Here is a 57671-nt window from a genome sequence, read left to right as displayed (position 1 = left end):
GCACCATGCGCAAACGCCTGAAAACCACCGCGATGCGCGGCGAAGCCCACGTCAAGACAGGCACCCTGAACACTGTTCGAGCGATTGCGGGCTTCAGCCGCGACGTCAACGGCAACACTTGGGCGGTGGTGGCGATCCTCAACGACAAGGCCCCGTTCGGCGCGTCATCGGTGCTGGATCAGGTGCTGCTGGATCTTTATAAACAGCCACGGACGCCGCAGACCGCTTCGGTTCTGTAATCCCCGTAAATGATTGTTCCCACGCTCTGCGTGGGAACAATCATCACAGCCGAAACTGCGCCCCCCCCCAAACCTGATTGTTCCCACGCTCCGCGTGGGAATACAGCCCGTGACGCTCTGCGTCACTGGACGCGGAGCGTCCCCGGAGGCATTCCCACGCAGAGCGTGGGAACGATCACGGGCTCGATATCTAGTTCATCTGCCGCTCAACCCGATCCCGTCCGCCCTGTTTCGCCGCATAAACCCCGGAATCCGCCCGCAGCAACAACGCGTCCGCACCCTCCCCGGGTCGCCAACTGGCAATCCCGAAACTGGCCGTCACCACCCCCACCACGTCGATTGGCGCACTGCGCAGGCTGTGCCATAACTCCTCGGCCAGCATGTGAGCGTGATCGCCGTCGATGTCCGGGCACAGCACCATGAACTCTTCGCCGCCCAACCGGCAGAACACGTCGGTACGCCGCAGCCGATGGCCGATGCGCTCGCAGACCGCCTGCAAAACCCGGTCGCCCGCTGCGTGACCGTACTGATCGTTGATCCGCTTGAAGTGGTCGATGTCGAGCATGATCACCGACAACTCGCCACCGCCACGCTCGACCCGGGCCATTTCAGTGGTCAGGCGCTCTTGAAAGTAGCGTCGGTTGTGAATGCCAGTCAGGGCATCGGTCACCGAGAGGGCACGCAACTCCTCTTCGACGCGCTTCAGGTCGGAGATGTCGGAGATATAACCGTGCCACAGCACGCCGCCGCCCGGCAGTTCCTCCGGAGTCGCCTCACCGCGAACCCAGCGCAGGCCGCGCTCCGGTAACTGCACGCGGTACTCCTCGCGCCATGGACTGAGGTTGTCCGCCGAGGCGCGGATCGACTTGCGCACACGGCTGACGTCCTGTGGGTGGATGCGCGTGAAAATGGCTTCGGCGTTGAGCAGCAGCACGTCCGGCTCCAGCTCGTAGATCTCGCGGATGCCGTCGCTGGCGTAGATCACGCTGAAGCGACCGTCGAACTCCATCTTGAATTGATAGATCCCGCCGGGAACGTGGGCGCTGAGTTTCTTCAACAGCACGTCCCGCGCGGCCAGCGCTTCGTGCACGCGCTTGCGCTCGGTGATGTCGATGCAGATCGCCAGATGCCCGACCCACAGCCCCTGCTCGTCCAGCACCGGGGTGGCCAGCATGTTCACTGGAATGTGGCTGCCGTCCTTGCGCACCAGCGTCCATTCCCGCGCCTCGTGCCCGCCGACTTCGCCCCCCTCCACCAACATCGCCTGACAGGTCGGAATGGTTTTGCCATAACGAGCGCTGAGCTCCGCCGCGCGGGCCACCAGCTCCCGGGGAAAGTGCAGGTTTTCCAGGGTCATGTGGCCGACCACTTCGCTGCTGAGATAACCGAGCATCTGCTCGGCACCGGGGTTGAAGGTGTTGATCACCCCGCGCAGGTCGGTGGCGATGATTGCCACCTGGGTCGCCGCGTTGAGCACCCCGCGCAACTGGCCGTGGGTGCCGCGCAGTTCCTGTTCACGTTCATGCAGCTCCTGGGTGCGCAACTCGACCATGCGCAACGCACGCTGGCGCTGACTGACCAGCACATAAAGCAACGCGCTCAGCAGCAGACTGAGCAATCCGCCCAGCACCACCACGCTGCCAACCGACGAATGGTTGGCCTGCATGAACGCTTCGCTGGGCAGGATATCCACCTGATAGTCGTGATCGGCCATGCGCACCAATCGAGTGGCCGACAGATCGCTCGGCGCCGGCTCATTGGTCGATTCGAACAGTACTTCATGCTGATCGTTGGTGGACAGATCGAGGATGCGCACCGACAGATAGTCATGAAACGCATCCGGCAATCCGTCCGCCAGCAGCTGACGCATGCTGATGACGGCCATCACGTAGCCGAACGACTTTGTCTCGCCGGGACGCACCACCGGCCCGACCAACAGCACGCCGCGCGCGTAGGCCGGCTCGATCGCCACCAGATGCATCGGCTGCGAGACCGCCAGGCCGCCAATCTGGTCGGCGCGCTCCAGGGTCGTGCGGCGCAGCGGCTGGGCCAGCAAGTCGTAACCCAGTGGCGAGCCGAGCCGGCTCTGGGTCTGGCTGTACAACACCACCACGTATTCATCGCGGGCCGCGGCCAGTTGCAGCTCGCCGCGGGCATTGAGTTCGCGCACGCTGAAGGTGCTCAGGCCTTCATCCCGCGCCCGCTGTTCAAAGGCTGCACGCTCGGCGCCGCTCACCCGCAGGGCGAACGAATAGGCCTGGGTGCGCAGTAATAAAGGTTGGGTGTAGCCGTCGAATTCGGCGCGGGACACCGATTCGGAGTTGGCGAAGAACCGGCGCAGCCCGTCGAGGCGTTGCTCCTGATCCTGAAAACGTTCTTCGATGCGGCTGTAGCGCTCATTGGCCAATAGCTGAAAGCGTTGGCGCAACTGGCTATGAAACTGATTGAGGGTGCCCCAGGCGAGCAGCCCCGTGAGAATCCCGCCGGCGAGCAATACCAGCAGCGCGACCAGCCAGGCCGAGACTTCTTCGCTGATAAAACCCAATATCTTCGGGCGCACGGGGTGCAACGACATAAAAGCCACTCACTACGTCAGCATCTGCGGGAAAAACCCCATCGGCCGTGTGTGAGTTATAGCTATTAGCCACTAATTTGGCTAGCTCTGAACGGATCCAAGAGCCTTTAAAAATCAAGACTCTGTGGATCCAATTTTGCAGAGTGTCAACGAGCCGTGATTTTCCAGGCGCGGTGGATCTTGCCGTTGCGGGCGAAATCCGGGTCGATGGTGCTGGCGGTGATTTCCTCGACCGCGTAACGCTCGGCCAGGTTGTCTTCAAGATGGAACTTGCGGAAGTTGTTGGAGAAATACAACACCCCGCCCGCTGCCAGCCGCGCCATGGCCAGGTCGATCAACTGCACTTGGTCACGCTGCACGTCGAAGATGCCTTCCATGCGCTTGGAGTTGGAGAAGGTCGGCGGATCGATGAAGATCAGGTCGTATTCGTCGCGGGAATTCTCCAGCCACGCCATCACATCGCCCTGCTCCAGACGGTTCTTGTCGGAGAAACCGTTGAGCGACAGGTTGCGGCGCGCCCAGTCGAGGTAGGTTTTCGACAGGTCGACGCTGGTGGTGCTGCGCGCGCCGCCCTTGGCTGCGTGGACGGAAGCGGTCGCGGTGTAGCAGAACAGGTTGAGGAAGCGCTTGCCGGCGGCCTCTTTCTGAATCCGCATGCGCATCGGCCGGTGATCGAGGAACAGCCCGGTGTCGAGGTAGTCGGTGAGGTTGACCAGCAACTTCACGCCGCCCTCGGTCACTTCATTGAACTTGCCCTGAGCCGCCTGACGCTCGTACTGCTTGGTGCCGCTCTGACGCTCGCGGCGCTTGACCACCACGCGGCTCTTGTCGATGTTCAGCGCCTGCGGGATGGCCGCCAACGCATCGAACATGCGAATCGAGGCCTTTTCCGGGTCGATCGACTTCGGCGCGGCGTATTCCTGAACGTGCACCCAGTCGTGGTACAGGTCGATGGCCATGGCGTATTCCGGCATGTCCGCATCGTAGACGCGGTAGCAGTCGATGCCTTCGCGCTTGACCCACTTGCCCATCGCCTTGAGGTTCTTCTGCAGGCGGTTGGCAAACATCTGCCCGCCTTCGCTCAGGCGCGGCTGCTCGATCACGGGCGCCGGGGCCGGCGTCGGTTTGATCGGGTTGCCGTTCTTGTTGAACTTGCGCTCTTGCGGCTCGTTCGGCGTCTGATCGTAAGCGGCTTGCTCGCGCTCGGCCTGACGCTGTTCCGGGGTGCGGCGCTCGCCGGTGACGAACTGATCCGGCAGGACCTTGATCAACAGCAGCTTGCACGGCAGCGCGCCGTTCCAGAACGAATACTGTTTGTGGCTGCGGATCCCCATGCGCTTGCCCAGGTCCGGCGCGCCGGTGAACACCGCCGCTTCCCAGTTCAGGCAGGCCTGACGCAGACGCTCGCCGAGGTTCTGGTAGAGGTACAACAGGCTGGCTTCATCACCCAGACGCTCGCCGTACGGCGGGTTGCAGATGACCAGGCCTTTCTGGTTCTGGTCCGGACGCGGTTCGAAGGTCGCGACTTCGCCCTGATAGATCTTGATCCACTCGCTCAGGCCGGCGCGTTCGACGTTGTTGCGGCCCGGCTGGATCAGCCGTGGGTCGGCTTCATAACCACGAATCCACAGCGGCGGCTTGGCCAGACCGGCAGCGGCGCGCTCGACCGCTTCTTCATGCAGTTTTTTCCACAGCGCCGGTACGTGGCCCAGCCAGGCGGTGAAGCCCCACTGCTCGCGACGCAGGTTCGGCGCCATGTCGGCGGCGATCATGCCGGCTTCGACCAGGAACGTGCCGACACCGCACATCGGGTCAGCCAGCGCGCCACCTTCGGCGGCAATGCGCGGCCAGCCGGAACGGATCAGGATCGCGGCCGCCAGGTTTTCCTTCAGCGGCGCAGCGCCCTGCTGCAAGCGGTAGCCGCGCTGGTGCAGGCTGTGGCCGGAGAGGTCGAGGGACAGAATCGCTTCGCCACGATCCAGACGCAGGTGAATGCGCAGGTCCGGGTTGAGCTTGTCGATGCTTGGGCGGTCGCCCTGCGGGGTGCGCAGTTTGTCGACGATGGCGTCCTTGACCTTCAGGGCGCCGAAGTGAGTGTTGTCGATGCCCGAACCATGGCCGCTGAATTCCACGGCCAGGGTGCCGTCGGCCAGCATGTGGTCCTGCCAGTCGACGTCGAGCACGCCGTGGTACAGGTCTTCGGCGTTTTTCATCGGGAAGCGCTTGAGCACCAGCAGCACCCGGTTGGCCAGACGCGACCACAGGCACAGGCGATAAGCGGTTTCCATGGTCGCCATGCCACGCACGGCGGAAGTGTGTTCGCGGGCCTCTTCAAGGCCAAGCCCGACGGCTTCCTCGATGAGCAGGCCTTCAAGGCCTTTGGGGCAAGTGAGGAAGAGTTCGAAACGGTCGGACATGGTTTTTCCAGAGCCTTTGGCTAATGAATCGGCAACGCATTGCCGATCCGGTTTTCAATCAGGCGCTTTTCTACAAGAGCGCCCGCGTGGCACGAAGGTGTGCCGTTCCATCCCCGCTGCTCGGGTTAAAAGAGCTTAGATGCCGGGACAGATAAAAAAGTTGAAGCAACAAAATGACTCAAAGCAACCCTTCGTCGAATAGTACCCCAGCGTAAACGTGGGTCATTCTCACTAAAGGATTAACCTCATCATCCAGCGCGGGGCCGATCATACCGGGGTTTGGCCAACAAACACTGGATAAATACGCGGTTACTTATGGCCATAGCATCTTTTTCGTTACGTCCTTATGACAAAACGGTCATTCCATCGATGTGACTCATTGGTTAGAACTGGACACAGGTTGACGTCGCAACGGCGTCAACACCTTGGCTCGCCACGCCGGCAGCGAGCCGCCAACGGCAGAGTTTTTCTGCCAGACCTCAATTGAGGTCGACGCGACAAAAACAGTCAACAAGTGAGGGAAACACCCTATGAGAAGACTTAAGCGTGATCCGTTGGAAAGAGCATTTTTGCGCGGATATCAATATGGCGTTGGTGGCAAATCCCGTGAGCTTTGCCCATTTACTCTACCGTCGGTACGTCAAGCCTGGATCAACGGCTGGCGAGAAGGACGCGGCGACAACTGGGACGGTATGACCGGCACTGCGGGAATCCACAGACTCAACGAACTTCACGCCGTCGGCTGACACAGGGCACTTATTCCGACACGACAATCTGATTTCGTAACAACCTGATCACCATGCACGTCCTTCCCGGACGGCGGGCTACGGCCCAAGGGCTCCTTCGAGGAGCCCTTTTTTATGCCTGCCTTTTATGTCCGCCGATCAGCGCTTGGCGGCGATCGCGTCCACGGACTCGCGAATCAGCGCCGGGCCCTTATAGATGAAGCCGGAGTAGATCTGCACCAGGCTCGCGCCGGCAGCGATCTTCTCGGCCGCATGCTTGCCTTCGGTGATGCCGCCCGCTGCGATGATCGGCAGCTTGCCGCCCAGCTCGGACGCCAGCACTTTCACGGTGTGGGTGCTCTTCTCACGCACCGGCGCGCCGGACAGACCGCCCGCCTCGTCACCGTGTTCCATGCCTTCGACGCCCACGCGGCTGAGGGTGGTGTTGGTGGCGATCACCGCGTCCATCCCGGTTTCGATCAGCGCTTGCGCAACCTGAGCGGTTTCTTCGTCGGTCATGTCCGGCGCGATCTTGATCGCCAGCGGTACATGTTTGCCATGGCGCAGGGCCAGTTCAGCGCGGCGCGTGGCCAGATCCGCCAGCAATTGCTTGAGCGAGTCGCCAAATTGCAGGCTGCGCAGGCCCGGGGTGTTCGGCGAGCTGACGTTGACCGTGACGTAACTGGCGTGGGCGTAGACCTTGTCCAGGCAGATCAGGTAGTCATCCACCGCGCGCTCGACCGGGGTGTCGAAGTTCTTGCCGATGTTGATCCCCAGCACGCCCTTGTATTTGGCCGCCGCCACCCGCGCCAGCAGGTTATCCACGCCGAGGTTGTTGAAACCCATGCGGTTGATGATCGCCTCGGCTTCCGGCAGGCGGAAAATCCGTGGTTTCGGGTTGCCCGGCTGCGGACGCGGGGTCACAGTGCCGATTTCGACAAAACCGAAACCCAGTTGCGCAAAGCCGTCGATGGCCGCGCCGTTCTTGTCCAGACCGGCCGCCAGACCCACAGGGTTCGGGAACTCCAGGCCCATGACATTCACCGGCAGCGACGCCGGGGCCTTGCACAGCAAGCCGTTGAGGCCCAAACGCCCGCCCGCGCCGATCAGATCCAGCGACAGATCGTGGGAGGTTTCCGGGGAAAGTTTGAACAACAGCTGACGGGCCAGGGTGTACATGGGCGGCTATGACTCGGGCGGCGAAAAGAGGCGGCGATTATAGCCGGGCATCGCCCCGCCGCGCGAGGCGCACGGGTAAATCCGTGCGCATGGCATATGCCTTGCACCTTCCTCGGCATCAGCCCGCAGGCCAATGGTGGCGTGCAGGCAAGGACAATGGCGTCGTCTCTCGGTTTTGCGCGGGCAAAGCCCGGGACGACGTTTTTTTTGAGGGTAGCTTTCATGACTCAAACCTCCGCCGGGCCGCTGGCCTGGGTCAACGGCAGCGATGCCCCGGAAAAAAGCGCGATCAACCTCGGTTTCATGGCCCTGAGCGACTGCGCCTCGCTGGTGGTCGCCGCCACTCAAGGCTTTGCTCAGCCTTACGGGTTGACCCTGAATCTCAAGCGCCAGAGTTCCTGGGCCAACCTGCGGGACAATCTGGTCAGCGGCGAACTCGATGCTGCCCACAGCCTTTACGGTCTGATCTACGCGGTGCACCTGGGCATCGGTGGTGTCGCGCCGACCGACATGGCGGTGCTGATGGGCCTGAATCAGAACGGTCAGAGCCTGAACCTGTCCCACGGTTTGCAAGGCCTGGGCGTGACCGGTCCTGAAGCGCTGCACCACCATGTGCACCAAACCCGCGCAAAACTGACTTTCGCCCAGACCTTCCCGACCGGCACCCATGCCATGTGGCTGTATTACTGGCTGGCGAGCCAGGGCATCCATCCATTGCAGGATGTCGACAGCGTGGTCGTACCGCCACCGCAAATGGTCGCGCACTTGCAGGCCGGACGCATCGATGGCCTCTGCGTTGGCGAGCCGTGGGCGGCCAGCGCCGTGCAGCAGGATCTCGGTTTCACGCTGGCGACCAGCCAGACCATCTGGCCCGATCACCCGGAAAAAGTCCTCGGCTGCACCCGCGCCTTCGTCGAGCAATACCCCAACACCGCCCGCGCGCTGGTGATGGCGATCCTCGAAGCCAGCCGTTTCATCGAAGAAAGCCCGGAAAACCGCCGCAGCACCGCGCAGTTGCTGAGCGCTGCGGAATACCTCGACGCCCCGGTGTCCTGCATCGAGCCGCGCTTTCTCGGCGACTACGACGATGGGCTGGGCAATCGCTGGCAGGACCCGCACGCCTTGCGCTTTCACGGCGATGGCGCGGTGAATCTGCCGTATCTCTCGGATGGCATGTGGTTCATGACTCAGTTTCGCCGTTGGGGTTTGCTGCGCGATGACCCGGATTACCTCGCCGTCGCCCGTCAGGTGCAGCAACTGGAGATCTATCGCGACGCGGCGACTGCTGTGGGCGTCGCGGCCTGGGGCAAGGACATGCGCAGCAGCCAGTTGATCGACGGCAAGATCTGGGACGGCAGCGACCCGGCCGCCTACGCCCGAAGCTTCAAGCTCCACGCGCTGAACGACAGCGCACCCCTTCTCGCCCACCGCTGACAGGAGACCGCGAACATGCTGCGCATTCTGCTGATCAACGACACCGCGAAAAAAGTCGGACGCCTGAAAGCCGCGCTGACCGAGGCCGGTTTCGAGGTGATCGACGAGTCGGGCCTGACCATCGACCTGCCGGCGCGCGTCGAAACGGTGCGCCCGGACGTGATCCTGATCGATACCGAGTCACCGAGTCGCGATGTGATGGAGCAAGTGGTGCTGGTCAGCCGCGACCAGCCCCGGCCGATCGTGATGTTCACCGACGAGCATGATCCCGGCGTGATGCGTCAGGCGATCAAGTCCGGGGTCAGTGCCTACATCGTCGAAGGCATTCACGCACAACGCCTGCAGCCGATTCTCGACGTGGCCATGGCCCGCTTCGAAAGCGACCAGGCCTTGCGCGCCCAGCTACAGGCTCGCGACCAGCAACTGGCCGAGCGCAAGCGCATCGAACTGGCCAAGGGCCTGCTGATGAAAATGAAGGACTGCAACGAAGAAGAGGCCTACACCCTGATGCGCCGCCAGGCCATGAGCCGCCAGCAGAAACTGATTCAGGTGGCGGAACAGATCATTGCCATGAGCGAGTTGCTCGGCTGAAGCCTTGCCCTGCCTTGATCGTTCCCACGCTCCGCGTGGGAATGCAGCCATGGACGCTCCGCGTCCGCTTCAGAGCATGACGCAGAGCGTCACCGAATGCGTTCCCACGCAGAGCATGGGAACGAGCCACATCGATGTGGCACAAATCTCGCTAAGCAATCCCTACAGGTAACCAACGGCGGTTGCCCCACCTACGACAAAGACGTCGCTCACCTTCTTCGCCCCTTTCGGCGATCCGGGTAGCGGCGTTTTTGCGTTTTGGCCCCACAGCCCGGGGCCGGTGGTGCGGCCGTGGTGGCGCCCCACTGTGCTGGTTCTGACTCCTTCTCGAGATTCTCTACAGCTGAGGTGCGCGATGAATAAAAGCTTCTGGAAATCCGGCCACACCCCGACCCTGTTCGCGGCCTTCCTGTATTTCGACCTGAGCTTCATGGTCTGGTACCTGCTCGGCCCGCTGGCGGTGCAGATTGCCGCCGACCTGCACCTGACCACCCAACAGCGTGGCCTCGTGGTCGCCACGCCGATTCTGGCCGGCGCGGTGCTGCGCTTTGCGATGGGCATGCTCGCCGATCGCCTGTCGCCGAAAACCGCCGGGCTGATCGGCCAGGTGATCGTGATCTGCGCACTGTTCGGTGCCTGGAAACTCGGCATCCACAGTTATGAACAGGCCCTGCTGCTCGGTTTGTTCCTCGGCATGGCCGGCGCTTCGTTCGCGGTGGCCCTGCCGCTGGCTTCGCAATGGTATCCGCCGGAGCATCAGGGCAAGGCGATGGGCATCGCTGGAGCCGGCAACTCCGGGACCGTGTTCGCGGCACTAATCGCCCCGGTACTCGCGGCGTCGTTTGGCTGGAGCAATGTATTCGGTTTCGCCCTGATTCCGCTGATCCTGACCCTGGTGCTGTTCGCCTGGCTGGCGAAAAACGCGCCGGAGCGGCCGAAAGCCAAGTCAATGGCCGACTACTTCAAGGCCCTGGGCGATCGTGACAGCTGGTGGTTCATGTTTTTCTACAGCGTCACCTTCGGTGGCTTCATCGGCCTGGCCAGCGCCCTGCCCGGCTACTTCAACGATCAATACGGTTTGAGCCCGGTGACCGCCGGTTATTACACCGCGGCCTGCGTGTTCGGTGGCAGCCTGATGCGTCCACTGGGCGGCGCGCTGGCTGATCGTTTCGGTGGGATTCGCACGCTGCTGGCGATGTATACGGTGGCCGCAGTTTGTATTGCAGCGGTCGGCTTCAACCTGCCAAGTTCCTACGCGGCGCTGGCACTTTTCGTCTGCACCATGCTCGGTCTCGGCGCAGGTAATGGCGCGGTGTTCCAACTGGTGCCGCAACGTTTCCGTCGCGAAATCGGCGTGATGACCGGACTGATCGGCATGGCCGGCGGCATCGGCGGTTTCGCTCTGGCAGCAGGCATGGGCGCGATCAAACAGAGCACCGGCAGCTATCAACTGGCGCTGTGGTTGTTTGCCAGCCTTGGCGTGCTGGCGTGGTTTGGCCTGCACGGGGTCAAACGTCGCTGGAGAACCACCTGGGGTTCGGCGGCCGTGACCGCTGCCCGGGTCTGAGGCCCGAATGGCTCTGCAACTGAGCTTCGCCGAAGCCAGCGCCACCGGCCCCCGCGCGGAAAACCAGGACGCCTTGCGCCTGGTCACTCCGGCCCCGGCGCTGGCGGCCAGCAAAGGGTTTCTGTTCGCCATCGCCGACGGCGTCAGCCAGTGCGCCGATGGCGGGCTGGCCGCGCGTTCGACCTTGCAGGCGCTGGCGCTGGACTACTACGCCACCCCGGAAACCTGGAGCGTGGCCCAGGCCCTCGATCGCCTGCTGCTCGCACAAAATCGCTGGTTGCAGGCCAACGGTGGCGGCCAGCCGCTGCTCACCACGGTCAGTGCGCTGGTCATGCGTGGCAGACGCTTCACGCTGGCGCATGTCGGAGATTGCCGGGTCTATCGCTGGCACGCCGAGACCTTGCAACGGATCAGTGAGGATCACGCCTGGGATCAACCGGGCATGCAGCATGTGCTCAAGCGGGCATTGGGGCTGGATCAGCATCTGGTGCTGGATTTTCTCGATGGCGAACTGCGTGACGGCGAATGTTTCGTGCTGCTCAGCGATGGCGTGTGGGCGGCGCTTGGTGATACCGCCATCGCCCGAATCCTGCGAGATCAACCGGACCTGCAAGGTGCCGCACAAACTCTGGTCAACGCTGCGCACCTGGCCGGCAGTCAGGACAATGCCAGTGCGATGTTGGTGCGGGTGGATGCTGTTGGCGAGGCCAGCCTCGGCGATGCGCTGATTCATTTGCAGCAGTGGCCGCTGCCCCCGCCGTTGAAACCGGGTCAGGCATTCGAAGGCTGGCAGGTGCAAGGGATCGTCGGTCAGAGCCAGCAATCATTGCTGTATCGCGTGCTCGATGGTCAGGGCCAGGCCTGGCTTTTGAAGACGTTGCCTGCACAACTGGCAGACGATGCCCAGGCTGGTCAGGCCTTGCTGGCGGAGGAATGGTTTCTCAAACGCGTCGCCGGGCGGCACTTCCCTGAAGTCCATAGCGCCGGCCAGCGTCAGCATTTGTACTACGTGATGCGTGAATATTCGGGGACGACCCTGGCTCAGTTGTTCGAGCAAAGCGGCCCGTTGCCACTGGCTCAGTGGCAGGATCTGGCCGAACGCCTGTTGCGGGCGGTCGGCCTTTTGCATCGACGGCAGATCCTGCACCGCGACATCAAACCGGAAAACCTGCACCTGGGGGACGACGGCGAGTTGCGCCTGCTGGATTTCGGTCTGGCGTATTGCCCCGGCCTGTCGCAAGACGCACCGTCAACCCTGCCCGGAACCCCGAGCTACATCGCGCCGGAAGCCTTTCAAAGCGCAGCACCCAGCGCACAACAGGATCTGTATGCGGTGGGCGTGACCTTGTATTTTTTGCTCACCGGGCATTTTCCCTACGGCGAGATCGAAGCCTTCCAGCGCCCGCGTTTCGGGGTGCCGGTGAGTGCCGGCCGCTATCGCCCGGATCTGCCGGAGTGGCTGGCGCAGTGCCTGGAGCGCGGTGTGGCAGCTGATCCTTTGCAACGTTATGAAACCGCCGAGGAATGGTTGCTGACACTGGAACAGGGTGAACGCCGCAGCCTGAATGTACGCCCTCGCCCCTTGCTGGAACGTGAGCCGCTGAAGGTCTGGCGGACGCTGACGTTACTGGCACTACTGGGCAATCTGGTGCTGCTGTTTCTGTTGTTTCATGGCTGATGCGGCGCTCCATTAACGAGCGTGCTGCTTCCATTCAGTGCAAAAACCACAACGAACATCTGGCCAATTCCAGCATTACCCCAGTGAATTCGCGGCCCGCCGCGACTTGGCACAACCACTGCATTAACGTTTTCAACTGACATAAAGCCCGGCCTTCAACGACGAAGGCCAGGCTTCCCGAGAGAACGGGACAAGGACAAAGGCGTCCTCGCTAGGTAACTGGCGGGACGCCTTTTTTGTTTGCGCCATTTTTGTCGAGCAAGGCCTGACTGCCCACAAGAGGCAAGCCCGATGCTCCCGGAGAACCTGATGAAAAAACTCAAACTGGTGATGATCGGCAACGGCATGGCCGGGGTCCGCACCCTGGAAGAACTGCTCAAGCTGAGCAACGAGCTGTACGACATCACGGTCTTCGGCGCCGAACCGCACACCAACTACAACCGCATCCTGTTGTCGCCGGTGCTGGCCGGCGAACAGACCTTCGAAGAAATCGTGCTCAACGACCTCGACTGGTACCTGGAAAACAACATCAAACTGCTGCTCAACCGCAAAGTGGTGGAGATCGACCGGGTCAAACGCCGGGTGATCGCCGAGGACGGCACCGAGGCCGAATACGATCGCCTGCTGATCGCCACCGGCTCGACCCCGTTCATCCTGCCGATCCCCGGCAACAACTTGCAGGGCGTGATCGGTTACCGCGACATCGCCGACACCCAGGCCATGATCGACACCGCAAAAACTCACAAGCACGCCGTGGTGATCGGCGGCGGCCTGCTCGGCCTCGAAGCCGCCAACGGCCTGATGCTGCGTGGCATGCACGTCACCGTGGTGCACCTCGGTGAATGGCTGCTGGAGCGGCAACTGGACAAGACCAGCGGCCAGCTCCTGCAAACCGCCCTCGAATCCCGTGGCCTGCACTTTCGCCTGTGCGAACAGACCCAGGCCCTGCACGACGCCGGCAATGGTCGCGTCGGCTCGGTGCAGTTCAAGAACGGCGACATCATTCCTGCCGATCTGGTGGTCATGGCCGCCGGCATTCGCCCCAATACCGAACTCGCGGAAAAGGCCGGCATCCCGTGCAACCGCGGGATTCTGGTCAACGACACCCTGCAAACCTACGACCCGCGCATCTATGCCATCGGCGAATGCGCCAGCCATCGCGGCATTGCCTACGGTCTGGTGGCACCGTTGTTCGAACAGGCCAAGGTCTGCGCCAACCATCTGGCTCAATTGGGTTTCGCCCGCTATCAGGGTTCGGTGACGTCGACCAAATTGAAGGTCACCGGCATCGACCTGTTTTCCGCCGGCGACTTCATGGGCGGTGAAGGCACCGAGACCATCACCCTCTCCGACCCGATCGGCGGGGTGTACAAAAAACTGGTGATCAAGGATGACGTGCTGGTCGGCGCCTGTCTGTACGGCGATACGGCAGATGGCGGTTGGTATTTCCGGCAGATTCGTGAGAATCACGCCATCGGCGAGATCCGCGATCATCTGATGTTTGGTGAAAACGCCCTCGGCGACGTAGGACATCAGGGCCAGGACAAAGCGATGAGCATGGCCGACAACTCCGAAGTCTGCGGCTGCAACGGCGTGTGCAAGGGCACCATCGTCAAGGCCATTCAGGAACACGGGCTGTTCAGCGTCGACGAAGTGAAGAAACACACCAAGGCCGCCAGTTCCTGCGGCTCCTGCGCCGGGCTGGTCGAGCAGATCCTGATCAACACCGTCGGCGGTGCGGCGGACGTCAAACCGAAAAGCGAAAAAGCCATCTGCGGTTGCAGCGACCTCAACCATGGCCAGATCCGCCAGGCGATTCGCGAACAGCATCTGCTGACCATCGCCGGCACCATGAGCTACCTCAACTGGCGCACCCCGAACGGCTGCGCTACCTGCCGCCCGGCCCTCAACTACTACCTGATTTCAACCTGGCCCGGCGAGGCCAAGGACGATCCGCAGTCGCGCCTGATCAACGAACGGGCCCACGCCAACATCCAGAAGGACGGCACTTATTCGGTGGTGCCACGGATGTGGGGCGGCGTGACCAACCCGTCGGAACTGCGGCGGATCGCCGACGTGGCGGACAAATACCAGGTGCCAATGGTCAAGGTCACCGGCGGTCAGCGCATCGACTTGCTGGGGATCAAGAAACAGGACCTGCCCGGCGTATGGAAAGACCTCGACATGCCGTCTGGTCACGCCTACGGCAAATCGATCCGCACCGTGAAAACCTGCGTCGGCAGCGAGTTCTGCCGCTTCGGCACGCAGAACTCGACTCAGTTGGGCATCGACCTCGAACACGACCTGTTCAACATGTGGTCGCCGCACAAAGTGAAGCTGGCGGTCTCCGGATGCCCACGCAACTGCTCGGAAGCGGGGATCAAGGACGTAGGAATCATCGGCGTCGATTCCGGCTGGGAGATGTACATCGGTGGCAACGGCGGGATCAAGACCGAAGTCGCCGAGTTCTTCGTCAAGCTCAAGACCGCCGAGGAAGTGCGCGAATACAACGGCGCGTTCCTGCAGTTGTACCGCGAGGAAGCCTTCTACCTCGAACGCACCGTGCACTACCTGCAACGGGTCGGCATGGAGCACATCAAGAAAGCCGTGCTGGAAGACCCCGAGCGCCGCAAGGCTCTGAACGAGCGCCTGCAATTCTCCCTGTCGTTCGAACAGGACCCGTGGAAAGAGCGCCTCGCCCAGCCGCAACTGAAGAAAGAATTCGACGTGATCCCCGTGAAAAACCTGGAGGTGCCGGCATGAACTGGCTCGATATCTGTGCCCTGGAAGAGATCAACGCCCTCGGTTCGCGGATCATCGCCGGGCCCAAAGGCGACATTGCGATCTTTCGCACAAGCGACGACGAAGTTTTCGCACTCGATGACCGCTGCCCGCACAAGGGCGGCCCATTGTCCCAAGGCCTGATCTACGGCAAGCGTGTCGCCTGCCCGCTGCACAACTGGCAGATCGACCTGCAATCCGGCGAAGCCCAGGCACCGGACGTCGGTTGCGCGCACCATCACCCGGCCCGGGTCGAAAACGGCCGCGTGCAATTGGCCCTGCGGGACGTCGTCTGATGAACCGCCAGACGACCGCCTCGACCTGCTGCTATTGCGGGGTCGGCTGCGGCGTGCTGATCGAGCATGACGGCGAGCGCATTCTCGGCGTAAGTGGCGATCCGGCGCATCCGGCCAACTTCGGCAAACTGTGCAGCAAAGGCTCGACCCTGCACCTGACCGGCGACCTGGCGGCCCGAGCGCTGTACCCGGAATTGCGCCTGGGCAAAGGCCTGGCGCGCAGTCGTTGCGACTGGGACACCGCGCTGGATCACGCCACCAACGTGTTCGCCGAAACCATCGCCGAACACGGCCCAGACAGCGTGGCGTTCTACATCTCCGGGCAATTGCTGACCGAGGATTACTACGCCTTCAACAAACTGGCGCGGGCGCTGGTCGGCACCAATAACATCGACAGCAATTCGCGGCTGTGCATGTCTTCGGCGGTGGTCGGCTACAAGCGCAGCCTCGGCGCCGACGCACCGCCGTGCAGCTACGAAGACCTGGAGTTGAGCGATTGCGTGGTGATCGTCGGCAGTAACATGGCCTACGCCCACCCGGTACTTTTTCGCCGCCTCGAAGAAGCCAAATCCCGCCGCCCGCAGATGAAAGTCGTCGTTATTGATCCACGGCGCACCGACACCTGCGATCTGGCGGACCTGCATCTGGCGATTCTGCCGGGCACCGATGTCGCGTTGTTCCATGGAATTTTGCATCTGCTGTTATGGGAAGACTGGGTCGACCGCGACTTCGTCCAGGCCCACACCGAAGGCCTCGCCGAGCTGAAAAGCCTGGTGCGCGATTACACCCCGGCGATGGTGTCGCAGCTGTGCGGGATCAGCGTCGAGCAGTTGCAGCAATGCGCCGAATGGATCGGCACCGCGCCGAGTTTTCTGTCGCTGTGGTGCATGGGCCTGAACCAGTCCACCGCAGGCAGCGCGAAGAACAGCGCGCTGATCAATCTGCACCTGGCCACCGGGCAAATCGGCCGGCCGGGTGCAGGACCTTTCTCCCTGACCGGTCAGCCGAATGCCATGGGGGGGCGCGAAACCGGCAGCCTTTCCAATCTGTTGCCCGGTCACCGTGAAGTCGCCAATCCAGAGCATCGCGCCGAAGTGGCGGCGTATTGGGGTGTGGATAAGCTGCCGGAAAACACCGGTCTCAGTGCCATCGAACTGTTTGAACAGGTGCGCAACGGCAAGATCAAGGCGCTGTGGATTGCCTGCACCAACCCCGCGCAATCGATGCCGGATCAGAACGCCGTGCGCGCCGCGCTGGAGACTTGTCCGTTCGTGGTGTTGCAGGAGGCGTTTCGCACCACCGAAACCGCAGCGTTTGCCGATCTGCTGTTGCCGGCGGCCAGTTGGGGCGAGAAGGAAGGTTCGGTGACCAACTCCGAACGGCGGATTTCCCACGTCCGCCAGGCCATTGCCGCACCGGGTGAAGCACGACCGGACTGGGCGATCACCGTAGATTTCGCACAACGCCTGGAGAAACGTCTGCGCCCGCAACAGCCGGGTCTGTTTGCGTTCGAGCAACCGGCGCAGCTTTTTGACGAGTACAAACAACTGACCCGGGGGCGCGATCTGGATTTGTCCGGGATCAGCCATTTGTTGATTGATGAGCTGGGGCCACAGCAATGGCCCTTCCCCGCTGGCGCCCGCCAAGGTACAGCCCGGCTGTATGGCGACGGGATCTTTCCTACAGCGAACGGGCGCGCGCGATTCGTTGCCGATCCCTATCGCGCCGCCAAAGAACAGCGCGACGCGCGCTTTCCACTGACCCTGATCACCGGCCGCCTGCGTGATCAATGGCACGGTATGAGCCGCACCGGTACCGCAGCGCAGTTGTTCGGCCATGTCAGCGAAGCCGTGTTGAGTCTGCATCCTGACGAGTTGCGCCGTCACCGCTTGCAGCCGGGGGATTTAGTGAATCTGAAAAGTCGTCGGGGCGCGGTGATTGTGGCGGTCGCCAGCGATGACAGCGTGCGTCCGGGCCAGGCGTTCCTGCCGATGCACTGGGGCGATCGTTTCCTCAAGGGCGGCGTGAACAGCCTGACCCTGCCCGCCTTCGATCCACTGTCGAAACAGCCGGAACTCAAGCATAGCGGTGTGCGGCTGGAACCGGTGGATTTGCCATGGCAACTGTTCGCACTGATCGAGGGCGATGTTCAACGGCATTTCGAGGCGCTTCGACCACTCTGTGAGGCGTTTTCCTACGCAAGTCTCAGCCTTGTCGGACGTGAACGGCCTGCGCTGCTGATACGCGCAGCCAGCGCCGCCGCACCCGATCCGCAATTGCTGGGTGAAATCGACCAGTGCCTGGCCCTGATCGAGGGGCCGGTGCTGGCCTATGACGATCCTCGCCGCGCCATTGGCAAACGGGTGCGCATCGAAAACGGGCGAATCACCGCGATCCGCCTGGCCGGCGAAACCCTCGCTCAGCACTGGTTGCAAGGCCTGTGGCTGGAGGGTCGTGCCGACGAACAACTGCGGCGCTGGCTGCTGGCACCGATGAGTGCGCCGCCGGGCAATGCCGGCGCGCAGGTTGTGGCGGACAAAACCTTGTGCAACTGCAAGAACGTCAGCCACAGCGCGGTCTGCGCCGGTATCCGTGAAGGTCTGGATCTGCAGGGTTTGAAAAATACATTGGGGTGCGGAACGCAATGCGGTTCCTGCGTCCCGGAAATCAAGCGTTTGCTGGCCGCCGAAGTGCGTCCGGTCGCCGTCATCTGAAGAGGAAAACACCATGAACGCGAAAGTCTGGCTGGTGGGCGCGGGCCCCGGTGATCCTGAATTGCTGACGCTCAAAGCGGTGCGTGCCTTGCGCGAGGCCGAGGTGGTGCTGATCGACGATCTGGTCAATGAAGCGGTACTTGAGCACTGCCCTGCTGCGCGGATTATCGCGGTCGGCAAACGCGGCGACTGCCGCTCGACGCCCCAGGCGTTCATCCATCGGCTGATGCTGCGTTATGCCCGTCAGGGTAAATGCGTAGTACGGCTCAAGGGCGGCGATCCGTGCATTTTCGGGCGTGGGGGTGAGGAAGCGCAGTGGTTGCGCGAGCGCGGTGTCGAGGTGGAGCTGGTCAATGGCATCACCGCCGGACTGGCCGGCGCGACCCAGTGTGGTATTCCGCTGACGTTGCGCGGCGTGGCCAGGGGCGTGACGCTGGTCACGGCCCACACCCAGGACGACAGCCAGTTGAACTGGCGGGCGCTGGCGCAAGGCGGGACGACGCTGGTGATTTACATGGGGGTGGCGAAGCTCGGCGAGATTCGCGAACAGCTGCTGGCAGGCGGCATGGCGGCAGATACGCCGGTGGCGATGATCGAGAATGCTTCATTGCCAGAGCAACGCGAATGCCGCAGTAATCTGACAGCGATGGAAGACGCTGCCCTTGGTTTCCAGCTCAAGAGCCCTGCAATTCTGGTCATAGGTGCCGTCGCAGCGGCTGCGACCCAGGTCGATTCGATTGGCTGGGCAGCCGACCGACTGGCCTGACAATCTCTGGTTTCATCAAATCGCAGGCAAAGAAAAGCCCGGCCTAAGCCGGGCTTTTCTCGGAGCGGCAGCTAATTACTTAGCTTGAGCTTCAACCTGCGCTTCTACGCGACGGTTAACAGCACGGCCAGCTTCAGTTTTGTTGTCAGCAACTGGACGGGTTTCGCCGTAGCCAACAGAGTCAACGCGGGACGATTCAACACCGTACTGGTTGGTCAGAACTTGCTTAACGGCGTTTGCACGACGCTCGGACAGTTTCTGGTTGTAAGCGTCAGGACCGACGGAGTCAGTGTGACCTTCAACAGTGGTGCGAGTCGATGGGTACTGCTTCATGAAGTCAGCCAGGTTTTTGATGTCGCCGTAGCTGTTTGGCTTCACAACCGACTTGTCGAAGTCGAACTTGACGTCCAGCTCAACACGAACAACTTCAGCAACTGCAGGGCAGCCATCAGCGTCAACAGTTACGTTGGCTGGGGTGTCCGGGCACTTGTCAACGTTGTCGCAAACGCCGTCGTTGTCGCTGTCGGAGCAGACTTCAGCTGGTGCTGGAACTGGAGCAGCAGCAGGCTTGGAGCCGCCACCGAAGTTCACACCGATACCGACGCTAGGAGCCCACTCGGTGTCGCCCTGGTCGATGTTGTACTGAGCTTCAACGCCAGCACGGGCGTAGAAGTTGTCGGTGAAGTACAGCTTGGCACCAGCGCCCAGGTTGGCGAAGGTGGAACGGTTACGACCGTTCGAGCCGTTCTGGTCGATGCTCTGGTCGGAGAAACCGGCCGAGACGTATGGACGCAGCATGTCGCCTGGGTTGTTGAAGTGGTACAGAGCGTCCAGAGCGGTGTTAGCGCCTTTGACGTTCTTGCCATCGTCGGCACGCACGTTGTGCACTTCGTCGTAGCCCAGACGCAGTTCAACGTCGTCGGTCAGGAAGTAACCGATCGAACCGCCGAACAGGTTGCCGTTGTTCTTGAAGTTACGAGCGCTGTCGAATTGTTCTTTCTTTGCGAAGCCTTCGATTTCAACTGCGCCTTGGCCTTGTGCCAGAGCGCCGAAAGAAGTGGCGGCAATCAAAGAACCAATGGCCAAGCCCAAGGTGTTTTTCAGTTTCATCCGTTAAATCCCCATCTGGTGATTGTGAAGCAGTCCCGCAAACCGGGGGACAACTCGGCGGCAAGTCTATCAGAACTTGCCTACACGTAAGAGATATTTGCGCCGAACTAAGTTTCAGCAATGCCTGCAAATTTCTCACGCAATTTATCAAGAGCGCGTTTGTAACGCATTTTTGTCGCACTCAAACCCATGTGCATGATGTCTGCGATCTCCTGAAATTCCAGCTCTGCGACAAATCGTAGCACCAGAATTTCCCGGTCGATCGGGTTCACATACACCAGCCAGCGATCCAGTCCGCCCTTCTCCTCGGGTTTCGGCGCCTTTTCTTCGGACGCTTCCTCGAGGGGGTCAAGACTCAGTGCGTCCATCAAGCGACGCTTTCGCCGTTCCTTCCGATACTGCGTGATGCATTCGTTGTAAGTGATGCTATATAGCCACGTCTTGAACTTCGATTTCCCCTCGAAGTTCTTCAGGCCGTACAGCACCTTCAACATCACTTCCTGACAGACATCGTCTGCGTCGCGATCGTTCCCAAGATATCGCGCACAAACGTTAAATAATGTGCGCTGGTAACGCCGCATCAATTCTTCATACGCGCGCGTCACGTGAAAAAGCTCGGTATGCGAGCGCGCGACCAACTCCTCATCAGAGAGCTCGCGGGGGTCGTAGCGCGTGGATAGCGTTTGGGCTTTATTCAAAACAAGTCGTGCCGACAGTCAGGTCAATGTCCACCGCAGCCAGCGACAGCTGGCATTTTGCGGCGGCATACATTAGCAGGGTTTGCCGGGTTAGCGGCTACTCACATGCTGCTCCAGCAGGATCCGATTGGAGAGAGAGACTAGCTCACCCTCATCGGTCAGCAATGTGGTCTTAACCGTGCCGATCTCTTCGATCTGGCCTTCGACCTCGCCAATACGCACTTGTTGCCCAACCTGATACAACTCACGCACATAGATTCCCGCAAGAATCTGACCGGCAATTTCCCGGCTTCCCAAACCCATGGCCAGCGCAACCGCCAGACCAACGGTAATCAATACGATGACGATCACATGGTTCAGCAGGTCGGTCTTGACCTCCAGCTGACTGATCGCGACCGAAATGCTGATGATGATCACCAGGCCCTGAGCAATTCGCCCAAGTCCTGAAGCGTAGTCCAGGCCTACGCCTTCTGCCGCCCCGCGAACCAGGCCATTGGCCAATTGTGCGAGCAGGACACCCACCAGCAACACCAGCGCGGCACCGAACACTTTCGGCAAATACAGCGCGAGCATGTCAAGCGTAGCTGAAACTCGCTCAAGTCCAAGGGATTCTGCTGCCGAAACCAGGAAAATCAGCAGAACGAACCAATAGACGATCTTGCCGATCAAGGTCGAGATCGGTACTTGCAGCCCCGCACGGGACATCAATTTGGTCAGGCCGGTGCCGCCCATCAGGCGATCGAGGCCCAGTTTGGCCAGCAGTTTGGACAGCAAGGTGTCCAGCAGCTTGGCCACGACAAAACCCAACAGCAGCACAACCAGTGCGCCGAACAGGTTCGGAATGAAGTTAGCGACTTTGGTCCACAACGCAGTCATTGCAGTGACGAGGCTCTGAGTCCAGAGATCAAGTTCCATATTCAATCAGCCTTATCAGCAGTGCGAGCGGTAGGTTTACGAAGACGGGAGACCGGCGCGACATGGGCCGAGCCGTTATTAAGGGCGATCATCAGCGCGGGCAGCCAGCGGCCCAGCAGGCTGAACAGATCGCCGGCGCCAACCTGGCGGTTGGCGGTTTTGAGTACGCGGCCCAGGCAGGCATCGTCGTCGCGACTGGACGGCGAGGCGTTGAGCATGTCGCGCAAAGACTGTTCAAACGGATCGTGCATACGCACCTCTCGTGATGTCTGTGAAAGACGCGGGCAAATTTGGTCGGGTCACATGGCGCATCTTCATACCCAGCGCAAACGGCGGAACAACCACCATTGTCCGAACGCCAGGGCGAGCACCGTCAGGCAGGCGATCAGGAAACCATAAGGGCTGCTCGCGAACGGAATGCCGCCGACATTGATGCCCAGCAGACCGGTCAGAAAACTCATCGGCAAAAAGATGCAGGTGATGATCCCGAAGCGATACATCGTGCGGTTCATGCGCACGCTCAAACGCCGGTCTTCGGCCTCCAGCACAAGCCCCACGCGCTCTCGGGTCAATTCGAGCTCTTCGAGATAACGGGTCAGGCTGTTGTTCAATTCGTTCCAGTAGTCGGCATCGTCATCGACGAACCACGGCAGTTTTATCCGCGTCAGCTGTCCGAAAATATCCCTCTGCGGTGCCAGAAAACGCTTCAGTCCGGCAGCCCGGCGACGGATGTGCAAAATGGCGCCATGCTCGGGGGTATACCGTTCGTCGGCATCCAGTTTTTCTTCCTCTTCATCGACCACTTCGGAGAGGCAAGTCACCAGATCCTGCACCTTGTTGGTGAGGAATTGCGCCAGATAAAGCATCAGTTCGGACGAGGTTTTCGGCCCTTTGCCCTCGCCCAGCATCACCAGCAACTCGTCGGTGGCGCGCAATGGACGCAAGCGCAGGGAAATCACCCGCTGGGCCGAAGCGAAAATCCGCACCGACACCATGTCTTCCGGCTCGGCACCGGGGTTGAGATTGACCCCGCGCAAAAACAGCAGCAGCTCGGAATCCGGCAGCGGCAACAGGCGTGGGCGGGTGTTTTCTTCCAGCAGCAGATCGCAGGTGAACTCGTTGAGCCCACTGGATTTGCGCAGCCAGGTCTGGGTCTGCGGGTGACTGCGATCCCAGTGCAACCACAGGCTTTCATGAGCCTGCAGTTGCAGATCGTCGAGATCAGTCCGGGCTATCGAACGCGCACCGCCTTTACCGTCCAGCACCAGGGCATGCACCAGCCCCCATTGCGCGTTTTCTTCCTCGAACATCCTCACCCCTGTGGTTACCGCGATTTATTCAGGCATTTTCAGCGGGCTTGGCGAGATGATCACGCCATTGTTGTCCGCATAGATGTACTGGCCGGGATGGAAAGTGACACCCGCGAAGGTCACCGGCACATTGAGGTCGCCGATACCGCGCTTGTCGGTCTTCATCGGGTGGCTGGCCAAGGCCTGCACGCCAAGATCGGTCTGGGCGATGACGTCCACATCACGGATGCAGCCGTAGATGACCAGCCCTTCCCAACCGTTTTTCGAGGCTTTCTCGGCGAGCATGTCGCCCAGCAGCGCACGGCGCAGGGAACCGCCGCCATCAACCACCAGCACCTTGCCATTACCCTTGAGCTCGACCTGTTCCTTGACCAGCGAGTTGTCTTCGAAGCACTTGATGGTCACGATCTCGCCGCCGAACGAATCACGGCCGCCGAAATTGCTGAACATCGGGTCCAGCACCTGAACCAGCTCCGGATAGGCGTCGCACAGGTCAGGCGTAAGGTAATGGTTCATCGAATAACTCCTGTAACAAGGAAGACGATCAAGGATGTCGCACTCTTTTGAAACGAGTTCCGCGGTCGCTGTTTACCTTAGCCCATGTCATGGTCGCTGAACGAACCTGAACACAAGCTGAAACGTAATAGCGAAACAGTCACCAAATATGACCAGAACCGTCCAATGCGTCATATCTTAGCCGCAAGCCGACTCGAACGAAATGCCCTTTTCAGGGCGCGTTCAGACCGCTGCCGCCAGATCCGGCTTCTCGCCGAGCAACGGCGTCTGTTGGTCCGCCAGCCAACGTGCCACCAGCGGCCAGACCTCAGCCTGCGCCGCCTTGCTGACCAGCATTTCGACATGGCCGAACTGATCGTTGAAACCCTGCTCACGGCCCAGGTTGATGAACTGCTTGTGCTCGGAACCGATCTGCTCGAACAGCTTCTGGCACGCCCAGGCCGGATCCTGATGATCCCCCGCCGCGCTCACTGCCAGCACCGGCACCTGCACATCGGCAAGGCCTGCCCACCAATCCTTGTCCTTGTCGCCGAAACGACCGAACAGTCCGTACCAGCGCATGCTTTCCAGCGCCAGGCCGATCGGCTCGTCCTCGGGGCCGCGCTTGAGTCGCGAACCGGACAACTGGGCAAAACGCTTGAGAATGAAGCGCCCGCTCCACTCCACCGGCGGAATCTTCAGCGGCCAGTACGTGCGACTGACCTGGGTGCCGAAAAACGCGGCCGAGGCCACCGCCGGCTCACCGAGGTATTCGCCGCCCAGCGCAGCCGCCAACGTGATGCCACCCAGCGAGTGGCCGATCCAGTGCGGAATCTGCCCGCTCTGCTCACGGACGAACGCGGCAATGGCCGGCAGATCGTAACGGGCATAGTCGGCGACGCGGTTGCGGCGGTAGTCCTCGTTGCGCTGGGACAGACCGTGACCGCGCATTTCCGGGATCCACACATCGAAGCCCAGACGCGTCAGATACGCGCCCAGGCCCAGGCCCTTCGGCGAAAACCAGAAGCGCCGGTTGGAAAAACTGCCGTGCAGCAAGATCACCGGCACGCCGCGCGACGCCGGCTCATCGGCCATGCCGAGACGGGTCACCGCGATTTCTACGGACCAGTCAGGGCTGTTGCCCGGTTTCAAACGATAAACGTCTTCGCTCAGATCACCGCGTCGTTCGGCGCTGATCAGGGCGACAGGAAATAGGTTGCTGCTGCTTTGCATAATGCTCTTGCACAAAAAAGGGCGGCATCCGGAGAGCTCGCCCTACTTCAATCTTAAAGCCCCGACCCGGTTCAACGGGCCGGGGCTTCATTCACGGCTTATTCCGCCGCCTGGCCTTCGGCAAGGAAGAACCAGGTTTCCAGCACGGTGTCCGGGTTCAGCGACACGCTTTCGATGCCCTGCTCCATCAGCCACTTGGCCAGGTCCGGGTGGTCCGAAGGGCCCTGACCGCAGATGCCGATGTATTTGCCGGCCTTGTTGCACGCGGCAATCGCGTTGGCCAACAGCTTCTTGACCGCCGGATTACGCTCGTCGAACAGGTGCGCGATGATCCCGGAGTCACGGTCCAGACCCAGTGTCAGCTGAGTCAGGTCGTTGGAACCGATCGAGAAACCGTCGAAGAATTCGAGGAATTCTTCAGCCAGGATCGCGTTGGATGGCAGTTCGCACATCATGATCACGCGCAGACCGTTGTCGCCACGTGCCAAGCCGTTTTCGGCGAGCAGATCCACAACCTGGCTGGCTTCGCCGAGGGTACGGACGAACGGCACCATGATTTCGACGTTGGTCAGGCCCATCTCGTTGCGCACGCGTTTCAGCGCACGGCATTCGAGTTCGAAGCAGTCACGGAACGATTCGCTGATGTAACGCGAAGCGCCACGGAAGCCCAACATCGGGTTTTCTTCTTCCGGCTCGTACAGTTTGCCGCCGATCAGGTTGGCGTATTCGTTGGACTTGAAGTCCGACAGACGCACGATGACCTTCTTCGGTGCGAACGCAGCGGCCAAGGTGCTGATGCCTTCAACCAGTTTCTCGACATAGAAGCCGACCGGATCGTCGTAACCGGCGATGCGCTTGTCGACACTTTCCTTGATGTCCTGCGGCAGGCCGTCGTAGTTCAACAGCGCTTTTGGGTGTACGCCGATCATGCGGTTGATGATGAATTCCAGACGGGCCAGGCCCACACCGGCGTTCGGCAGCTGCGCGAAGTCGAAGGCGCGGTCCGGGTTGCCGACGTTCATCATGATCTTGAACGGCAGCTCCGGCATGGCGTCAACGGAGTTCTTCTTGATGTCGAAACCCAGTTCGCCTTCGAAGATGTAACCGGTGTCGCCTTCGGCGCAGGACACGGTCACACCCTGGCCATCCTTCAGCAGTTGGGTGGCGTTGCCGCAACCGACGACTGCAGGAATACCCAGCTCACGGGCGATGATCGCCGCGTGGCAAGTACGGCCACCACGGTTGGTGACGATGGCGCTGGCGCGCTTCATGACCGGTTCCCAGTCCGGGTCGGTCATGTCGGAAACCAGTACGTCGCCCGGCTGGACTTTGTCCATCTCGGACACGTCCTTGATGATCCGCACCTTGCCGGCGCCGATGCGCTGGCCGATGGCACGACCTTCCACCAGCACAGTGCCGGTTTCTTTCAGCAGGTAACGCTCCATGACGTTGGCCTGGGTGCGGCTCTTCACGGTTTCCGGACGGGCCTGCACGATGTACAGCTTGCCGTCGTCACCGTCCTTGGCCCACTCGATGTCCATCGGGCAGCCGTAGTGCCTCTCGATGATCATCGCCTGCTTGGCCAGCTCGCTGACTTCAGCGTCGGTCAGGCAGAAACGCGCGCGCTCGGCCTTGTCGACATCAACGGTTTTCACGGAACGACCGGCCTTGGCCTCGTCGCCGTAGATCATCTTGATGGCCTTGCTGCCCAGGTTGCGACGCAGGATCGCCGGACGACCGGCTGCCAGCGTGCCCTTGTGGACATAGAATTCGTCCGGGTTCACCGCGCCTTGTACGACGGTTTCGCCCAGGCCGTAGGCGCCGGTGATGAACACCACGTCACGGAAGCCGGATTCGGTATCAAGGGTGAACATCACGCCGGCGGTGCCGGTTTCCGAACGCACCATGCGCTGCACGCCGGCCGACAGGGCGACCAGTTTGTGGTCGAAGCCCTGGTGGACGCGGTAGGAAATGGCACGGTCGTTGAACAGGGAAGCGAACACTTCCTTGGCCGCGCGGATGACGTTTTCAACGCCACGGATGTTCAGGAAAGTTTCCTGCTGACCGGCGAACGAAGCGTCCGGCAAGTCTTCGGCGGTGGCGGAGGAACGCACGGCCACGGCCACGTCAGGGTTACCGGCCGACAGCGCGGCGAACGCGGTGCGGATCTCGGTGTTCAGTTTTTCAGGGAATTCGGCTTCCATGATCCATTGGCGGATCTGGGCGCCGGTCTTGGCCAGGGCATTGACGTCATCGACGTCCAGCGCATCTAGGGCCTTGTGGATCTGATCGTTCAGACCGCTCAGTTCCAGGAAGTCGCGATAGGCTTGCGCCGTGGTGGCGAAGCCGCCGGGGACCGAAACACCGGCACCGGCCAGGTTACTGATCATCTCGCCCAGGGATGCGTTCTTGCCCCCCACATGCTCAACATCGTGTTTGCCGAGCTTATCGAGGGAAACTACGTACTCTACCAAGGTGATCTCTCCACTAACTGTGTTGGAAAAGCTCAGAAACCGGCGGCTCGGGGGAGCGTTGGCCGGCTGTATGGCCTGGACCTGGAAAATAAGTGAGAATGCGGGCCAATGGCGGCCGGCAAATCGCGCCTATCATATCCAAGATTCGTCACTAGCTTAAGGCCCAAGGTGCAAATGAAACGATCTGCTTTCTTTATCTCCGATGGCACCGGCATCACCGCCGAAACCCTGGGTCAAAGCCTTCTGGCGCAGTTCGAAAACATTACCTTCAGCAAATTCACGCGACCGTACATCGACAGCGTTGAAAAAGCGCGGGCCATGGTACAACAAATCAACAAAGCCGCTGAAACCGACGGTTTCCGGCCGATCATCTTCGACACCATCGTCAATCAGGACATTCGTGAGATTCTCGCAACCTCCAATGGTTTCATGATCGACATTTTCTCGACGTTCCTTGCCCCGCTCGAGCAGGAACTGACCGAGCATTCTTCCTACACCGTCGGCAAGTCCCACTCCATCGGTCACAACTCCAATTACATGGAGCGGATCGAGGCGGTGAACTTCGCCCTCGACAACGACGACGGCGCCCGCACGCACTATTACGACAAGGCCGACCTGATACTAGTGGGCGTGTCGCGTTGTGGTAAGACGCCGACGTGCCTGTACATGGCGATGCAGTTCGGCATCCGCGCGGCCAACTACCCGCTGACCGAAGACGACATGGAACGCCTGCAACTGCCGGCCGCCCTGCGCGCCCACCAGCACAAGCTGTTCGGCCTGACCATCGACCCGGACCGCCTTACCGCGATCCGCAACGAACGCAAGCCCAACAGCCGCTATTCGAGCTACGCCCAGTGCGAGTTCGAGGTGCGCGAGGTGGAAAACCTGTTCCGCCGAGAGAACATCCCGAACATCAACTCCACGCATTTCTCCGTTGAAGAAATCTCCGCGAAGATCCTCGTGGAAAAAGGCGTGGAGCGGCGTTTCAAATAACCAGCAAATCGACAAACCGGTTCACCGGCGTGGCCTCAAGCCGCGCCTGATCCTTGCACAACGCAAGAATTTCCCCGCTGCGCTGCCCGGTAAAACGGGTGGCCAGGTTCGCCCTGAACTTGTCCTCCAGCAATGGAATGCCCTCGGCCCGACGCCGACGGTGTCCGATCGGGTACTCCACCACCACGTTTTCCGTACTCGAACCGTCCTTGAAAAACACCTGCACCGCGTTGGCAATCGAGCGTTTGTCGGCTTCCAGGTATTCGCGGGTGAAGCGCGGATCCTCGACGATGACCATTTTCTCGCGCAGCACATCGATGACCGGATGGGCCTTGTGGAAATCATCCTCGTACTGCTCGGCTACCAGATTGCCGAACGCCAGCGGCACGGCGGTCATGTACTGGAGGCAGTGATCGCGGTCGGCGGCATTGGCCAGCGGCCCGACCTTGGAAATGATGCGGATCGCCGACTCATGGGTGGTGATGACGATCCGGTCGATCTCATGCAGACGATTGCGCACTTGCGGATGCAGGGTCACGGCGGCTTCGCAGGCGGTTTGCGCGTGGAATTCTGCCGGGAAGCTGATCTTGAACAGCACGTTTTCCATCACATAACTGCCGAACGGCCGCGAGAAACTGAAGGTGCGTTTGTCTTCGGGCTTGAGCGCCAGATCGTTGTTGGTGTGACTGAACAAAACGTCGTAAAAGCCCCATTGTTTGGCACTCAATACGCCGGGAATCCCCATTTCGCCGCGCATCGCGATATCCGCCAGCCGCACACCCCGGCTCGATGCATCCCCTGCCGCCCAGGATTTTCGCGAGCCGGCGTTTGGCGCATGCCGGTACGTGCGCAATGCCTGGCCGTCGGCGAACGCATGGGACAACGCCGATAACAGCTGCTCACGCTTGGCGCCCATCAGTTTGGCGGTCACGGCAGTCGAGGCCACTTTCACCAGAATGACGTGGTCGAGACCTACGCGATTGAACGAGTTTTCCAGCGCGATCACGCCCTGGATTTCGTGGGCCATGATCATGGCTTCGAGTACGTCGCGCACGGTCAGCGGCGCTTCACCATTGGCCAAACGCTTTTGCGACAGGTGATCGGCCACCGCGAGAATCCCGCCGAGGTTGTCCGACGGATGCCCCCATTCGGCAGCGAGCCAGGTGTCGTTGTAATCGAGCCAGCGCACGATGCAGCCGATGTCCCACGCGGCTTTGACCGGGTCGAGGCGATAGGAGGTGCCGGGGACTCGGGCGCCGAATGGGACGACGGTGCCTTCGACGATTGGGCCGAGGTGTTTGGTGCACTCGGGGAAACGCAAGGCCAACAGGCCGCAGCCCAAGGTGTCCATCAGGCAGTTGCGGGCGGTGTCGAGGGCTTCGGTTGATTCGATCTTGCAGGTGAGGACGTAATCGGCGATGTCCTGCAGGACACGGTCGTAGTCGGGGCGGTTGTTCAGGTCGACGTTGGCGCTCATGTTCGATTCACTCTTCAAAGTGGTTCGTTGATGGGACCTCGGTTCAGGGCTAATTTTCTTCTTATTGAAATATGCATGGCGGTGAGAGCGAACGGGCTCGCTCTCACCGGTTGTTCATTAGAACGAATCACCCGGGACGCGGACGTAACCTTCCATCAGGACGCGCGCACTACGGCTCATGATCGCTTTCTTCACGACCCACTCACCGTTTTCCAGACTCGCCTCAGCCCCGACACGCAACGTCCCGGACGGATGCCCGAAGCGCACGGCGTTGCGTTCAACGCCACCGGCCGCGAGGTTGACCAAAGTGCCGGAGATAGCTGCTGCGGTGCCAATCGCCACCGCCGCCGTCCCCATCATCGCGTGGTGCAGCTTGCCCATCGACAACGCCCGCACCAGTAAATCCACATCCCCGGCGCCAATCGCCTTGCCACTCGAGGCCACGTAATCCGCAGGCTTGGCGACAAACGCAACCTTCGGCGTGTGTTGTCGCTTGGCCGCCTCATCCAGATTCGAAATCAGCCCCATGCGCAGCGCGCCATAAGCACGAATCGTCTCAAACATCTGCAACGCTTTCGGATCGCTGTTGATCGCGCTCTGCAGCTCGGTGCCGGTGTAACCAATGTCCTCAGCGTTGACGAAGATCGTCGGGATACCCGCGTTGATCATGGTCGCCTTGAACGTGCCGACGCCCGGGACTTCCAGCTCGTCGATCAGGTTGCCGGTGGGAAACATCGAGCCACCGCCGCCCTCTTCTTCCGCCGCCGGGTCCATGAACTCGACCTGGACTTCGGCAGCCGGAAAGGTCACGCCGTCGAGTTCGAAATCACCGGTTTCCTGGACTTCGCCGTTGGTGATCGGCACGTGGGCAATGATGGTCTTGCCGATGTTGGCCTGCCACACGCGAACCACCGCCACGCCGTTGTGCGGAATGCGGCTGGCGTCCACCAGACCGTTGCTGATGGCGAACGAACCGACCGCCGCCGAGAGGTTGCCGCAGTTGCCGCTCCAGTCCACGAACGGCTTGTCGATGGACACCTGACCGAACAGGTAATCGACGTCGTGATCGGCCTTGATGCTTTTCGACAGGATCACGGTTTTGCTGGTGCTGGAGGTGGCGCCGCCCATGCCGTCGATCTGCTTGTCGTACGGGTCGGGGCTGCCGATTACCCGCAGCAATAGCGCGTCACGGGTCGGGCCGGGAATCTGCGCGGCTTCGGGCAGATCCTTGAGGCTGAAAAACACGCCTTTGCTGGTGCCGCCGCGCATGTAGGTGGCGGGGATCTTTATTTGCGGTGCGTGAGCCATGGTGCTCCTTAACGAAGGCATGGGACTTGAAGTCCCATGCCCACATCGATTGATTTAAACGGCAACCGCCGACTCTTCGAGGAAGTCCTGGGCGAAGCGTTGCAGCACGCCGCCGGCCTCGTAGATCGACACTTCTTCGGCGGTGTCGAGGCGGCAGGTCACCGGCACGTCGACGCGCTCGCCGTTCTTGCGATGAATTACCAGCGTCAGGTCGGCGCGCGGCGTGCGCTCGCCGATCACGTCGTAGGTTTCGCTGCCGTCGATGCCCAGCGTCTTGCGGTCGGTGCCCGGTTTGAATTCCAGCGGCAACACGCCCATGCCCACCAGGTTGGTGCGGTGAATGCGCTCGAAACCTTCGGCGGCAATCGCTTCCACACCCGCCAGACGCACGCCTTTGGCCGCCCAGTCGCGGGAAGAACCCTGACCGTAGTCGGCGCCGGCAATGATGATTAGCGGCTGCTTGCGCTCCATGTAGGTTTCGATGGCTTCCCACATGCGCATCACTTGGCCTTCCGGCTCGACGCGGGCCAGCGAACCCTGCTTGACCTTGCCGTTTTCCACGACCATTTCGTTGAACAGTTTCGGGTTGGCGAAGGTCGCGCGCTGCGCGGTCAGGTGGTCACCACGGTGGGTCGCGTAAGAGTTGAAGTCCTCTTCCGGCAGGCCCATTTTCGCCAGGTATTCGCCGGCGGCGCTGTCGAGCATGATCGCGTTCGACGGCGACAGGTGATCGGTGGTGATGTTGTCCGGCAGCACCGCCAGCGGGCGCATGCCCTTGAGCGGCCGCGCCCCGGCGAGCGCGCCTTCCCAGTACGGCGGACGGCGGATGTAGGTGCTCATTTCGCGCCAGTCGTACAGCGGCGTGACTTTCGGGCCGGTGTCCTCATGGATGGCGAACATCGGAATGTAGACCTGACGGAACTGCTCGGGCTTGACCGAGGATTTCACCACCGCGTCGATTTCTTCGTCGCTCGGCCAGATGTCTTTCAGGTGGATTTCCTTGCCGTCGACCACGCCCAGCACATCTTTCTCGATATCGAAGCGGATGGTGCCAGCAATCGCGTAAGCCACCACCAGCGGCGGCGAAGCGAGGAATGCCTGCTTGGCGTACGGGTGAATCCGGCCGTCGAAGTTGCGGTTGCCGGACAGCACAGCGGTGGCGTACAGATCGCGGTCGATGATCTCTTGCTGGATCACCGGATCCAGCGCGCCGGACATGCCGTTGCAGGTGGTGCAGGCGAAGGCGACAACGCCAAAACCGAGTTGCTCCAACTCCGTGGTCAGCCCCGCTTCATCGAGGTACAGCGCCACGGTTTTCGAGCCCGGCGCCAGCGACGACTTGACCCACGGTTTGCGGGTCAGCCCGAGCTTGTTGGCGTTGCGCGCCAGCAGGCCGGCGGCGATCACGTTGCGTGGGTTGCTGGTGTTGGTGCAACTGGTGATGGCCGCGATGATCACCGCGCCGTCGGGCATTTGCCCCGGCACGTCTTCCCACTGACCGGCGATGCCTTTGGCCGCCAGATCCGACACCGCCACACGGGCGTGCGGGTTGCTCGGGCCGGCCATGTTGCGCACCACCGAAGACAGGTCGAAGGTCAGCCCGCGCTCGTATTGCGCGCCTTTCAGGCTGTCAGCCCACAGGCCGATCTGCCTGGCGTACTGCTCGACCAACTGCACTTGCTGGTCTTCGCGACCGGTCAGTTTCAGGTAATCGATGGTCTGCTGGTCGATGTAGAACATCGCCGCCGTGGCGCCGTATTCCGGGGCCATGTTGGAGATGGTCGCGCGGTCGCCGAGGGTCAGTGCCGAAGCACCTTCGCCGAAGAACTCCAGCCACGCACCAACGACTTTCTGTTTGCGCAGGTATTCGGTCAGCGCCAGCACCATGTCGGTGGCGGTGATGCCCGGTTGCAGCTTGCCGGTCAGTTCGACGCCGACGCTTTCCGGCAGACGCATCCACGACGCGCGGCCGAGCATCACGCTCTCGGCTTCAAGTCCACCGACACCGATGGCGATCACGCCCAGCGCATCGACGTGCGGGGTGTGGCTGTCGGTGCCGACGCAGGTATCCGGGAATGCCACGCCGTCGCGCACCTGGATCACCGGAGACATTTTCTCCAGGTTGATCTGGTGCATGATGCCGTTGCCCGGCGGGATCACGTCGACGTTCTTGAACGCCTTCTTGGTCCAGTTGATGAAGTGGAAACGGTCTTCGTTGCGACGGTCTTCGATGGCGCGGTTCTTCTCGAACGCCTGGGCGTCAAAACCGCCCGCTTCAACCGCCAGCGAGTGGTCGACGATCAGTTGGGTCGGCACCACCGGGTTGACCTGCGCCGGGTCGCCGCCCTGCTGGGCAATCGCGTCGCGCAGGCCGGCCAGATCCACCAGCGCGGTCTGGCCGAGAATGTCGTGGCACACCACGCGGGCCGGGAACCACGGGAAGTCGAGGTCGCGTTTGCGCTCGATCAGTTGCTTCAGGGAATCGGTGAGCGTGGCCGGGTCGCAGCGACGCACGAGGTTTTCCGCCAGCACGCGAGAGGTGTACGGCAGGGTGTCGTAGCTGCCCGGCTGGATCGCATCGACAGCCGCGCGGACGTCGAAAAAGTCCAGCGGCGTGCCGGGCAGGTTCTTGCGAAATTCTGTGTTCATCGGTCAGGACTCGGTCACGGTAGTTTCAAAGAGGGGGCGCCTGTGCCGGCGCCCTCCCCGGTCAGCGCTGGTCGATTGGCACGAACTTGCGCTGTTCGACGCCGGTGTACTCGGCGCTTGGACGGATGATGCGGTTGTTGGCGCGCTGTTCGAACACGTGCGCTGCCCAGCCGGTCAGGCGCGAGCAGACGAAGATCGGGGTGAACAGCTTGGTCGGGATGCCCATGAAGTGGTACGCCGAGGCATGGTAGAAGTCGGCGTTGGGGAACAGTTTCTTTTGCTCCCACATGGTCTTGTCGATGGCCTCCGAGACCGCGAACAACACCTTGTCGCCCACTTCGTCGGCGAGCTTTTTCGACCAACCCTTGATCACCTCGTTGCGCGGATCGCTGTCCTTATAGATCGCGTGGCCGAAGCCCATGATCTTGTCCTTGCGTTCGAGCATGCCGAGGGTGCCCTTGATCGCCTCTTCCGGCGACAAGAAGCGCTCGATCATTTCCATCGCCGCTTCGTTGGCGCCGCCGTGCAGCGGGCCGCGCAGCGAACCGATGGCTGCCGTGACGCAGGAATACAGGTCGGACAGGGTCGAAGCACACACGCGAGCAGTGAAGGTCGAGGCGTTGAATTCGTGCTCGGCGTAAAGGATCAGCGACACGTTCATCACTTTGACGTGCAGTTCGCTCGGCTTCTTGTCGTGCAGCAGGTGCAGGAAGTGGCCGCCGATGGACTGCTCGTCCGTCACGCAATTGATGCGTTTGCCGTCGTGGCTGAAGCGATACCAGTAGCACATGATCGCCGGGAACGCGGCCAGCAGGCGGTCGGTCTTGTCGCGTTGCTCGGAGAAGTCTTTCTCCGGCTCGATGTTGCCCAGGAACGAGCAACCGGTGCGCATCACGTCCATCGGGTGAGCGTCGGCGGGGATGCGTTCCAGCACTTCTTTCAGCGCTTGCGGCAGGTCGCGCAGCTTGCTGAGTTTGTTCTGGTAGTCGGCGAGCTGTGCCTTGGTCGGCAGCTCTCCGTAGAGCAGCAGGTATGCCACTTCTTCAAATTGTGCGTCTGCTGCCAGTTCGCGTACGTCGTAGCCGCGATAGGTCAGCCCGGCACCGGCCTGGCCCACGGTGGACAGTGCGGTTTGCCCGGCAACCTGGCCCCGGAGCCCGGCGCCACTGAGTACTTTTGCTTCGGCCATTGTTGTCTCCAATCTTGAATTTATTAGGGAGTACGGTCGCGGCTTACTTCTTCGCCGCAAACAACGCGTCGAGCTTCTGCTCGAAGGTGTGGTAATCGATGCGATCGTAGAGCTCCATGCGAGTCTGCATGGTGTCGATGACATTCTGCTGAGTGCCGTCGCGGCGGATCGCGGTATAGACGTTTTCCGCCGCCTTGTTCATCGCGCGGAACGCCGACAGCGGGTACAGCACCAGCGACACGTCGGCGCCGGCCAGTTGCTCGGTGGTGTACAGCGGCGTCGAGCCGAATTCGGTGATGTTGGCCAGGATCGGCGCTTTCACGCGGCTGGCGAACAGTTTGTACATCTCCAGTTCCGTGATGGCTTCCGGGAAGATCATGTCGGCGCCGGCCTCGATGCACGCGGCGGCGCGATCCAGTGCCGATTCCAGACCCTCAACGGCCAGCGCGTCGGTGCGCGCCATGATCACGAAGCTGTCGTCGGTGCGGGCATCGACGGCAGCCTTGATGCGATCGACCATTTCCTGCTGGGTCACGATCTCTTTATTAGGACGATGGCCGCAGCGCTTGGCGCCGACCTGGTCTTCGATGTGAATCGCCGCCGCGCCGAACTTGATCATCGACTTGACGGTGCGCGCCACGTTGAACGCCGAGGCGCCGAAACCGGTGTCCACGTCCACCAGCAGCGGCAGGTCGCAGACGTCGGTGATGCGGCGCACGTCGGTCAGCACGTCATCCAGGCCGGTGATGCCCAGGTCCGGCACGCCGAGGGAGCCGGCGGCCACCCCGCCACCCGACAGGTAGATCGCCTTGAAACCGGCGCGCTTGGCCAGCAGCGCGTGGTTGGCGTTGATCGCCCCGACCACTTGCAACGGATGTTCGCTGGCGACCGCATCGCGGAAACGCTGGCCTGGAGTGCTCTTGTTGGAACTCATGACTCACCTCGTTCAGTGGCTGTCTTATTGTCGGCGCCGTCCTGGTAGTGACGGGCGATGTTGCGTTTCGAGGCGCCGATGTGACGGCGCATCAACAATTCCGCGAGCTCGCCGTCACGGTCGGCGATGGCATCGAGAATCCGGTGGTGTTCGGCAAAGGCCTGGCGCGGGCGGTTGGGCGTGGTGGAAAACTGGATGCGGTACATGCGCACCAGTTGATAGAGCTCGCCGCAGAGCATTTGCGTGAGGGTGCGGTTGCCGCTGCCCTGGATGATCCGGTAGTGAAAGTCGAAATCGCCTTCCTGCTGGTAGTAGCCGACACCGGCCTGAAACGCCGCATCGCGTTCGTGGGTTTCCAGCACCCGGCGCAGCTCGTCGATTTCTTCGACGCTCATGCGTTCGGCCGCCAGACGGCAGGCCATGCCTTCGAGGGATTCGCGGATTTCGTAGAGTTCGAGCAATTCGGCGTGGCTCAGCGACACCACTCGCGCACCGACGTGCGGTACGCGCACCAGCAGACGCTGGCCTTCCAGCCGATGGATCGCCTCGCGCAGCGGACCGCGGCTGATGCCGTAGGTGCGCGCCAGTTCCGGCTCGGAGATCTTGCTGCCCGGGGCGATCTCGCCTTTGACGATGGCCGCCTGGATGCGTCGGAAGACGTTTTCCGAGAGCGTCTCGGAATCGTCGCCGCTGATCACCGGGGGATCGAGTTGACCCAGCATATTGTCGACACCTTCAAATCCAATGCGGCAAAAACTAGCGAATCAGCCCGCATCAGTCAAAGGATAAATAGAGATTGTCGACAATCGTCTAATAAGCCTTGGTATCAGCCCCAAGGGTTATAGACCGGTCCCGGCGCTGGCGCCATAAAACCACCGTGCTAGAATGCCGCCCGCATTTGCGAGTCATTTGCACGGCTTGTCATAAAAAGCTGATAGGCACACGAAGGCGCATGGGCAGACAGGATTTCCTGATGCCATGGCCCTGAACCGAGAACGGAACGCTGCTCGCCAGGATTTATGAGACTCAAGCCCTTCCCCACATTCTTTGCACTGTTTTGCCTGCCCGGCCTCGCTGCGGCGGGGGAAAAGACCGTGTACGGCCTCAACGAATACGCTGCCCTCGACGGGATCAACCTGGAAGTGGCGGCGAAACTCGACACCGGGGCGAAAACCGCCTCCCTGAGCGCCCGCGACATCAAACGCTTCAAACGCAACGGCGAGTCCTGGGTACGTTTCTACCTGGCCATCGACGCCGCGCATTCGCACCCGATCGAACGGCCGCTGGCCCGGGTCAGCAAGATCAAGCGCCGCGCCGGCGACTACGATCCGGAAGAAGGCAAGAAGTACACCGCCCGCCCGGTGATCGAGCTGGACATCTGCATGGGTTCGGCAATGCGCAGCATCGAAGTGAACCTGACCGACCGTAGTGCGTTCCAATACCCGCTTTTGATCGGCTCCGAGGCGCTGAAACGCTTCGATGCGCTGGTCGATCCCAGTCTTAAATACGCTGCCGGCAAACCCGCCTGCGCCATCGCCGCTCATACCGCCGAGTAATTTCCATGCGTTCTCTAACCTTCCACCTGAAAGTCCTGATCACCATCCTGGTGTTGCTGGGCGTTTCGGTTACGGCCTATCAGATTTTCGTGCTCGGCATTCCGGTGACCGAAGACGCCACCGACGACTTGTGGAACATCGACGCCAAGGTCGAGTTCGTCGCCAGCACCAAGGATCCGGTGAAGATCCAGATGTTCGTGCCGCCCCTGAGCCGCGATTACGTCAGCCTCAATGAAAGCTTCATCTCCAACAATTACGGGGTGGCGGTCAACCGCGTCGACGGCAACCGCAAGGTCACCTGGTCGGCGCGCCGGGCCAAGGGCAACCAGACCCTTTATTACCGTCTGGTGCTGACCAAGCGTTACACCGCCGAGAAAACCAAGGTCAAAGGCCCGACGTTCCGCGACAGCATGGCCATCGAAGGCCCGGAAAAGATCGCCGCCGAAGCCCTGCTCGCCCCTATCCGCCAGCACTCGGCCGACGTCGAGACCTTCATTGGCGAGGCGATCAAACGCGTCAACAACGTCAACGACGACAACGTGAAACTGCTGCTGGCCGGCGATCCGTCGACGCCGCACAAAGCCAAAATCGTCGAACTGCTGCTGTCCATCGCCCACGTGCCGGTGGAAAAAGTCCACACCATCCGCCTTGTCGCCGATCAGCCGCAAACCCCAGAACTGTGGCTGCGCAGTTTCAACGGCACCGACTGGCTGTACTTCAACCCGGAAACCGGCGAGCAAGGCCTGCCGACCGATCGCCTGCTGTGGTGGAGCGGTGATGAAAACCTGATCACCGTCGACGGCGGCAAGAAAGCCAACGTGACCTTCAGCCTCAACAACAGCGAGATGAACGCGATTCGTCTGGCCAAGCTGACTGACGAAAACACCGACGCCAACTTCCTCGAATACTCGCTGTACGGCCTGCCGCTGCAAACCCAGCAGACCTTCATGATCATGGTGATGATCCCGATCGGCGTGCTGGTGATCCTGATCCTGCGCAACCTGATCGGCCTGCAGACCCTCGGCACGTTCACGCCGGTGCTGATCGCCCTGGCCTTCCGCGAGACGCAACTGGGCTTCGGCATCCTGCTGTTTACCGTGATCACCGCGCTCGGGTTATCGCTGCGCTCGTACCTGGAACACTTGAAGCTGCAAATGCTGCCGCGCCTGTCGGTGGTGCTGACCTTCGTGGTGGTGCTGATTGCGGCGATCAGCCTGTTCAGTCACAAGCTCGGTCTGGAGCGTGGCCTGTCGGTGGCGCTGTTCCCGATGGTGATTCTGACCATGACCATCGAACGCCTGTCGATCACCTGGGAAGAACGCGGCGCCAGCCATGCCATGAAAGTGGCGATCGGCACGCTGTTCGCAGCGTCCCTGGCGCACCTGATCATGACCGTTCCGGAGCTGGTGTACTTCGTGTTCACCTTCCCGGCGATCCTGCTGATTCTGGTGGGCTTCATGCTGGCCATGGGTCGTTATCGCGGTTATCGCCTGACTGAACTCGTACGTTTCAAGGCTTTCCTGAAGAAGGCTGACGCCTGATGTTCGGTTTCTGGAAGACCTGGAAGGCCCTAGAAGCCCGGGGCATCATGGGCATCAATCGGCGTAACGCCGACTACGTGCTCAAGTACAACAAGCGCAGCCTGTACCCGATCGTCGATGACAAGATCATCACCAAGGAACGCGCGATCAAGGCCGGCATTCACGTGCCGGAACTGTATGGCGTGATTTCCACGGAGAAGGAAATCGACAAGCTCGGCGAGATCATCGGCGGGCGCAACGACTTCGTGATCAAGCCGGCCCAGGGCGCCGGCGGTGACGGCATCATCGTCATCGCCGACCGTTTCGAGGGCCGCTATCGCACGGTATCGGGCAAAATCATTGCCCACGAAGAGCTGGAGCATCATATCTCCAGCATCCTCACCGGCCTGTATTCGCTGGGCGGCCACCGCGACCGGGCGCTGATCGAATACCGGGTGACCCCGGACCAGATCTTCAAAAGTATCAGCTACGAAGGCGTACCGGACATCCGCATCATCGTGCTGATGGGCTACCCGGTGATGGCGATGTTGCGCCTGCCGACCCGTCAATCCGGCGGCAAGGCCAACCTGCACCAGGGCGCCATCGGCGTCGGCGTCGACCTGGCCACCGGCCTTACTTTGCGCGGCACCTGGCTGAACAACATCATCGCCAAACACCCGGACACCACCAACGCGGTGGACGGCGTGCAACTGCCCTACTGGGACGGTTTCATGAAGCTTGCGGCCGGTTGTTATGAGCTGTGTGGTCTGGGTTACATCGGTGTGGATATGGTGCTGGACCAGGAGAAAGGCCCGCTGATTCTGGAGTTGAATGCGCGGCCGGGGCTGAATATCCAGATTGCCAATGATTGCGGGCTGACGTTGCGTACCCATGCGGTGGAAGCGCATCTGGAAGAGCTGAAGGCGCGTGGAGTGACGGAGTCGGTTGAAGAGCGGGTGGCGTTTGCTCAGGAGTTGTTTGGGCATATTCCGGCGGTCGAGGGCTGACTTCCCTTTCATGATCATTCCCACGCTCCGCGTGGGAATGCATACCGTGACGCTCCGCGTCACAGTGGACGCGGAGCGTCCATGGCGGCGTTACCACGCAGAGCGTGGGAACGATCAAGTCGCGTGATCCTGCCGCCAATCTGCCAATCCCCGACATCCCCTCTAGGAGCAATTCCCGGAGGGGACTACAATCCCCACCCCGCCTCGATGGCCGATCTGCCCCGCCCATGTTGACCTGTTCCGTACACCCGCTGCCCTATCGCGCCAACCCCGCCGACTATTTCGCGGCCGTCCGCCATGCGCCCGGCGCCGTGCTGCTCGACAGTGGCCGGCCGAGTGCCGACCGTGGCCGTTATGACCTGCTCAGTGCCTGGCCGCTGGAACAACTGGCGGTATTGCCGGACGAGCGCGGGGAAGATTTCCTGCAACGTCTGCGGGATAATCTGACCCGCTTGGGCGACGCGCAATTGCCCGACGGGTACGAGTTGCCCTTCGCCGGCGGCCTGATCGGTTACCTGAGCTACGACTTCGGTCGGCATCTGGAAAACCTGCCAAGTCAGGCCCGGGATGATCTGCAATTGCCCGATGCGCGTTTTGGTCTGTACAACTGGGCGTTGATCAGTGACCACCAATCGGCCACCAGCCAACTGGTGTTCCACCCCTCGGTCAGCGCCAGCGAGAAACAGCGGTTGATCGATGTATTCAGCCAATCGGTGGGCACGGAAATGACCCCGTTCAAGCTGAACAGCCCGATGGCAGCCGATCTTTCGGCCAATGAATACCGTCAGGCCTTCGAACGCATCCAGCATTACATCCAGGCCGGCGACTGCTATCAGGTCAACTTCGCCCAGCGCTTCCGCGCGCCGTGCCAGGGCGATCCATGGCTGGCCTACTGCAAATTGCGTGAGGCCTGCCCGACGCCGTTTTCCGGTTTCCAGAGCCTGCCTGACGGCAACGCGGTACTGAGCCTGTCACCCGAGCGTTTCGTCAAAGTCAGCCAGCGCCAGGTGGAAACTCGCCCGATCAAGGGCACCCGCCCCCGTGGCGCGACCCCGGCCGAAGACGCGGCGAACGCCACCGAACTGCTGGCCAGCCCCAAGGACCGCGCGGAAAACCTGATGATCGTCGACCTGCTGCGCAACGACCTGGGCCGCACTTGCCGCATCGGCTCGGTGCGGGTGCCGGAGTTGTTCAGCCTGGAAAGTTATCCGAACGTGCATCACCTGGTCAGCAGCGTGACCGGCGAGCTGGCGGAAGATCGCGACGCTCTGAATCTGATTGCCGGCAGCTTCCCTGGCGGCTCGATCACCGGCGCACCGAAGATTCGTGCGATGCAGATCATTGATGAACTGGAGCCGACTCGACGTGGGTTGTATTGCGGTTCGTTGCTGTATCTGGACGTGCGTGGCGAGATGGACAGCTCCATCGCCATTCGCAGTCTGCTGGTGAAGGATGGGCAGGTGTGCTGCTGGGGCGGTGGCGGGATCGTCGCTGACTCGGACTGGCAGGCGGAGTATCAGGAGTCGATTACCAAGGTCAGAGTCCTGCTCGAAACGCTGCAAAACCTTTAACCGTTGATCGTTCCCACGTCGCGGCGACTGCGGTGATCGTTCCCACGTCGAGGCGTCGAACCGTCCGCGTGGGAATGCCTCAATGGACGCTCCGCGTCCGCTCTTGGGACGCAGAGCGTCCCGGGCTGCATTCCCACGCAGAGCGTGGGAACGATCATCAGGTGATTACAGGGACAGGTCGCGGTTCGAAGCTTTGAGGAATTCCTGCTTCAACTCTTCGAACGTATGCACCGCCGGAAACTGCGGAAACTCGCGAATCACGTTATCCGGCGCATGGAACAGAATCCCCGCATCCGCTTCGCCCAGCATGCTGGTGTCGTTGTAGGAATCCCCCGCCGCAATTACCCGGTAATACAGGCTTTTGAAGGCCAGGACCGACTGGCGTTTCGGATCTTTCTGACGCAACTGGTAGCTGGTCACCCGCCCGGTGTCATCCGTTATCAGTCGATGGCAAAGCAAGGTCGGAAAGCCCAGCTGACGCATCAGCGGCTGGGAAAACTCGTAGAACGTGTCCGACAGAATCACCACCTGAAACCGCTCGCGCAGCCAGTTGACGAACTCCACCGCGCCGTCCAGCGGCTTGAGGGTGGCGATCACTTCCTGGATGTCCGAAAGCTTCAGGCCATGCTCGTCGAGGATGCGCAGGCGCTGTTTCATCAGCACGTCGTAGTCGGGAATGTCCCGGGTGGTGGCCTTGAGCGATTCGATTCCGGTTTTTTCGGCGAAGGCGATCCAGATTTCCGGCACCAGCACCCCTTCAAGATCAAGACAGGCGATTTCCACAAGACACTCCCGTTTGTAATGTTTATTGAGTCGAGCGAGCCCGAACTCTAGCGGCTCGACCTGGAGCGCGCAACGCAGAGGCCGCCCCGGCGCGCGTTGCTTTTTGTTACCATCGCCGCCATATAGAGCGCCCAGCGCCACCGACCTGTAGGAAGCCGCCCTGATGAGCCCAACGTTCGACGTCGTGGAACTCGCCACGACCTATGCCAACAAATCCGCGCAGGACATCCTCAAACTCGCGTTCGCCGAGTTCGGCGATGACCTGTGGATATCTTTCAGCGGCGCCGAGGATGTGGTGCTGGTGGACATGGCCTGGAAGCTGAACAAGAACGTCAAGGTGTTCAGTCTCGATACCGGCCGCCTGCATCCGGAAACCTACCGCTTCATCGATCAGGTGCGCGAGCACTACAAGATCGACATAGAACTGGTCTCGCCGGACTACACGAAACTTGAACCGTTCGTGAAGGAAAAAGGCCTGTTCAGCTTCTACAAGGATGGCCATGGCGAATGCTGCGGGATCCGCAAGATCGAGCCGCTGCGCCGCAAGCTGTCCGGCGTCAAAGCCTGGGCCACCGGCCAGCGCCGCGACCAGAGCCCGGGCACCCGCAGCGCCGTGGCGGTGATGGAAATCGATACAGCGTTCTCCACCCCGGAGCGCACCCTGTACAAGTTCAACCCGCTGGCGCAGATGACCAGCGAGGAAATCTGGGGCTACATCCGCATGCTGGAGCTGCCGTACAACAGCCTGCATGAGCGCGGTTTCATCAGCATCGGCTGCGAACCCTGCACCCGCCCTGTCCTGCCGAACCAGCACGAACGCGAAGGCCGCTGGTGGTGGGAAGAAGCGACCCAGAAAGAATGCGGGTTGCATGCGGGGAACATCATCAGCAAGGCATAACCCCCTGATGCCCCGTGGGAGCAAATCAGCTCCCACAGTGTTCTCTACCCGCCTTGAAAAATGTGTACACACGAATGTCACCATCGGTGCCATTTATGTGTGCACTTTTCGTTTCTGCGCCCTGAAAAGTTACATCAAGCTCCAAAAACACTCCCTCCCGGCGTCCGCCAAAATTCCTCTCGAAAAATAAATACCTGTTCGAACGGTCAATTTATATCGCCCATAATTCAATGACTTGGCGCGCCTCAATAACTTTTCGAAATCAGCGGTGGTTTTCATAGATCGCCGGCTGGCACAGATCTGGCTTTAGTGCATACATGTTTTGTATACAAAACCGCAAAACATGAACCCACACTTTCGATCCGCAAGCCTGAAGCGCCCTATCCCGTACAGGCTGCAGATGCCCCGTAACCAGTGATGTTTTCACCGCCGCGACGAAGATCTGCCGAGCCCGAACGCTCATGCACAGTCATCGTGGCCCGAACATCAGGAGCCTGCCGGAATGCGTACGAGTCTCTCCAATAACAACATCGCGCTGAATCTGCCCGCCTCTTCACCCCTCGACCACAGCGTGCCCGGTGACAGCATCGCCGAACCGCTGCAACTGAGCCCGCGTCTGCACAACAGTGACCTCGCGCCGACCAAGGTCGAAGGACGGCGCTGGGGCAAGTACAGCATCTTTGCCCTGTGGACCAACGATGTGCACAACATCGCCAACTACTCGTTTGCCATCGGTCTGTACGCCCTGGGCCTGGGCGGCTGGCAGATTCTGCTGTCGTTGGGGATCGGCGCGGCGCTGGTGTATTTCTTCATGAACCTGTCCGGTTACATGGGGCAGAAAACCGGCGTGCCGTTTCCGGTGATCAGCCGGATCAGTTTCGGCATTCACGGGGCACAGATTCCTGCATTGATCCGGGCGGTGATCGCCATCGCCTGGTTCGGAATTCAGACGTACCTGGCGTCGGTGGTGTTTCGCGTGTTGCTCACGGCGATCCATCCCGGTTTCGCCGACTACGACCACAACTCGATCCTTGGCCTGTCGAGCCTGGGCTGGGTGTGTTTCGTGGCGATCTGGTTCGTGCAGTTGGGGATTCTGGCGTACGGCATGGAAATGGTCCGCCGCTACGAAGCCTTCGCCGGGCCGGTGATTCTGCTGACCGTCGCCTGCCTAGCCGCGTGGATGTACACCCAGGCCAACGCGACCATCGCCTGGTCGATCCGCGAACCACTGACCGGCGGCGAGATGTGGCGCAACATCTTTGCCGGCGGCGCTTTGTGGCTGGCGATCTACGGGACACTGATCCTCAACTTCTGCGACTTCGCCCGCTCTTCGCCGTGCCGCAAGACGATCAAGATCGGAAATTTCTGGGGCCTGCCGGTAAACATTCTGGTGTTCGCCGGGATCACCGTCCTGCTGTGCGGCGCGCAATTTCAGATCAACGGCCGGATCATCGAAAGCCCGACCGAGATCATCGCCTCGATCCCCAACACGTTCTTTCTGGTGCTCGGTTGCCTGGCGTTCCTGATCGTCACCGTGGCGGTGAACATCATGGCCAACTTCGTCGCCCCGGCCTTCGTACTCAGCAACCTGGCGCCGAAATACCTGACCTTCCGCCGCGCCGGGCTGATCAGCGCGACCATCGCCGTGCTGATCCTGCCGTGGAATCTCTACAACAGCCCGCTGGTGATCGTGTACTTCCTGTCCGGCCTCGGCGCCCTGCTCGGCCCGTTGTACGGCGTGATCATGGTCGACTACTGGCTGATCCGCAAAGGCCGGATCCACGTACCGCAGCTGTACAGCGAAAACCCGAACGGCGCGTATTACTACAGCCGCGGGATCAACCTGCGGGCTGTGGCGGCGTTCATTCCAGCCGCGCTGATCGCCATCGTCCTGGCTCTGGTGCCGGGCTTCCACCTCGTTTCGCCCTTCTCCTGGCTAATCGGCGCCGGCATTGCCGGGATGCTTTACCTGATCATCGCCAAACGCCAGCCGCACTACGCCGACGTCGACGGTGAAGCCATCGCCGTCGACAACGTCAGCCACTGATTTTTTTGGCGGCCCTTCGCGGGGCCGCAGAACCAACCGAAATAAGGACTTCCCATGCGAATTCTCGTGGTCAACGTCAACACCACCGAATCCATCACCCAGGCCATCGCCCGTTCGGCGCAGGCTGTCGCTTCCCCCGGCACCGAGATTGTCGGCCTGACGCCGCACTTTGGCGCCGATTCCGTCGAGGGCAATTTCGAAAGTTACCTGGCTGCCATCGCCGTGATGGACCGGGTGATGTCCTACGACCAGCCGTTCGACGCGGTGATCCAGGCCGGCTACGGCGAACACGGTCGTGAAGGTTTGCAGGAATTGCTCAACGTACCGGTGGTGGACATCACCGATGCGGCGGCCAGCACCGCGATGTTCCTCGGCCACGCCTATTCGGTGGTCACCACGCTGGATCGCACCGTGCCGTTGATCGAGGATCGGCTGAAACTTTCCGGCCTGTGGGATCGCTGCGCCTCGGTGCGGGCCAGTGGCTTGGCGGTTCTAGAGCTGGAACATGAACCGCAGCGGGCGCTGGAAGCGATCGTGCATCAGGCGGAACTGGCGGTGACTCAGGATAAAGCCGAAGTGATCTGCCTCGGTTGCGGCGGCATGGCCGGACTCGACGAGAAGATCCGTCAGCGCACCGGAGTGCCGGTGGTGGACGGCGTCACAGCGGCCGTGACCATCGCCGAATCGCTGGTGCGACTGGGCCTGTCGACGTCCAAGGTGCGCACCTATGCGACGCCACGACCGAAAACAATCATCGGCTGGCCAGCACGTTTTGCGCGTTGAACCGTTCAGCGAGGCCCAGGGTTGAAAACTGCTCGATGACAAAATCGACGAACGCCCGGGTCTTGCCCGGCAGCAATTTGTGTTCTGCGTAATAGATGGAGATGTTGCCGTCGTCGACGTACCAGTCGGGCAAGACTCGCTGCAACGTCCCCGCCTCTAGATAGCCGACCGCGAACGGCATGCTCACCAACGCAATCCCCAACCCCTGCGCCGCCGTGGCGCAGGCGGCTTCGGAGTCGCTCATGGTCATTCGTGCCTTGAGCGTCAGCGGGCTGTGCTGTCGGGTGCGATGCGTCAACTGCCAGGAGCGCACGCGACCGGTCTGCGGTGAGCGGATCAGGATGCCGTCGTGCAGCTTGAGGTCATCTGGCTCGCTGATCGGCGCGTATCGATCCAGATAATCCGCAGAAGCCACCAACACCCGATGCGCCGGCGTCAGCCTGCGTGCCACCACGCCCTGGGGCAGTTCGAAGCCTCCACCAATCGCTGCATCGAAACCCTGGCCGATCAGATCGACCTGGCGGTTATCGAAATGCCAGTCCGGGTTGATCGCCGGAAACCTTTTCAGGAACTCCCCCAGCAACGGCACGATGTACAAGCGGCCGAACACCGTGCCCATGCTGACTTTCAGCGTACCGGCCGGTTGGCCGCCGGCGCTGGCCAGATTGTTTACCGCGTTCTGGATGGTGGTCAGGCTGCCGCTGACCTCACTCAGAAACAGTTGCCCCGCTTCCGTCAGGGTCAATCTTCGGGTGCTACGCTGGAACAGCCTCACGCCGAGGCGCGCTTCCAGTTTCGCCACACTCTTACCCACGGCGGCCGGCGTCAGGCTCAGGCGTCGCGCGGCCTCGGCAAAGCTGCCGACTTCGGCGCTGCGCACGAAGCATTCGATACTGCTGAAGGTTTCCATGGCCGCCACTCTAAACTTTTGGTTTACACAGACTATAGCAACCACGGTCTACCCGCCTAATGGCGAGGGGCAGATACTCGACACCACACCAAGGCAGCCTGCCTTGAAACTTCTGGAGATCGAACATGACCACTCAAAACCTCAGCGGTAAAGTCGCTCTGATTCAAGGCGGCTCTCGCGGCATCGGTGCCGCCATCGTCAAACGCCTGGCCGCTGAAGGCGCCGCGGTTGCCTTTACCTACGTCAGCTCGGCCGCCAAGGCTGAAGAACTGCAAAACAGCATCACCGCTACCGGCGGCAAAGCCTTGGCGATCAAGGCTGACAGCGCCGACGCCAGCGCCATCCGCAACGCGGTGAACGCCACTGTCGAAACCTTTGGCCGCCTCGACATTCTGGTCAACAACGCCGGTGTGCTTGCCGTCGCGCCGCTGGAAGACTTCAAACTGGAAGACTTCGACCAGACCCTGGCAATCAACGTGCGCAGCGTGTTCATCGCCAGCCAGGAAGCCGCCAAACACATGGGTGAAGGCTCGCGCATCATCAACATCGGCAGCACCAACGCCGACCGCATGCCCTTCGCCGGTGGCGGCGTGTATGCGATGAGCAAGTCCGCACTGGTCGGCCTGACCAAAGGCCTGGCCCGCGACCTCGGCCCACGCGGCATCACCATCAACAACGTGCAGCCAGGCCCGGTCGATACCGACATGAACCCGGCCCACGGCGAGTTCGCCGACAGCCTGATCCCGTTGATGGCGGTGGGTCGCTACGGCAAGGCAGAGGAAATCGCCAGCTTCGTCGCCTACCTCGCCAGCCCGGAGGCCGGTTACATCACCGGTGCGAGCCTGACCATCGACGGTGGTTTCGGCGCCTGATTGATCGGATAGTCGATAACGAAAAACGCCGCCCCTCCTTTGACAGAGGGGCGGCGTTTTTTTGTTCGTGATTTGATCAGGCCCAGTCGAGCGCTGGCAATCCGCATGCACTCGGCGTGAACGCTTTCAACGTACGAAGAATCCCGTCGGCGTGTGCGTATTTTTCATCGGCCATGGCGGCATCGGGAATGGCGATGGCAGTCATGCCGGCCGCTTTCGCCGCCGTCACGCCAAATGGCGAGTCTTCGAACACCAGGCAATCTTCCGGCGCTACACCCAGGCGGCGCGCGGCGGTGAGGAAGATGTCCGGCGCAGGTTTGGCCGCGCCGACTTCCGGGTCGTCAGCGGTGACGATGAAGTCGAACAGTGCAAACCAGTCGCGGTGCAAGGTGGTTTTCTGACCGAACGACTGACGCGACGAACTGGTGCCGACGGCAATCGGAATGTTGTGCGCCTTGAGGTGACGGATCAGCTCCTCGGCGCCCGGCATCGCTTGCGCGGTGGGAAAACGCTCGCGCATCAGCGGCTCGCGGATCACCAGGAACTCTTCGGCGGTGATCGGCAGGTCCAGCGCCTCGACCACATAACGGGCGAGATCGCCGGCGCCACGCCCGATGATGTTCTGCTTGATGCTCCAGTCGAAAGTGCGCCCGTAACGCGCGGCAATCAGTGAGGTGACCTCGGTGTAGATGCCCTCGGTGTCCAGCAGCAAACCGTCCATGTCGAAAATCACGGCCTTGATCGGGCCAAACGCCTTCAGCGGTGCATTCATCATCGGATCCGTTATCAAAGACATCCCGGGCGGCGCGGGTAGCGCCGCTGCTCGGATCTGATTAAAGGGTTCAGCAGCATAACGAGCGCGGCCGAGGTTGAGCAACGGGCAATGTCGGTTGTCCGCCGAACGCCCTCCCGTACATTTAGAGAATCGCCCTACAGACATCGCCTACTCGGCTGACTTCTTTCCTGTTTGATCCCCCGCAAAGTTTCGCGCCATTCCCCTGATGCGCGCGAGTGACTGCGAATGCTTCCATCTGACCAACTCCTGAAACTGAACAACAGCATTGGTTTGCTGGTGGTCGCTGCGCTGAACCCTGATCAGCCCGACGTCGAAAAGCTGTTTCGGGAATTTCGCCTCTGTCTCAACAACTATGACGCCTGGGCCGAGCAGTTCTGGACGGGCACCGCGCTGGGTGTCGAGCAAGTGTTCCAGGTCGGCAACGATGTCCGGCTCAGTGCGCCGATTGGCAGTCGCAAACCCATCAGTTCCTCTGTCGCCATGTGTTCCACCAGCGGCTCCCTGACGCTGGTGCACATGTTCGAAGCCGCACGGTTTGTGCCGATCGGTGATACGCCGGTGATCCTTGAACCGGTCATTTCCGATGTCGACGGTGTTCTGGGTTTCGGCGATCCACTGAGTTACACCATCGGCCCCAGCGGCATTCTCAAGGTCGACGACTGCGACCGGGGCCAGCGTTATCGCATCACCTTCTTTCCCGATGTTTCCACCGACCACGTTAAAGCCTTGTATGCCTCCTACCAGGGCTTGATCGATGGTCTGGAGAAATGGCTGCGTGCGGAATGGACCGAGCTCCACCCGCAATGGACCGAGTTTTCCAGTGCCGGCTTCCTGGAACGTTTCGGCCAACTGCAAGAGGCTGACTGGCACGGCTTCGAATCCGCGCTGAATGGCGTCTGGGATGACGTGAAGCAGCTGTTTGCCCTGCTCGCCGATTTGCAGGCCAACAGCGAAAAGCTTCTGCAGTATCTGTCCAGCGCTGAACTGGATGCCTTGCTCGAGGCGTCCAGCGAGGCCATTGCCAACGGCCTGCTGATGCTCAGCGATGAGCCGTTGCTGTTCATTTATCTGGCGGCCTTCACCAGTTGGCTGAAGATGCTGCCGCCGCAGTATCTGGCCGAGGTGGTGGCTGAGGTTCGGGCCGAGCTGCTGGTCAGTTTTCTGCTGATGTGCGTGTCGGGTGGCATGGGTGTGCCGCTGCGGTTGAGCACCAAGGTATTGGGCAAGATCAAGTCGCCGCGTGCACGGGAATGGCTGGCGGCTTCGGCGCTGCGGCTGGCGGAGCTGACCTCCGCGCCTGATCTGACCCGGCATGCGAGCGCGTTGAAACCGCTGATGATCAATGCAGGTCCGGCACCGTTGCGGCCGACACCGGCTATTCCGCTGGAGGTTCGCACGGGGGATGCGCTGGTGCTGACAGTGCCCAATCCCGCGGCCGTTGCGCGTGACAAGTCCCACGGCATGACGCGAATGGAACGGCATGAGCCTCGGGATGAGGCTTCGGATCAGGCGAAAAATCCCAACGGTGACAGTGCCGATTGTGCGCCGCTGACCTGCACCAACGGGTGTCCGGTGTCGATGGTCACCGGGGAGGAATTGCTGACGCTGACTGACGGTGTGCTTGATGGACTGCTGCCGTTCGAATTCAGTCGGTTGTATCGCACCAGTGCCGCCGAGATTGATGTCGGGTTGGGGTTTGGCTGGAGTCACTCGCTGGCGCATCGGCTGGAAGTTGATGGCGCTGCGGTGGTCTGGGTTGACCATGAGAACCGGCGCACGCGGTTTCCGTTGCCGAGTGTCGAGCGGCCGGAAATCCACAACAGTTTGTCGCGGGCGGCGATCTTTCTCGGGGATGAGCCGGAGGAGTTGATTGTTGCGCTGGCGGGGGACGCGGCGCGGTTTTATCACTTTCGGGCTGGGCGTCTGACGGCTGTTAGCGATGCCTATGGCAATCGTCTGACGGTGCATCGGGATCTTTCCGACCGGATTCAGCGGCTGGATAACGGGGCCGGTCGTTCTCTGTTGCTGCGCTACGAGCGGGCGCACCTGGTTGCGGTCGATTATCAGGTTTGGCGCGATGCGGCCTGGCGTACCGAGCAGACGCTGGCCAGTTACCGCTTCGATGCTCGCCATCGATTGATCGAGGCGTCCAACGCGGTTGGCGAGACTGAGCGTTACGACTACGACGATCAGCACGTCATCCTGCAACGGCAGCTGAGCGGCGGCGCGAGCTTCTTCTGGGAGTGGGAGCGTTCCGGCAAGGCGGCGCGTTGCGTGCGGCACTGGGCGTCGTTTTCGCAGATGGATACGCGTTACGTCTGGGATGACGCCGGCCGCGTCACCGTGCAGTACGTCGACGGTCGCGAAGAGGTTTATGTCCACGACGACACGGCGCGGCTGGTGCGTCAGGTCGCCGCCGATGGTGGTGAACAGCTCAAGGCCTACGATCCGGCGGGCCGGCTGGTCGCTGAGCAGGATGCGCTGGGGGCGGTTACCGAGTACCGCTACGACGCTGCCGGACGGCTGATCGCGCTGATTCCGCCGGACGATGCGCCGACGTCCTACGAGTACCGCAATGGTTTCCTGCACAGCCGTTCGCGTGGCGATGCGGTGTGGACCTACCGGCGCAATGCCCAGGGTGACATCACCGAAGCGGTCGATCCGGACGGCCATGTCACCCATTACCACTACGACGCGCAGGGGCGGTTGCTGTCGATCCGTTATCCGGATTCCGGCCGGCATGTATTCGTGTGGAACGACCTCGGCCAGTTGGTCGAGGAAAGCTTGCCGGACGGCGGGGTTCGGAAGTTTTCCTACGATGCTTTGGGACGGCGGATTACGGCGCAGGACGAACATGGCGCGGTCACTCGTCATGCGTGGGACGCCGTTGGCCGGGTGATCCAGACCACCTCGCCGAATGGCGCCACTCGAGCCTTCAGTTACAGCGCCTACGGCCAGATCACCGCCGAACGCGACGAACTGGGGCGGATCACCCGTTACGAGTATGACGACGACCTGCACCTGGTCAGCCGGCGGATCAATCCGGACGGTACACGAGTCCAGTACCGCTACGACCATGCGCAGCTGCTGCTGACGGAAATCGAGAACGAGTCCGGCGAAAAGTACCTTCTGGACTACACGCCCACCGGACTGATCCGACAGGAAACCGGTTTCGATGGTCGGCGCACCGCCTACGCCTACGACCGCAACGGCCACCTGCTGGAAAAGACCGAGTACGGCGACGACGGCACCACGCTAGTCACCGGCTATCAACGTGATGCTGCTGGGCGTCTGCTGCTCAAAACCCTGCCCGACGGGGTCGAGGTCAGCTACCGCTATGACCGCCTCGGTCGTTTGATCGGCGTCGATGATGGCCAGGATCACCCGCTGGCCTTCGAATACGACCTGCAGGACCGGCTGGTGCGCGAGCATCAGGGCTGGGGCACCTTGCGTTACACCTACGATGCCTGCGGCCAACTGACCCGCCTGCGCCTGCCGGACAACAGCAAGCTCGACTACCACTACGCCAAGGGCGGCGCGCTCACCGCAATCGACCTCAACGGCGCCTTGCTCACCCGCCATGTCTACCAGAACGGCCGCGAACAGCAGCGCCAGCAAGGCCTGCTGCTCAGCGAATACACCTACGACGAACAGGGCCGGTTAAGCGCCCACGCCGTAGGCCATCAACGCAGCGGGCTGTACCGCCGCGACTTTGCCTACAGCGCCAACGGCAACCTCGAACACATCGCCGACACCCGCCACGGCCAGCGCAGCTACACGTACGACGCCCTCGACCGGCTGATCCGCGTGCGCCACACCCGCGACGATGTGCCGGAAAACTTCGCCCACGACCCGGCCGGCAACCTGCTGATGCAGGACCGCCCCGGCCCGACACAGATCAAAGGCAACCGCCTGTTGATGCAGGGCGACCGTCACTACGACTACGACGCCTTCGGCAACCTGATCCGCGAACGCCGCGGCCGCGCGCAAACCCTCGTCACCGAATACCGCTACGACAGCCAGCACCGCCTGATCGGCCTCACGCGCCCCGACGGCACCAGCGCCACCTACCAATACGACGCCTTCGGCCGCCGCATCCGCAAGACCGTCGACGGCCAGACCACCGAGTTCTTCTGGCAAGGCGACCACCTGATCGCCGAAAGCAGCCCGACCCAGCACCGCAGCTTCATCTACGAACCCGGCACCTTCCGCCCATTGGCGATGCTCGACGGCAAAGGCCCGAAACGCGCCTGCCCGTTCTACTACCAACTCGACCACCTCGGCACCCCGCAAGAGTTGACCGATTACAGCGGCGACATCGTCTGGTCAGCCAAATACAGCGCCTACGGCAAGGTCACCTCGCTGGAACTGGCGACCGAGGACTACCTGAACCAGCCGCTGCGGTTTCAGGGGCAGTATTTCGATGACGAAAGCGGGCTGCATTACAACCGGCACCGGTATTACGACCCGGACGTGGGACGGTATCTGACACCGGATCCGGTGAAGTTGGCGGGTGGGTTGAATCAGTACCGGTATGTGCCGAATCCGACGGGGTGGGTGGATCCGTTGGGGTTGACGTCCAACTGTCCGCCCAAAAATGGAAAATCAGTTGCTTGTTCAGATTTCGGTGAGGTTGAGCTTCCGGATGTTTCCAGACGCGGCGCTTTCAGACAGGCAAAAGCTGATGCAGGGATTCCGAAAGGTCAACAGCCAGACGTACAGTTTGACGAGGTCAGTGGCAAACCAGGTCAGTTTATTTACATCAACATGACCGATATAAACGGCAAAAGCATCTTGAACGACTCCGGCATACCCATTAGAACTAGACAGTACATGTACACTCGACAGGATGGTTTCAAGCTAATATTGCAAGATCACTCTGCTGGACATAAATTCGGCGACGCTAGGAAAATTGGAGATCAAGGACCACACTTCAACATACGTCCCGCAGCCAACCCAAGAACTGGAAAAGTCAAAAATACAGACGAGCACTATCCTTTCAGGAAATAACCATGAAGCACTGGACCGATATAGCAGAAAGCACTTTTTTCAACATGATTTTCAGCTCCCCAATAGCCATCGGAGAGATAAAACTTTTTATCTTAAATATCGACAACAATTACTCGACCGTCACCTTAGGTTTCGACATACCTGAAATCCCGGACACCCCTCCGAAAAAATGGGAAAAAATGGGATTTAACGCTTGCCGCATAGGAATAACATGCAGCGAAATAGAGGATTTGGCATTACACAATCTACCTACAAACAAAAACCTGAGATTAACCATCAAAAATACTGGTTCACGATTTAGAGTTTCGGCCATTTCTGACGACTCATCGATATACTTCACGACAGCTTTTATAAGCCTTCGCGAACCTACGGTTTATCTGTCCAGCATTCCATTCCATGAAACATGATGAATAATCTTAAGACCTGACATTCGAACCTCCATCGCGATAGCTTTTACTTGCAAGACTTACTATTTGTTATCAAGAGATATGTGCAATTACTTTATTTAGTTTCAGATCAGAGTGCCCAAGTCGATTACCAAAATCTAAACGAACAACAGACGAAAATTAATGCAGGAGAATTGATGCATGCACCCCATCACTCATCATCATCAAAATCCTCATACTCAAGCTCCTCCTCACCCTCCAAAAGCGGAACCGTCGCATCATCCATCAACGACCCCGGATCTTCATTCCCCGGATCATTGATAAACGGCAATCCGCTCGGGCCTTTTTCTTCCTTGCCTTCGGTTTCGGGAGTCATGGCGCACCTCGTCAATGGCATTCGTATAGGACGTTCGAAAAGTATGGTCGCCATTCGTTCCTGCGCATGACGCGCAGGCGTAAAAAACCCGGCATAAAGCCGGGTTTGCGTAGAACCGGTCACTCAACGATGACGGTTCTTGTGTTTGTGCTTGTGCTTGTGGCCGCCCCCGGAGTGCGATTTGCCGCCATCGTCACCCAGGTTGTTGCCGACCGCGCCACCCGCCGCGCCGCCCAACCCTGCGCCGATGGTCGAACCGGTGGAGCCGCCGAGGCTGTTGCCGATCACTGAACCGCCAGCGGCACCGAGGCCGCCGCCAATGGCAGCTTCCGTGCGGTTGCGTTTGTTCGCTCCGACGGCACTGCCGGCTGCACCACCAACACCAGCGCCCACCGCAGCACCGGTGCTGCCGCCGAGTTGACCGCCGACCACATTGCCCAGCGCGCCACCCAGTCCACCACCCACGGCGGCCGTGCCATCACCGGCGGCCATGGCGCCTTGGGCCACGAACAATCCCAAAACCAATGCGGATAATGTCAATCGCATACAGACCTCACAGGTCCCGAGTCGGGACGGTACGCCCGCGGAGGGGGCTATGTGGCATTGGAGGCGTATCCGGGAAAAACGTTCAGCAACGAAAAGGCCCGGCATAAAGCCGGGCCTTTTCAGTCACGCGTTGGCAATCAGTGACGCTTGTGACCCTTGGACAGATTGCTGCCCACTGCGCCACCGGCTGCGCCGCCCAGGCCAGCACCGATGGTGGCGCCAGTCCTGCCGCCCAGGCTGTTACCGATCACCGAACCACCTGCCGCGCCGACGCCGCCGCCGATGGCCGCTTTGGTACGAGCACCTTTCTTGGCAGCCAATGCGCTGCCGGCCGCGCCAGCTACACCAGCACCAATCGCTGCACCGGTGCTGCCGCCCATTTTCTGGCCAACCACGTTACCCAGCGCACCGCCCAGGCCGCCGCCCAGTGCGGCGGTACCGTCGCCAGCCATTGCACCTTGAGCAACCAGAAGCCCCAGAACCAGAGCAGGCAGAGTTAAACGCATGACGAAAAACCTCAACAGAAGGAATAAAAAAGGGCGCAGATTGAATGCTGTTGCCGCGGCAATGTCCAGCGTTGCAGCGCACTTGGCGCCGATTGGACAGCGAATACGGAAAAGGTTTTATGACGGACAAAAAAAAGCCCGCTGGGGAGACGGGCTGGAGACTTGCTTTCTAACGGATGGCTTCACCCTACTCAGCCGGGTGTGAAAAGTTTGTGAAAGAAACCAGACTAACTGCAATTTCCGTAGGTCATTTCTCAAAAAAAGAAACAAAAACCCCGCTCAATGGCGGGGCTATGTGGCATCCGATTACTTCCTGGAACGTGTCGTCACCTTGGGCAAAAACTTCGCCTTAGGCCCCTTGGGCGCCGTGGACTTGATCTTGCCGGTCTGCACCGGATCCTCGCCAAACCCGGCCTGATACTCCGTCTGGCCACAGCGCACGCAATTGTTGAATGGAAATTCAGCCCCGTCGTCTTCGATGTACGGATCAGTCATCTCTTCACCCCTTTTCAAATGCGGGCCGACACCGGCAAACCCTTTTGCCTGAAAAAATATCGACCTCCAAGGCTTTTGAGACTAGCCGGTCATTCCTGGACTTGTGATTCAGATCGCCCGAAGCCCGACGAATGGCCTACGGAAATTAAACACATTGAGGAACCGTTGGTCCCACGCGGCTAAAGATTTGCTGCGACCGGCCGCTGCCCTTTTTCCTACGCAATGAATCTCAAGGAGAGAACATGGAAATCAAAGGATTCCCGACACTGCCTGTTGTAAAGCTCACGGACGAACAGATCGCCGCCGGCAAAGCCGGGGCGGAGAAACTCAAGGAAAAGATCGCTTCGGGTGAAATCGTCATCAAGCAGCCGACCGGACCGAGTCCGTTGCAGCCTGGCGTCATCTACCACCCGGACCCTGCCCAGCCAGTTCAACCAGGCGATACCCCGCCTCTCGTCGCGATCGACACCCCACTGACCTACGACTCGAAAGGCACCATCCTGCTCAAACCGCAGGGCTGATTGTCAGCAACGAGCCCATTCCGTTGAATGGGCTCACAAGCACAAACCAATACTCAGCGCAACTTGACCGCCGTACCGGTCGCAAACACCACAACCATGCCACCCTTCCCTGCCGGCATGCTGATCTCGAAATCCACCCCGACCACCGCATCCGCCTGCAAGGCCCGCGCCCGCTCCCTGATCTCGTCAGTCGCCTGAACCCGCGCCTCCTTCAACGCCCGCTCCAGCGTCTGCGAACGCCCGCCGAAAAAGTCCCGCATGCCCGCGAACATATCGCGAATCACATTCACGCCCTGCACCGACTCGGCACTGACGATGTCCAGATACGCCGTAATCTGCCGGCCTTCGATGGAGTGGGTGGTGGAAATGATCATGGAGGTCGTCCTTTTACTTGCCGGATAAAGCCGCGATTGTAATGCCCTGGCAAAGGGAAGCCGAACCGATCTCTGTGACCAAAAAAATCCGGACGCCAGAATGCACAAAACCCCTGGCTTCTTTCGAAACCAGGGGTTTTGTTTACATCGAATTTGGCGGTGAAGGAGAGATTCGAACTCTCGATACAGTTTCCTGTATACACACTTTCCAGGCGTGCTCCTTAAGCCACTCGGACACTTCACCGTATCTCTTCAAACATGTTCTGTCTGTCGAGGCGCGCTAATGTAGTCGAAAGCTTTTCTGATGGCAAACTTTTTTTCAGAATTTTCATGCGGTTAAGAGAAAAAGTCGCTTCCACCTTCTAGCGGCCATGGCAATCCGGCCAATCTTGGGTGGGCGCGGCCCTTCTATATAGGTGCGCAGGCGTCAGGTGCGGGGCGTGTTGCAGCGCATCGGCCGGTAAACGGTGACTGGCGGGTCAGTCACAGTGCTTTACCTGACCGGCGACGGTGGGTAACGTCTGCCCATCTTTCTTATAAGGAATTGCGCCATGAGCGACCTGATTGCCTACCACCTCGAAGACGGTATCGCGACCCTGACCCTGAGCAACGGCAAGGTCAACGCCATTTCCCCGGACGTGATCGCGGCCTTCAACGCGGCGCTGGATCAGGCGGTGGCGGATCGCGCCATTGTGATCATCACCGGTCAGCCGGGCATTCTCTCTGGCGGCTATGACCTGAAAGTGATGACCGCCGGCCCTAAAGAAGCCGTGTCCCTGGTGACTGCGGGTTCGACCCTGGCCCGCCGCCTGTTGTCGCACCCGTTCCCGGTGATTGTTGCTTGCCCGGGTCATGCCGTGGCCAAAGGCGCATTCATTCTGTTGTCCGCCGATTACCGGATCGGTGTCGACGGCCCGTTCAGCATTGGTCTGAACGAAGTGCAGATCGGCATGACCATGCACCACGC

48 protein-coding genes and 1 tRNA gene (2 of these 49 only partly in view) are annotated in these 57671 nt (G+C 60.9%); 23 read left to right on the top strand and 26 right to left on the bottom strand.

What is annotated here, in order from left to right:
- On the top strand, positions 1-239 hold the final stretch of the coding sequence (gene dacB / locus AC0R79_RS10240) for a D-alanyl-D-alanine carboxypeptidase/D-alanyl-D-alanine endopeptidase (RefSeq protein ID WP_007952030.1). The gene continues 1222 nt to the left of window position 1, outside the view; only the last 239 of its 1461 coding nucleotides appear in the window; the start codon falls outside the window, past its left edge; it ends in the stop codon at positions 237-239.
- Between the two features lie 190 nt (positions 240-429).
- On the opposite strand, the gene AC0R79_RS10235 is transcribed toward dacB, so the two are convergent.
- Positions 430-2814, bottom strand: a complete 2385-nt coding sequence (locus AC0R79_RS10235; protein WP_474734294.1) for a sensor domain-containing diguanylate cyclase — start codon at positions 2812-2814, stop codon at positions 430-432.
- A gap of 146 nt (positions 2815-2960) precedes the next feature.
- Complete coding sequence (gene rlmKL, locus AC0R79_RS10230; protein ID WP_474734293.1) at positions 2961-5231, bottom strand: bifunctional 23S rRNA (guanine(2069)-N(7))-methyltransferase RlmK/23S rRNA (guanine(2445)-N(2))-methyltransferase RlmL; 2271 nt, start codon at positions 5229-5231, stop codon at positions 2961-2963.
- A gap of 530 nt (positions 5232-5761) precedes the next feature.
- Here rlmKL and rmf point away from each other — a divergent pair.
- Positions 5762-5977 (top strand): ribosome modulation factor, encoded by a 216-nt coding sequence (gene rmf, locus AC0R79_RS10225; RefSeq protein ID WP_003223300.1) that lies wholly within the window; start codon positions 5762-5764, stop codon positions 5975-5977.
- A 138-nt stretch (positions 5978-6115) separates the two neighbouring features.
- Here rmf and AC0R79_RS10220 read toward each other — a convergent pair whose 3' ends face one another.
- Positions 6116-7135, bottom strand: a complete 1020-nt coding sequence (locus AC0R79_RS10220) for a quinone-dependent dihydroorotate dehydrogenase (RefSeq protein WP_007952033.1) — start codon at positions 7133-7135, stop codon at positions 6116-6118.
- Between the two features lie 222 nt (positions 7136-7357).
- On the opposite strand from AC0R79_RS10220, the gene AC0R79_RS10215 reads away from it, so the two are divergent.
- From AC0R79_RS10215 to cobA, 8 genes are all read left to right on the top strand, one after another.
- Positions 7358-8569: a CmpA/NrtA family ABC transporter substrate-binding protein gene (locus AC0R79_RS10215; RefSeq protein WP_375746281.1), complete on the top strand. Its 1212-nt coding sequence runs from the start codon at positions 7358-7360 to the stop codon at positions 8567-8569.
- A gap of 15 nt (positions 8570-8584) precedes the next feature.
- Positions 8585-9160 carry an ANTAR domain-containing response regulator gene (locus AC0R79_RS10210; RefSeq protein ID WP_007916390.1) on the top strand — a complete coding sequence of 192 codons (576 nt, stop codon included), beginning with the start codon at positions 8585-8587 and terminating at the stop codon, positions 9158-9160.
- Between the two features lie 355 nt (positions 9161-9515).
- Complete coding sequence (locus AC0R79_RS10205) at positions 9516-10727, top strand: nitrate/nitrite transporter (RefSeq protein ID WP_102686943.1); 1212 nt, start codon at positions 9516-9518, stop codon at positions 10725-10727.
- Between the two features lie 7 nt (positions 10728-10734).
- Positions 10735-12405: a bifunctional protein-serine/threonine kinase/phosphatase gene (locus AC0R79_RS10200; RefSeq protein ID WP_474734291.1), complete on the top strand. Its 1671-nt coding sequence runs from the start codon at positions 10735-10737 to the stop codon at positions 12403-12405.
- Positions 12406-12714: 309 nt separating this feature from the next.
- Positions 12715-15168 carry a nitrite reductase large subunit NirB gene (nirB, locus tag AC0R79_RS10195; protein WP_474734289.1) on the top strand — a complete coding sequence of 818 codons (2454 nt, stop codon included), beginning with the start codon at positions 12715-12717 and terminating at the stop codon, positions 15166-15168.
- Positions 15165-15482 (top strand): nitrite reductase small subunit NirD, encoded by a 318-nt coding sequence (nirD, locus tag AC0R79_RS10190; protein WP_474734287.1) that lies wholly within the window; start codon positions 15165-15167, stop codon positions 15480-15482. The genes nirB and nirD overlap by 4 nt, the downstream gene beginning before the upstream one ends.
- Positions 15482-18196 carry a nitrate reductase gene (locus AC0R79_RS10185; protein ID WP_474734286.1) on the top strand — a complete coding sequence of 905 codons (2715 nt, stop codon included), beginning with the start codon at positions 15482-15484 and terminating at the stop codon, positions 18194-18196. Before nirD ends, AC0R79_RS10185 begins: the two co-directional genes overlap by 1 nt.
- 13 nt (positions 18197-18209) lie before the next feature.
- Positions 18210-18962: a uroporphyrinogen-III C-methyltransferase gene (gene cobA, locus AC0R79_RS10180; protein WP_474734284.1), complete on the top strand. Its 753-nt coding sequence runs from the start codon at positions 18210-18212 to the stop codon at positions 18960-18962.
- Between the two features lie 75 nt (positions 18963-19037).
- Here the strand turns inward: cobA and AC0R79_RS10175 are convergent, their stop codons facing one another.
- From AC0R79_RS10175 to ppsA, 8 genes are all read right to left on the bottom strand, one after another.
- Positions 19038-20072: an OmpA family protein gene (locus tag AC0R79_RS10175; RefSeq protein ID WP_127797403.1), complete on the bottom strand. Its 1035-nt coding sequence runs from the start codon at positions 20070-20072 to the stop codon at positions 19038-19040.
- A gap of 107 nt (positions 20073-20179) precedes the next feature.
- Positions 20180-20770 (bottom strand): RNA polymerase sigma factor SigX, encoded by a 591-nt coding sequence (gene sigX, locus AC0R79_RS10170; protein WP_011333251.1) that lies wholly within the window; start codon positions 20768-20770, stop codon positions 20180-20182.
- A gap of 90 nt (positions 20771-20860) precedes the next feature.
- Entirely contained in the window at positions 20861-21685 is an 825-nt protein-coding gene (locus AC0R79_RS10165; protein ID WP_007951987.1) for a mechanosensitive ion channel family protein, read from the bottom strand.
- A 2-nt stretch (positions 21686-21687) separates the two neighbouring features.
- Positions 21688-21936 carry a hypothetical protein gene (locus AC0R79_RS10160; protein ID WP_007951986.1) on the bottom strand — a complete coding sequence of 83 codons (249 nt, stop codon included), beginning with the start codon at positions 21934-21936 and terminating at the stop codon, positions 21688-21690.
- A gap of 63 nt (positions 21937-21999) precedes the next feature.
- Positions 22000-22995, bottom strand: a complete 996-nt coding sequence (locus tag AC0R79_RS10155; RefSeq protein ID WP_007951985.1) for a zinc transporter ZntB — start codon at positions 22993-22995, stop codon at positions 22000-22002.
- A gap of 24 nt (positions 22996-23019) precedes the next feature.
- Positions 23020-23511 carry a ribonuclease E activity regulator RraA gene (gene rraA / locus AC0R79_RS10150; protein WP_007951984.1) on the bottom strand — a complete coding sequence of 164 codons (492 nt, stop codon included), beginning with the start codon at positions 23509-23511 and terminating at the stop codon, positions 23020-23022.
- A gap of 222 nt (positions 23512-23733) precedes the next feature.
- The gene (locus AC0R79_RS10145; protein ID WP_474734282.1) at positions 23734-24723 is read right to left on the bottom strand and encodes an alpha/beta fold hydrolase; all 990 of its coding nucleotides are present in this window, start codon (positions 24721-24723) and stop codon (positions 23734-23736) included.
- 98 nt (positions 24724-24821) lie between these two features.
- Entirely contained in the window at positions 24822-27197 is a 2376-nt protein-coding gene (gene ppsA, locus AC0R79_RS10140; protein ID WP_127797401.1) for a phosphoenolpyruvate synthase, read from the bottom strand.
- 174 nt (positions 27198-27371) lie between these two features.
- On the opposite strand from ppsA, the gene ppsR reads away from it, so the two are divergent.
- The gene (gene ppsR, locus AC0R79_RS10135) at positions 27372-28190 is read left to right on the top strand and encodes a posphoenolpyruvate synthetase regulatory kinase/phosphorylase PpsR (protein WP_007951980.1); all 819 of its coding nucleotides are present in this window, start codon (positions 27372-27374) and stop codon (positions 28188-28190) included.
- Here ppsR and prpD read toward each other — a convergent pair.
- The 6 genes from prpD to AC0R79_RS10105 all read right to left on the bottom strand — a co-directional run bounded on the left by prpD (position 28183) and on the right by AC0R79_RS10105 (position 36466).
- Positions 28183-29667, bottom strand: coding sequence for a 2-methylcitrate dehydratase (gene prpD, locus AC0R79_RS10130; protein ID WP_474734281.1), 1485 nt, complete (start codon positions 29665-29667; stop codon positions 28183-28185). The two genes, ppsR and prpD, sit on opposite strands and share 8 nt — an antisense overlap.
- A gap of 117 nt (positions 29668-29784) precedes the next feature.
- Entirely contained in the window at positions 29785-30975 is a 1191-nt protein-coding gene (prpF, locus tag AC0R79_RS10125; RefSeq protein WP_249484553.1) for a 2-methylaconitate cis-trans isomerase PrpF, read from the bottom strand.
- A 54-nt stretch (positions 30976-31029) separates the two neighbouring features.
- Positions 31030-33624, bottom strand: a complete 2595-nt coding sequence (gene acnD, locus AC0R79_RS10120; RefSeq protein WP_474734279.1) for a Fe/S-dependent 2-methylisocitrate dehydratase AcnD — start codon at positions 33622-33624, stop codon at positions 31030-31032.
- Between the two features lie 61 nt (positions 33625-33685).
- Positions 33686-34813: a bifunctional 2-methylcitrate synthase/citrate synthase gene (gene prpC, locus AC0R79_RS10115; protein ID WP_474734277.1), complete on the bottom strand. Its 1128-nt coding sequence runs from the start codon at positions 34811-34813 to the stop codon at positions 33686-33688.
- A gap of 43 nt (positions 34814-34856) precedes the next feature.
- Positions 34857-35747, bottom strand: coding sequence for a methylisocitrate lyase (prpB, locus tag AC0R79_RS10110; RefSeq protein WP_007951973.1), 891 nt, complete (start codon positions 35745-35747; stop codon positions 34857-34859).
- On the bottom strand, positions 35744-36466 hold the full coding sequence (locus AC0R79_RS10105) for a GntR family transcriptional regulator (RefSeq protein ID WP_474735083.1): 723 nt from the start codon (positions 36464-36466) through the stop codon (positions 35744-35746). The genes prpB and AC0R79_RS10105 overlap by 4 nt, the downstream gene beginning before the upstream one ends.
- A gap of 300 nt (positions 36467-36766) precedes the next feature.
- Between AC0R79_RS10105 and rloA the strand changes: the two genes are divergently transcribed.
- The 4 genes from rloA (at position 36767) to pabB (ending at position 41401) form a co-directional block, all read left to right on the top strand.
- A complete protein-coding gene (gene rloA, locus AC0R79_RS10100) occupies positions 36767-37303 on the top strand; it encodes a retropepsin-like aspartic peptidase RloA (protein WP_011333239.1) in 537 nt (178 codons plus the stop codon).
- A 5-nt stretch (positions 37304-37308) separates the two neighbouring features.
- Positions 37309-38844 carry an osmotic stress tolerance membrane protein RloB gene (gene rloB, locus AC0R79_RS10095; RefSeq protein WP_039769978.1) on the top strand — a complete coding sequence of 512 codons (1536 nt, stop codon included), beginning with the start codon at positions 37309-37311 and terminating at the stop codon, positions 38842-38844.
- Positions 38844-39830 carry an alpha-L-glutamate ligase-like protein gene (locus AC0R79_RS10090; RefSeq protein ID WP_474734274.1) on the top strand — a complete coding sequence of 329 codons (987 nt, stop codon included), beginning with the start codon at positions 38844-38846 and terminating at the stop codon, positions 39828-39830. Before rloB ends, AC0R79_RS10090 begins: the two co-directional genes overlap by 1 nt.
- A gap of 227 nt (positions 39831-40057) precedes the next feature.
- Positions 40058-41401 (top strand): aminodeoxychorismate synthase component I, encoded by a 1344-nt coding sequence (gene pabB / locus AC0R79_RS10085; RefSeq protein WP_474734273.1) that lies wholly within the window; start codon positions 40058-40060, stop codon positions 41399-41401.
- 165 nt (positions 41402-41566) lie between these two features.
- On the opposite strand, the gene thrH is transcribed toward pabB, so the two are convergent.
- Entirely contained in the window at positions 41567-42184 is a 618-nt protein-coding gene (gene thrH, locus AC0R79_RS10080) for a bifunctional phosphoserine phosphatase/homoserine phosphotransferase ThrH (protein WP_474734271.1), read from the bottom strand.
- A 163-nt stretch (positions 42185-42347) separates the two neighbouring features.
- Between thrH and AC0R79_RS10075 the strand changes: the two genes are divergently transcribed.
- From AC0R79_RS10075 to AC0R79_RS10065, 3 genes are all read left to right on the top strand, one after another.
- Positions 42348-43082: a phosphoadenylyl-sulfate reductase gene (locus AC0R79_RS10075; protein ID WP_007960132.1), complete on the top strand. Its 735-nt coding sequence runs from the start codon at positions 42348-42350 to the stop codon at positions 43080-43082.
- A 502-nt stretch (positions 43083-43584) separates the two neighbouring features.
- Complete coding sequence (locus AC0R79_RS10070) at positions 43585-45129, top strand: NCS1 family nucleobase:cation symporter-1 (RefSeq protein WP_127797394.1); 1545 nt, start codon at positions 43585-43587, stop codon at positions 45127-45129.
- Between the two features lie 54 nt (positions 45130-45183).
- The gene (locus tag AC0R79_RS10065; RefSeq protein WP_085609052.1) at positions 45184-45912 is read left to right on the top strand and encodes an aspartate/glutamate racemase family protein; all 729 of its coding nucleotides are present in this window, start codon (positions 45184-45186) and stop codon (positions 45910-45912) included.
- Here AC0R79_RS10065 and AC0R79_RS10060 read toward each other — a convergent pair.
- Positions 45881-46822, bottom strand: coding sequence for a LysR family transcriptional regulator (locus AC0R79_RS10060; RefSeq protein WP_115077122.1), 942 nt, complete (start codon positions 46820-46822; stop codon positions 45881-45883). The genes AC0R79_RS10065 and AC0R79_RS10060 overlap by 32 nt on opposite strands.
- 125 nt (positions 46823-46947) lie before the next feature.
- Here AC0R79_RS10060 and AC0R79_RS10055 point away from each other — a divergent pair, with 125 nt between their 5' ends.
- Positions 46948-47694, top strand: a complete 747-nt coding sequence (locus AC0R79_RS10055) for a 3-oxoacyl-ACP reductase family protein (RefSeq protein ID WP_127797392.1) — start codon at positions 46948-46950, stop codon at positions 47692-47694.
- 76 nt (positions 47695-47770) lie between these two features.
- Here the strand turns inward: AC0R79_RS10055 and AC0R79_RS10050 are convergent, their stop codons facing one another.
- Entirely contained in the window at positions 47771-48466 is a 696-nt protein-coding gene (locus AC0R79_RS10050; RefSeq protein WP_039769963.1) for an HAD-IA family hydrolase, read from the bottom strand.
- A gap of 249 nt (positions 48467-48715) precedes the next feature.
- On the opposite strand from AC0R79_RS10050, the gene AC0R79_RS10045 reads away from it, so the two are divergent.
- Both AC0R79_RS10045 and AC0R79_RS10040 read left to right on the top strand, forming a co-directional pair.
- On the top strand, positions 48716-53500 hold the full coding sequence (locus AC0R79_RS10045; protein WP_474734269.1) for an RHS repeat-associated core domain-containing protein: 4785 nt from the start codon (positions 48716-48718) through the stop codon (positions 53498-53500).
- Positions 53501-53502: 2 nt separating this feature from the next.
- On the top strand, positions 53503-53907 hold the full coding sequence (locus AC0R79_RS10040) for an Imm50 family immunity protein (RefSeq protein ID WP_221532962.1): 405 nt from the start codon (positions 53503-53505) through the stop codon (positions 53905-53907).
- Positions 53908-54097: 190 nt separating this feature from the next.
- Here the strand turns inward: AC0R79_RS10040 and AC0R79_RS10035 are convergent, their stop codons facing one another.
- The 4 genes from AC0R79_RS10035 to AC0R79_RS10020 form a co-directional block, all read right to left on the bottom strand.
- Positions 54098-54262 (bottom strand): hypothetical protein, encoded by a 165-nt coding sequence (locus tag AC0R79_RS10035; RefSeq protein ID WP_007952178.1) that lies wholly within the window; start codon positions 54260-54262, stop codon positions 54098-54100.
- A gap of 123 nt (positions 54263-54385) precedes the next feature.
- On the bottom strand, positions 54386-54808 hold the full coding sequence (locus AC0R79_RS10030; protein ID WP_127797389.1) for a glycine zipper domain-containing protein: 423 nt from the start codon (positions 54806-54808) through the stop codon (positions 54386-54388).
- 137 nt (positions 54809-54945) lie between these two features.
- On the bottom strand, positions 54946-55314 hold the full coding sequence (locus AC0R79_RS10025) for a glycine zipper domain-containing protein (protein WP_007952176.1): 369 nt from the start codon (positions 55312-55314) through the stop codon (positions 54946-54948).
- Positions 55315-55620: 306 nt separating this feature from the next.
- The gene (locus AC0R79_RS10020) at positions 55621-55809 is read right to left on the bottom strand and encodes a hypothetical protein (RefSeq protein ID WP_085701198.1); all 189 of its coding nucleotides are present in this window, start codon (positions 55807-55809) and stop codon (positions 55621-55623) included.
- 242 nt (positions 55810-56051) lie between these two features.
- Between AC0R79_RS10020 and AC0R79_RS10015 the strand changes: the two genes are divergently transcribed.
- Positions 56052-56330, top strand: a complete 279-nt coding sequence (locus AC0R79_RS10015) for a hypothetical protein (RefSeq protein ID WP_262158042.1) — start codon at positions 56052-56054, stop codon at positions 56328-56330.
- A 53-nt stretch (positions 56331-56383) separates the two neighbouring features.
- Here the strand turns inward: AC0R79_RS10015 and AC0R79_RS10010 are convergent, their stop codons facing one another.
- A complete protein-coding gene (locus AC0R79_RS10010; RefSeq protein WP_085748512.1) occupies positions 56384-56704 on the bottom strand; it encodes a YbjQ family protein in 321 nt (106 codons plus the stop codon).
- Positions 56705-56858: 154 nt separating this feature from the next.
- Positions 56859-56948: transfer RNA gene (locus tag AC0R79_RS10005), tRNA-Ser, on the bottom strand.
- A 307-nt stretch (positions 56949-57255) separates the two neighbouring features.
- Between AC0R79_RS10005 and AC0R79_RS10000 the strand changes: the two genes are divergently transcribed.
- A protein-coding gene (locus AC0R79_RS10000) for a crotonase/enoyl-CoA hydratase family protein (protein ID WP_011333225.1) crosses the window boundary here: on the top strand, positions 57256-57671 show its 5' portion. Its footprint extends 274 nt past the window's final position; 416 of the gene's 690 nt are visible here — the first part of the coding sequence; it begins with the start codon at positions 57256-57258; the stop codon falls past the right edge of the window.

This window comes from Pseudomonas sp. HD57-3 (genome assembly GCF_056113135.1).
The sequence above is the reverse complement of the archived record's forward strand: the minus strand, read 5'-3'. Positions and strand labels throughout refer to the sequence as shown.

Bases quoted from the DNA above. Each gene is read 5' to 3' on its own strand.
- AC0R79_RS10235 (WP_474734294.1), bottom strand. From the start codon at position 2,814: ATGTCGTTGCACCCCGTGCGCCCGAAGATATTGGGTTTTATCAGCGAA.
- rlmKL (WP_474734293.1), bottom strand. From the start codon at position 5,231: ATGTCCGACCGTTTCGAACTCTTCCTCACTTGCCCCAAAGGCCTTGAA.
- rmf (WP_003223300.1), top strand. From the start codon at position 5,762: ATGAGAAGACTTAAGCGTGATCCGTTGGAAAGAGCATTTTTGCGCGGA.
- AC0R79_RS10220 (WP_007952033.1), bottom strand. From the start codon at position 7,135: ATGTACACCCTGGCCCGTCAGCTGTTGTTCAAACTTTCCCCGGAAACC.
- AC0R79_RS10215 (WP_375746281.1), top strand. From the start codon at position 7,358: ATGACTCAAACCTCCGCCGGGCCGCTGGCCTGGGTCAACGGCAGCGAT.
- AC0R79_RS10210 (WP_007916390.1), top strand. From the start codon at position 8,585: ATGCTGCGCATTCTGCTGATCAACGACACCGCGAAAAAAGTCGGACGC.
- AC0R79_RS10205 (WP_102686943.1), top strand. From the start codon at position 9,516: ATGAATAAAAGCTTCTGGAAATCCGGCCACACCCCGACCCTGTTCGCG.
- AC0R79_RS10200 (WP_474734291.1), top strand. From the start codon at position 10,735: ATGGCTCTGCAACTGAGCTTCGCCGAAGCCAGCGCCACCGGCCCCCGC.
- nirB (WP_474734289.1), top strand. From the start codon at position 12,715: ATGAAAAAACTCAAACTGGTGATGATCGGCAACGGCATGGCCGGGGTC.
- nirD (WP_474734287.1), top strand. From the start codon at position 15,165: ATGAACTGGCTCGATATCTGTGCCCTGGAAGAGATCAACGCCCTCGGT.
- AC0R79_RS10185 (WP_474734286.1), top strand. From the start codon at position 15,482: ATGAACCGCCAGACGACCGCCTCGACCTGCTGCTATTGCGGGGTCGGC.
- cobA (WP_474734284.1), top strand. From the start codon at position 18,210: ATGAACGCGAAAGTCTGGCTGGTGGGCGCGGGCCCCGGTGATCCTGAA.
- AC0R79_RS10175 (WP_127797403.1), bottom strand. From the start codon at position 20,072: ATGAAACTGAAAAACACCTTGGGCTTGGCCATTGGTTCTTTGATTGCC.
- AC0R79_RS10165 (WP_007951987.1), bottom strand. From the start codon at position 21,685: ATGGAACTTGATCTCTGGACTCAGAGCCTCGTCACTGCAATGACTGCG.
- AC0R79_RS10160 (WP_007951986.1), bottom strand. From the start codon at position 21,936: ATGCACGATCCGTTTGAACAGTCTTTGCGCGACATGCTCAACGCCTCG.
- AC0R79_RS10155 (WP_007951985.1), bottom strand. From the start codon at position 22,995: ATGTTCGAGGAAGAAAACGCGCAATGGGGGCTGGTGCATGCCCTGGTG.
- rraA (WP_007951984.1), bottom strand. From the start codon at position 23,511: ATGAACCATTACCTTACGCCTGACCTGTGCGACGCCTATCCGGAGCTG.
- AC0R79_RS10145 (WP_474734282.1), bottom strand. From the start codon at position 24,723: ATGCAAAGCAGCAGCAACCTATTTCCTGTCGCCCTGATCAGCGCCGAA.
- ppsR (WP_007951980.1), top strand. From the start codon at position 27,372: ATGAAACGATCTGCTTTCTTTATCTCCGATGGCACCGGCATCACCGCC.
- prpD (WP_474734281.1), bottom strand. From the start codon at position 29,667: ATGAGCGCCAACGTCGACCTGAACAACCGCCCCGACTACGACCGTGTC.
- prpF (WP_249484553.1), bottom strand. From the start codon at position 30,975: ATGGCTCACGCACCGCAAATAAAGATCCCCGCCACCTACATGCGCGGC.
- acnD (WP_474734279.1), bottom strand. From the start codon at position 33,624: ATGAACACAGAATTTCGCAAGAACCTGCCCGGCACGCCGCTGGACTTT.
- prpC (WP_474734277.1), bottom strand. From the start codon at position 34,813: ATGGCCGAAGCAAAAGTACTCAGTGGCGCCGGGCTCCGGGGCCAGGTT.
- prpB (WP_007951973.1), bottom strand. From the start codon at position 35,747: ATGAGTTCCAACAAGAGCACTCCAGGCCAGCGTTTCCGCGATGCGGTC.
- rloA (WP_011333239.1), top strand. From the start codon at position 36,767: ATGAGACTCAAGCCCTTCCCCACATTCTTTGCACTGTTTTGCCTGCCC.
- rloB (WP_039769978.1), top strand. From the start codon at position 37,309: ATGCGTTCTCTAACCTTCCACCTGAAAGTCCTGATCACCATCCTGGTG.
- AC0R79_RS10090 (WP_474734274.1), top strand. From the start codon at position 38,844: ATGTTCGGTTTCTGGAAGACCTGGAAGGCCCTAGAAGCCCGGGGCATC.
- pabB (WP_474734273.1), top strand. From the start codon at position 40,058: ATGTTGACCTGTTCCGTACACCCGCTGCCCTATCGCGCCAACCCCGCC.
- AC0R79_RS10075 (WP_007960132.1), top strand. From the start codon at position 42,348: ATGAGCCCAACGTTCGACGTCGTGGAACTCGCCACGACCTATGCCAAC.
- AC0R79_RS10070 (WP_127797394.1), top strand. From the start codon at position 43,585: ATGCGTACGAGTCTCTCCAATAACAACATCGCGCTGAATCTGCCCGCC.
- AC0R79_RS10065 (WP_085609052.1), top strand. From the start codon at position 45,184: ATGCGAATTCTCGTGGTCAACGTCAACACCACCGAATCCATCACCCAG.
- AC0R79_RS10060 (WP_115077122.1), bottom strand. From the start codon at position 46,822: ATGGAAACCTTCAGCAGTATCGAATGCTTCGTGCGCAGCGCCGAAGTC.
- AC0R79_RS10055 (WP_127797392.1), top strand. From the start codon at position 46,948: ATGACCACTCAAAACCTCAGCGGTAAAGTCGCTCTGATTCAAGGCGGC.
- AC0R79_RS10050 (WP_039769963.1), bottom strand. From the start codon at position 48,466: ATGAATGCACCGCTGAAGGCGTTTGGCCCGATCAAGGCCGTGATTTTC.
- AC0R79_RS10045 (WP_474734269.1), top strand. From the start codon at position 48,716: ATGCTTCCATCTGACCAACTCCTGAAACTGAACAACAGCATTGGTTTG.
- AC0R79_RS10040 (WP_221532962.1), top strand. From the start codon at position 53,503: ATGAAGCACTGGACCGATATAGCAGAAAGCACTTTTTTCAACATGATT.
- AC0R79_RS10035 (WP_007952178.1), bottom strand. From the start codon at position 54,262: ATGACTCCCGAAACCGAAGGCAAGGAAGAAAAAGGCCCGAGCGGATTG.
- AC0R79_RS10030 (WP_127797389.1), bottom strand. From the start codon at position 54,808: ATGCGATTGACATTATCCGCATTGGTTTTGGGATTGTTCGTGGCCCAA.
- AC0R79_RS10025 (WP_007952176.1), bottom strand. From the start codon at position 55,314: ATGCGTTTAACTCTGCCTGCTCTGGTTCTGGGGCTTCTGGTTGCTCAA.
- AC0R79_RS10020 (WP_085701198.1), bottom strand. From the start codon at position 55,809: ATGACTGATCCGTACATCGAAGACGACGGGGCTGAATTTCCATTCAAC.
- AC0R79_RS10015 (WP_262158042.1), top strand. From the start codon at position 56,052: ATGGAAATCAAAGGATTCCCGACACTGCCTGTTGTAAAGCTCACGGAC.
- AC0R79_RS10010 (WP_085748512.1), bottom strand. From the start codon at position 56,704: ATGATCATTTCCACCACCCACTCCATCGAAGGCCGGCAGATTACGGCG.